This is a genomic window from Nocardioides sp. NPDC051685, from assembly GCF_044453405.1.
Lineage (GTDB): Bacteria > Actinomycetota > Actinomycetes > Propionibacteriales > Nocardioidaceae > Nocardioides.
This window is the reverse complement of sequence record NZ_JBITCR010000020.1, coordinates 1-46,086: the sequence shown is the minus strand read 5'-3', so window position 1 is coordinate 46,086 and position 46,086 is coordinate 1. Positions and strand designations below refer to the sequence as shown.

Below are 46,086 nucleotides of genomic sequence, written 5' to 3'. Positions count from 1 at the left end.
CCGGCGCCCTCGTTGATCCCGATCAGCGGGGACCCGGTCTTGATCGCCAGGTCCATGATCTTGGTGATCTTCTCCCCATAGACCTCGCCCAGCGACCCACCGAAGACGGTGAAGTCCTGGGAGAAGACACAGACCTGACGCCCATCGATGGTGCCGTACCCGGTGACCACCCCGTCCCCGAAGGGACGGTTCTTCTCCAGCCCGAACGCGGTCGAACGGTGCCGGGCCAGCTCATCGACCTCCTGGAAGGAACCCTCATCGAGCAGCATCTCGATCCGCTCCCGCGCGGTCTGACGCCCCTTCGCATGCTGCTTCTCCACCGCCTTCGCGGAACCAGCATGGACAGCCTCGTCAAGACGACGCTCCAGCTCGGCCAGCTTCCCGGCAGTCGTGTGCAGATCGATCTCGGGCTGAGGGTTGGGCTCGGCGCTCACGCGGCCACCTCCGTAGCGCAAGCGCCATGATACGGACGCGGCCGCGTGTGGTTCTGACGGTTTGCTCGCTTGCGCTCGCTCACGGGTGCTCCTTTGGACTTCGTGCGGTGCGGGGGCCAATCTAATCCTCGTGGGACCTTCTTCGATGCGACGCCCGTCACTTGACTCTTCCCGGCTCGATGCGCTGTCGGGCGGTTGGCGCGTCGAGATCCTCGACTCGACACCGTCGACGAACGCTGCGCTGGCCGCGCGTGCGCGCTCGGGTGAGGCGGCGGGACTGGTGATCACGACCGAGCACCAGACCGCCGGCCGGGGACGCCTGGACCGCGGCTGGATCACCCCGGCTCGCTCCGCACTGACCGTCTCGGCACTCCTCCGCCCCGACCCGTCGATCCCGGTGGAGCGGTGGCCGTGGCTGCCGTTGATGACCGGCGTCGCGGTGGCGTCCGCGTTGCGGAAGAAGGGGTACGCGGCCGGGCTGAAGTGGCCCAACGACGTGCTCATCGAGGGTCGCAAGGTGTGCGGGATCCTGATCGAGCGAATCGAGGGGCCCGAGGGTGCGGCCGCGGTGATCGGGTTCGGGCTCAACACCTCGCTGACGCGCGAGGAGCTGCCGATCGAGACCGCCACCTCGTTGGAGCTGGAGAGCGGTGCACCCGTCGACCGCACCGAGATGCTGGTCGCGCTGCTGGAGGAGCTGGGGGCTGCGTACGAGATCTGGGGGGCGGATCCTGCCGAGCTCGCCCGTCGTTACCGGGAGCTGTCGGTGACGGTCGGGGAGCAGGTGCGTGCCGAGCTTCCGGGCGGGGAGGTCTGGGAGGGTGTCGCCACCGAGATCGACGACTTCGGCCGGCTGGTCATCGAGACCGGCGAGGGGCCGCGAGTGGTCGGAGCGGGTGACGTGATCCATGCTCGGCTCCGTCCGCGGTCTTGACCGGCCGTCGTGACGGAACGTCCTGACGAGCGGGATGGCATGATCTGTTCGTGGCGAAATCGAAGCAGCCCGTCAACCTGACCTCGGCGGAGGTCGCCGAGAAGGCAGGCGTGAGCCTGGACCAGGCGAAGCGTCTGTGGCGTGCTCTCGGGTTCCCGGAGATCGGGAACGACGAGGCGTTCTTCGACGAGGCCGACGTGAACGCCCTGGCCAAGGCCCACGAGATCTCGGGCAACGGTCTAGTCAGCTTCGACCTGGTCGTCAACCTGACGCGCGGCATCGGGCAGTCGATGGCGCGGCTCTCCGACTACGAGATCTCCGCGCTGCTGCACCACGTCGAGACCCAGAACGAGGGCGAGCGCTCGCCCGCCGAGCTGTTGAAGGCGACCGTCTCGGTCTCGGAGCAGTTCGAGAGCGCGTTCGAGGAACTGATGACCTTCACGTGGCGCCGGCACATGCGCGCCGCGATCGCGCGGGCCGAGGCGTCGATCGCTGGGCCCGAGGAGCAGCTGGGCACGGTCTGGCAGACGGTCGGGTTCGCCGACATCGTCTCGTTCACCGCGCTGTCGAACACGCTGACCGAGGAGAAGATCGGCGACCTGGTCGAGCTCTTCGAGTCCCGATGCGCCGACGTGGTGGCGACCTGGGGCGGTCGGATCATCAAGTCGCTGGGTGACTCGGTGCTCTTCGTCAACGACGACCCGCTCCAGGCCTACGGCACCGCCGAGGGGATCATCAACGTGATCGGCCGGGACCCGCGAATGCCGGACGTACGTGTCGGGCTCGCCTCCGGCAACGTCGTCTCGCGTCTCGGCGACGTCTTCGGACCCCCTGTGAACATGGCCGCGCGGCTGACCGCCGTCGCTCGCCGCAACCGGATCATCGTCGACGAGGCGACCGCCAAGACGATGCCCGAGGACGAGTTCGAGACCCGGCGACTGGCCGCTCGACCGGTGCGAGGCTTCGGAATCGTGGAGCCCGTCGCCGTCCGCCGTGTCTGAATCGTGACCTTCCAGGCTGTTGTTGACCTGGGGTTTCGCAGATTTGTTCACATTCCGTTGTAGTTAACAGTCGATCAACGCGAGGCATCGATTGCTTTACCTGATCGGGCCTTCATGGGCATGGTTGAGTGCGCCATTCGGGGGCGCACGTTTGTCATGCCCATTTCGTTGCAGCCTGGCATGAAAATGTCAGTGGCAAGATCGTGCAATCCTTTGCCAAGGCCTCTTTACCTCCCTAATGTCGGTCTCATGATCGAGGTACAGGAGATCAAGCTCGACCCGGAGACCCGGCGAGCATGGCGGAACGATGAGGAGCTGACGCTCTCTCGCAAGGAGTTCGACCTGGTCCACGCCCTGATCAAGAGGGCTGGCAACGTCGTCTCCCGCGACGAGTTGATGAGGGACGTGTGGAACGCGACCTTCTACACTTCGTCGAAGACCATCGACGTACACCTGGGATGGGTGCGTCGCAAGCTGGGCGACGACCCCCGGAAGCCCCATCTGATCACCACTCTGCGCGGCAAGGGGCTGCGCTTCGAGAAGGCCTGACCTTCGTTTCAACTGCCGGGGGTCGGGTTTCGCGGATTGCGTGAGGGGGATCCGCGAAATCGGCCCCGGCGGGCAGGCTCATTATTCTGTCGTCGTGACCCTCGCACCGACACTTGCGATCATCGGCGGCGGCCAGCTGGCCCGCATGATGGCTCAGCCCGCAATCGCGCTCGGACTCCCGCTCCGGCTTCTCGCCGAGGGTGAGGGTGTGTCGGCCGCTCAGGTCATCCCCGACCAGATGGTCGGCGACTACCGCGACCTGGACACGTTGAAGAAGGTCACCGAGGGCTGCGAGGTCGTCACCTTCGACCACGAGCACGTCCCGACCGAGCACTTGCACGCGCTCGAGGCCGCTGGAGTGGCGGTCCGCCCCGGCCCGGACGCGCTCGTGCACGCCCAGGACAAGGGCGTCATGCGCGCCCGGCTGACCGAGCTCGGCATCCCGTGCCCGCGCAACGCCATCGTGTCGTCGGTGGCCGACGTCGAGTCATTCGGCTTCCCGTGCGTCCTCAAGACCACCCGGGGTGGCTACGACGGCAAGGGCGTCTGGGTCGTACGCTGCGTCGCCGATGTCGCCGAGCCGCTTCGCGTCGCCGAGGAGGCGGGTGTCCAGGTCCTCGCCGAGGAGCTCGTCGACTTCCGCCGAGAGCTCTCCGCGATCGTCGCCCGTTCGCCGAGCGGCCAGGCCGCGGCGTACCCGGTCGTGCACACCTACCAGGAGAACGGCATCTGCAAGGAGGTCATCGCTCCCGCGCCCGACCTCTCGCCCGAGCTCGCCGTCGAGGGTGAGCAGATCGCGCTGCGCATCGCCGGCGAGCTCGGCGTCACCGGGGTGCTCGCGGTCGAGATGTTCGAGACCGTCGACGGCCGCCTGCTCGTCAACGAGCTGGCCATGCGCCCCCACAACACCGGCCACTGGACCCAGGACGGCGCCGTCACCTCGCAGTTCGAGAACCACCTGCGCGCGGTCATGGACCTGCCGCTCGGCTCTCCCGCGCCTCGCGCGAAGTGGTCGGTGATGGTCAACATCCTCGGCTCCTCCCAGCCGGATGTCGGCCGGCTCTACGACGGCTTCCCGCACGCGATGGCCCGCGACCCCCATCTCCGCGTCCACCTCTACGGCAAGGAGATGCGCCCCGGCCGCAAGGTCGGCCACGTCAACGTCTACGGCGACGACCTCGACGACTGCCTCGAGCGCGCCCGCCACGCCGCCGACTGGTTCCAGGGCGACCTCGGCAACGACTCCGACTGACAGCCGAGGCGTCGCCCGCGTCGGCCGAGGCGTCACTCGCGTCGACCGACGTGGCACGCGGCTGCCAACTCGGCCGACGTACCTGACGCCTCGGCGGGGGTTTGGTCAGACGCCGAGGCGCCGGCGTTCGGTGGCGACGACGTCGCGGGCGATCTCGGCATCGGAGGCTTCGGTCGCCAAGGTGGTGACGGCGTCTTCGGGGTGCGAGGTCTCGTACGCCTCGGGGCTGCTGGCCGCGGTGGCGCTGACCCGGGCGAAGTCGTCGAAGAGCTCGGCCTTGGCGGCGAGGATGTCGTGGACGCGCTGGTCGACGCCGACCTCGGAGAGCAGGCGGTGGACCTGGACCGACTGGAGCTGGCCCATCCGGCGGGCGCGGGCGATGGCCTGCCATTCGATGGTGGGCTTGAGCTGGGGTTCGCAGATGACCACGACCGACGCCGACTGGATGTTGAGGCCCACGCCGCCGGCGACGATCTGGGTGACCAGCACGGCACCGTGGCCGGCCGCGGAGAACTCGTCGACCATCTGCTGACGTTCCTCGGCAGGCACCGACCCGGTCAACGGGCCGAAGACTTCGCCCGGCAGCAACCCGACAAGGTCGTCCAACACGCGTCTGAAGTGGGAGAACACGATCACGCGGCGACCGTTCTCCTCGGCCTCGCCGACGATCTCGACCAGCCGCTCGACCTTCGCCGACGACGTTCCCTGGAGCATGGCGGCCTGCCGCATGGCCATGAAGTTGCCGTCACGGACGCACTCGGCGTACGCCCTCTCGTCGGCCACCGAGAGCGGCAGCCAGTCCTCGACCTCGACCAGGTCGGGCAGCTCGGTGAGCACGTCCTCCTGGTTGCGGCGCAGATAGACCGGCGCGACCTGCTTGCGGAAGCGGTGAGGGTTGAACTCGTCGGCGGAGAGCAGCAGGTCGGGACGGAGGTAGGAGACCAGGTTGCGGAACTCGTCGATGCGGTTCTCCATCGGGGTTCCGGTGAGCAGGATGGCGCGCTCGGAGGCGTCCAGCACCCGGCGTACGCGTTCGGTGCGCTGGGTGCGCGGCGACTTGATCATGTGCGCCTCGTCGACCACGACGCAGGCGATCCTGACCTGGTCGAGGAACGGCTGGATCGCGTTGAGCGTCTCGTAGGTGGTCACCGCGACGCCGCCCTGCTCGACCCAGATCTTGGCGGCCTTCTGGCGGCGGTTGCCGTGGAGCCGGTGGGGGATCAGGGTCGTCTTGGAGTCGGTCTCGCGCACCCAGTTGGTGACCACGGCGGCCGGGCAGACCACCAGCGTGTGGGACGCGCCCATCGCGTGCAGATGAGCGAGCACCGCCAGCGACTGGAGGGTCTTGCCGAGCCCCATCTCGTCGCCGATGATCACCTTCATCTGCACCAGCGCGAAGCGGACGCCGAAGTGCTGGTAGCCACGCAGCGAGGCGGTCAGGTTGTTGGTGCGCAGGTCCTGAGCACGCACCGCCTCGACGATCTCGGCCGACAGGTCGCCGTGGATCTTGTCCTCGTCCTCGGTGAGGAAGCCGAGCTCGGAGAGCATCGCGTAGTAGTCGGCGGGTCGCCTCTCGAAGTCGTCCCACGGATCGGCGGGCCGGTTGCCCGGACGGATCCGGCGCGCCATCTCGGCCCGGTGGGCGATCGCCCGTAGCGCGCCGTGGAAGTCGTCGAGGCTGGCCGCGTTGGCCAGGATCAGATGGAACCTCGAGCCGCTGTCGAGCGATCGGGTCAGCGGCCGCAGCGACTGCACCAGCGCGAGCTCCGCTCCCGCGTCCTTCGTACGCCGCCCGGCCTCCCACTCCGCCAGTCGGGCCAGCAGCCTGGTGGCTGCCGGGGAGCGGCGCTCGTGGTCGATGGCGAGGGGCATCTCGTCGTAGGTGCGCTGCCACAGCGCCTGTGCCGCCTCCTGCATCCGCATCGCCGTGGCCGGACCGACGCCGGGCAGTTCTCGCAGGTCAGAGCTCGGATGGATGACCTCGTGGACGGTGCGGATCCCGGCCTCGAGGAGGGGCTCGATGCGTACGAGATCGGCGAGCTCCTCGACCGGCAGCGACCTGACCGCGGTGTCGGTGTCGGCGCTCCTGACCGCGTTGGCGGCGTCGGTCGCGGCCCGACGGGCGGGCTCCTCGGAGCGCCTGGCCTCGTTGAGCGCCTCGCCCTCGTTGCGCAGCACCATGATGCCCTTGCGCGGGGACAGCACCGCCTCCGAACCCAGCTCCGAGAGGGCCTCGAGGAGGCCGATGCTCGGCAGCAGCGCCTCGCGGACCCGCACCCGGCGCCCCGCCGGCAGCTTGGACAGCTCGCCGAGTCGCGCCGCCGCCTGGAGCTCGCTCGCCCAGCGGTGCAGGTCGAGGATCCTCCTGCCCGCCAGCTCCGCGTCCTCGCGGCGGTGTCCCCGCACGAACAGACGGCGGGCGCCGGCTGCCCTCTTCGCCCGCGCCAGGTCCTCCGCACCGGCGGTCAACGTCGAGACGAGCTCCTGCGTGGTCGCCTCGACCGGCTCGAGCGCGTGACGCCGCGCGATCGCAGCCAGCCGAGGCCCGTCGCTCCGGTCGAGACCGATGCTGCGCCAGGCCACCTGGGCCGCGCGCTTCAGGTCGGCCGCGTTCGCCCGGTAGTGGTCGACCGCCTCGGCCGCTTCCCGCTCGATCTCGGCCCGCGCCCCGGTCGCGGACGCCGCCTGGCGGCACCAGGACGAGACCTGCCGCACCCGGGAGGGCAGCACCTTGCGCTCCGCCTTGGTCAGCCCGGTGAACCGCTCGACGGTGGTCGGGTTCGGTGGCGCGCTGAGGACGACGTCGCTGCTCGTAGCTGGATCCATCTGCCTTTGTCCGGGTCGCGGGGGAGAGTGGCCAGCACCCTAGCGGGCAGGACCGACACTCAGGTGACAGACAGAGGTCGGGGCCATGACGCGATGCCCTCGTCGAGCGCCAGCTCGGCGTCGGCCTCGGCGGCAGCCTCGGGGTCGTGGGTGGCGAGAACGACGATCGCGCCGCGCGCCGCCTCGGCACGGAGCGCGGCGATCATCCGCTCCCGGTTGCCGGCGTCCAGGTCGCTGGTGGACTCGTCGGCAAGCAGCACCTGTGGCCGGAGCGCGAATGCCCGAGCGAGTGCGACGCGCTGCTGCTGACCGCCGGAGAGCTCGTCGACGAGGTGGCGTCCGGACTCCGCGAGGCCGACCAGCTCGAGTGCCTCCTGGGTCCGGCTGCGCGCCTCGGCGGCCGCAGTCCCGACCGCGAGCAGCGGCACGAGGACGTTCTCGGTCGCGTTGAGCGATCCGGCCAGCCCGTTGCCCTGCGGGATCAGGGCGACGCCGAGCCGCGCGGCCGTGTCCCGCCCGTCGAGCCGTGCCCCGTCCAGGCTCACCGTGCCCGCGGCCGGCGCCAGAGCACCGCCGAGAGCCCACAGCAAGGACGACTTCCCGGCGCCCGAGGGACCGGTGACGGCGAGCACCGTGCCAGGCGCCAGCCGGAGGTCGAGCGGACGCAGCGCGACCAGGTCGTCGTACGCCACGCTCAACCGCTCCGCGACCAGTTCACTCATCCTCGACGCCTTCCCGTTCCGGCACCAGCTCGTAGTGCCCATCCACCGGATGGAACCGGACAAGCGTGCCCGGCGGCAGGTCGTCGCGTACGTGGCCAGGGAGCGGCAGGAACCCGTCGGCGGTCACCACCGCGTACTCCTCGCCGCTGCGGCCCTCGCCCCCGATCCGGCCGTCGCGGATGGTCACGGTCCGGGGGAGGAAGGCGGCGACGTGCGGATCGTGGGTGACCAGCACGACCGTGGTCCCGTGGGTGCGGTTGATCTCCTCCAGACGCTCGAGGACCAGGTCACGGGCACCGTGGTCGAGCTGGCTGGTCGGTTCGTCGGCGAGAACCAGCCCCGGCCGCGTGCCGAGCGCGACCGCCATCGCCACCAGCTGGAGCTCGCCCGGGGTGAGCCGGGAGAGCGGTCGATCAGCCACGGCGGGGATGCCGAGCTCCTCGAGCACGGCCTCCGGCGCAGGCAGGTCGATGCCGGTCCGGCGTGCGGCCTGCTGGGCGAAACGTACGTTGGCGGCCGGGGTGGCGTAGGGAAGCAGGTTGCGTGCGGCCCCCTGCAGGATCAGCGACACCCGGGTCGCCTGGAGTCGGTCGAGCTCCTTCGTCGAGGCAGCCGAGACCTCGTGCTCGCCCACGAAGATCTTGCCGGCGCTGGGGCGGAAGAGGCCGGCGAGCAGGCTCATCAGCGTCGACTTCCCTGAACCGGAGGGGCCGAGCAGCCCCATCAGCTCGCCCGCCCTCACGTCCAGATCGACGCCGGAGAGGGCCGCCACGTCGTGTCCCTCCGCGTGGTAGATGTGCACGAGCCCCTGCGTGCGGATCGCCATGCCAGTCATGCGGTCTCCCGAAGCCGGTCGAGTCGGGCTGTGGCGGCCACCGCACGGCCGAGGAGGACGGCGGTGACGCCGAGCACGATCAGGCACCCCAGACCAGCCATCGCGACCGCCGGCCAGGGGATGCTCAGGTCGGTCGCGTCCACCACGGGCGGCAGCGCGAACAGCGGGAGGTCCGGCAGGGTCAGGACCACGCCGAGCGCGCCACATCCTGCTCCCGCTACGACGCCGACGAGCACCGGAAGCAGCTGCGCGCCGGCGGGAAGCCGCTCGACCGTCCGGCGGCCGACGCCGGCCAGTCTCAGCGCGGCCAGGTCCCTGGCCCTGGCGCGCCAGCCGGTGACGGCGAGCACCGTCAGCGCGACGGCCGCGAGGAGTACGGCCGCGGCCCCGACCACGACCGCGAGCCAGAGGCTCCAGGCCGCGACGGAGGCGTCCAGGCCGCGGCGTACGTCGGAAATCGTGCGGGTGTCGGTGGCGTACACGCCCTCGCGGGCCAGCGCCCCGGTGACCTGCTTCTCGAAGACCGGGTCGTCGGAGCCGAACCAGAGCGAGACGCTGGAGTCGGAGTCGGGCTCGGCGAGCTTCCGGGCGGTGGCGATGTCGACGACGGTGAGGTTGGGCCCGTCGCCGGGGATCCGGCCGACCACGGCGACCCGCTTGGCCTTCTGCTCGATCCCGTCGAGCCCGAGGACCCTCAGCTCGCTCTTCTCCACCTCGGAAGGGCCACCCGAGGTGATGGCCGGGACCGGTTCCCGTGCAGGGCCGGCGGAGATGGCCGACCAGTTCTTCCGGCTGGGCCCGTCCTCGGCGAAGAACGCGATCCGCCGGAACGACTCGGGGTCGACCGCAAGCGTCGAGACGCCCCCGCTGGGGGCGGCGGTGCGTACGACGGGAGTGACCCGCCTTGCCTCGGGGTCCAAGTCGGCCAACACTTTCTCGACCGTTGTCAGCCGCTGGTCGGTGCCGGTGGCGCTCTGTAGCTCGACCACCACGGGCGCGCCGACGGCCTGCTCGGCCGCGAGAGCCCGGTTGCGGTCGCCCACCACCAGCCCGCAGACCGAGAAGACCGCCAAGGCGCTCGCGACGGTGACCAGCGCGACCACACGCCTCGTGACGACGCTCCGCGAGGCCTCCAGAAGCGAGACCCCGGCCCGCAGCCGGCCTCGGAGCAGAAGGGCCCCACCCAGCCAGGCCGCCGCCGGCGGGAGGACGTGGGCGAGGACGAGCCCGACGAACACCGAGAGCAGCGCCGGAGCGGCCAGAGCGACCGGCCCCGCCAGACTGCCGGTCACGAAAGCGACCACGCCGGCACCGGAGGCGGCGATCGCGATCGCGTCACCGGCCCCCAACCGCCATCCCGGACGTCGGCCGGTGACGCTGTGCAGGAGCGAGCCGAGCGGTTCGCGCGAGACGCGGACCACGGCGGCGTACGTCACCAGCACGAGCGCCGCCACGGCGATGACGATTGCGACCGCGAGTCCTCGGCGCACCTCGAAGGGAGCCTGGCCCGGCAACACGTGGATCCGGGTCAACGACGAGGCGGCGAGAGCGACCGCCACCCCCGGCAGGACACCGAGGAGCACCGCCGGGAGGAGCTCACGCATCAACAGTGTCCGCGCGCCGGCGGTGCCGCGTCCACGCAGGCGCGCGACCACCACCTCGGATCGGCGCTGGTCGGTGGCGGCCCGCAGCATCAGCCACAGCACGAGTACGCCGAGGAGCCCGAGCTGGCACAGCAGGAGCGGGACCGTCGTGCGGCTCTGCTCGATCTGGGCGTCCACCTGCTCGGTCAGCCCCGGGAGGGACGTGACGACCAGCGAGACCGTCTCCGTCGTCTCCAGGCTCTGCCTGGGCTCATCGTTGACCCGATCCTGGAGCCGTCGCAGATCCGCCTCGAGCGCCGCCATCTCGTCGACCCCCACCGCGCTCGTACGCAGCCGCGTCCCGAGCCAGGAACGTTCGCGGAGCAGGAACGGCGTGTCCCCTGAAAAGGTCGATTCGTCGGTCAGCCAGGCGTCGTGCTGAGCGTCCTCGGAGGAGGCGATCCCGGCTAGCCCGGAGAGCTGGGTTCCTTGCCACCAGTCCTCGTCGGTCGGCAAGTAGGTGCCGACGATCTCGTATCCGACCGTAGGCGTCTCCGGCGTTTCGAAGTTGGCGTCCATCGCTGGCTCGGCGGCCTTGGAGGTGACCGTCATCCCGACCTTCAGGTCGTAGACCTCCGCTTCCTTCTCGGTGACGATGATCTCGCGGCTCGCATCCGGACAGGAGCCGGCGCTGATCTCGATGTGCTCGCACTGGCCGGCGCGCCACCACAGCTCCCCTGCGACAGGCTTGTAGACCCCGACGAAGGCTGCGTTCGTGGTCGCGTTGTGCCCCAGCACAGGTGTCTGAAACAGGGGGCTGCTGTCGGGGACGTAGGGAACCATGTCTGCGGGGTCGCTGCGCGCTTGGAACCAATTGACGTCCGGTCCGAAGATCTGCAGGTCGCGCTGAACGCTCGGGGCGTTCTCGAGGGTGACATCGACTGCCGCCTGCTGCATCGCGCGGTCATAGAGAGGGGCGAACGCCGCGCACGCCGTGATCAGCGCGGACATGAGCGCGATGATCACGACCTGGCCGGCGCGGTATCTCAGGGCAGACAGCACCGGGTCACGATGTCGCAGGTCTTTACCGAGCGAAAGTGAAATACGGCCCGATCCGTCGTTCGCGGCCCGGCCCGCCTAGCCTGTCCCCATGAGCGCTCGTGTAGGCATCGTGATGGGATCCGACTCCGACTGGCCGACGATGAAGGCCGCGGCGGAGCTTCTCGACGAGTTCGGGATCGAGTGGGAGGCCGATGTGAAGTCGGCCCACCGGATGCCGCAGGAGATGCTCGACTACGGCCGAGAGGCCGCCGGCCGTGGTCTCTCGGTGATCATCGCCGGTGCCGGGGGCGCCGCGGCTCTTCCCGGCATGCTCGCGAGCGTCACCCCGCTGCCGGTGATCGGTGTCCCGGTGCCGCTGAAGTACCTCGACGGCATGGACTCGCTGATGTCGATCGTCCAGATGCCCGGCGGCATCCCGGTGGCCACGGTGGCCATCGGAAACGCCAAGAACGCCGGCATCCTCGCCGCCCGCATCCTCGGGGTCAGCGACCCCGAGCTGCAGCAGAAGCTGGTGGCGTACGAGAAGTCCCTCGCCGAGCTCGCCGCCGCCAAGGGCGAGGTCGTCCGCAACGCCACCTCGTGACCCTCAGGGCAGGAGCGAGAGTCCCTTGACCAGTTTGTCGATGATCCGGCGTGGGCCGAAGAGGCTGACCGCGCAGTAGGAGAGGTCGGCGCCACGGCTGGTCCCGACGGCGAAGAGATAGTCGTCGTACACCCTGGTGTGCTGCGCCTGGGTCGGCATGTCGATGACCGCCACCCCTGGCTGTACTACCGCCTGACGCCGCAGGTCGGTCAGCCGCTGCGCGGGCGCGCCCAGCGCCGTACAGCCGATCCAGGGCAGGCCCGGATGCGTCGCCCTCGCGTGCCAACATCGAGGCCTTCCGGGACTGGGTCGGCGCGCTCCCGGAGGCGGTCGGCGTCTTCGTCACCTCGGGCCGGATGGACTTCATCGTCCACGTCGCGGTTGCCGACAACGACGCGCTCTACGCGTTCGTGATCGACCGGCTCACCTCGCGGGCCGAGATCGCCGACGTCGAGACATCGGTGATCTACGAGCACCTGCGGACGATGACGGTCGAGCCGTAGGGCCTACCGCCGTGCGCCGGCCCTGGCGCGATCGAACCAGACCTTGCTGGGGCAGGTGTCCATCACCATCGGTACGCCGGCCGCGGCGGTGCGCTCGAAGGCGGCCTTGTCGATCACGCCCATCTGGAACCAGACGCCACCGGCGCCGATCGCGACGGCCTCGTCGGCGAACTGGCCGGCGGCCTCGGAGCGGCGGAAGACGTCGACGACGTCGATCTTCCCAACGGCCGCGGCGGCGTCGGCCAGGGTCGCGTAGACCTTCTCGCCGAGCACCTCCTTGCCCTCGGCGGCGGCACCCGGGTGGATCGGGATGATCCGCTTGCCGTGCTCCTGGAGGTCCTGGGCGATCGAGTAGGCCGTACGCCACGGATCGCCCGAGAGGCCGACGATCGCCCACGTCTCGGAGTCGTCGAGGAGCTTGTCGATGGTGTCCTGGTCGAGCCATGCCGAGGTCATGTAGAGCGCAACAACAAGGGTGGTCTGGGGATTCCGTGACCCGCCGACGTACTGGCGAGTAGCAAACAGGCATAGACTCCGGGACATGAGTGCCGAGTACCCGTTGTTCGCCCTCTCCGAGGAGCACCAGGAGATCCGCAAGGCCATCCGCGAGATCTGCGACGCGAAGATCGCACCGGCCGCGGCTGTGGTCGATGAGGAGGCTCGTTATCCGCAGGAGGCGCATGATGCGTTGGTCGAGACGGAGTTCTTCGCGCCGCATGTGCCCGAGGCGTACGGGGGTGTGGGTGCCGACGCCCTGGCGACGGTGTTGGTGATCGAGGAGATCGCGCGTGCGGATGTGTCGGCCTCGTTGATCCCGGCGGTGAACAAGCTGGGGTCGTTGCCGGTGCAGATCGGTGGCTCGGAGGAGCTGAAGAAGAAGTATCTGGGGGCGCTGGCCGCCGGTCAGGGTGGCTTCTCCTACTGTCTCTCCGAGCCCGATGCGGGTTCGGATGCGGCCAACCAGAAGACCCGGGCGGTGCGCGATGGTGATTTCTGGGTGCTCAACGGGGTCAAGCGGTGGATCACCAACGCGGGTGTCTCGGAGTACTACACCGTGCTGGCGGTGACTGACCCTTCGATGCGGTCGAAGGGGATCTCGGCGTTCGTGGTGGAGAAGTCGGATGAGGGGGTTTCCTTCGGTGCCCCGGAGAAGAAGCTCGGGATCAAGGGCTCGCCGACGCGTGAGGTGTACTTCGACAACGTCCGCATCCCGGCTGACCGGATCATCGGGGAGGAGGGCAAGGGCTTCACCTACGCCATGCAGACCCTCGACCACACCCGGATCACCATCGCGGCCCAGGCGGTCGGTGTGGCTCAGGGTGCGCTGGACTACGCGCTGGGCTACATCAAGGAGCGCAAGCAGTTCGGCAAGGCGATCGCGGAGTTCCAGGGTGTGGAGTTCATGGTCGCGGACATGGGCATGAAGATCGAGGCTGCCCGCCAGCTCACCTACGCGGCCGCGGGGCGTTCCGAGCGCGGCGACAAGGACCTGACCTTCTTCGGTGCCGCGGCGAAGGCGTTCGCCTCGGATGTGGCGATGCAGGTGACCACGGATGCGGTGCAGCTGTTGGGTGGGTATGGGTTCACGCGTGACTATCCGGTGGAGCGGATGATGCGTGATGCCAAGATCACCCAGATCTATGAGGGCACCAACCAGGTCCAGCGGATCGTGATGGCCCGCCAGCTCCTCGCCGGCATCCAGTCGACCCTGTGACGACCCGGTGACCGATCGGTGCACTCAGCCCTCGCTGGCGAGTGCACCGATCATTCATGTGCGCGATCCATGCACCGGTGATCTCCGCAAAGGTGCACGGATCGCGCAGGGACGGCGGATGATGCCTTCATGGGGGACACATCCGGCGAGGACTTCGTCCTGGACACGTCACGACCGTTCTCGCGGGCGGATGCCGCCAAGGCGAAGATCAAGCCGAGCACGTTGCGCGGTCCGCGTTTCGTACGCCTCTTCAGCGGCGTGTACGTCTCAGTCGAGGCACCGCCGACGCCGCTGCAGCGGGTCCAGGCTGCCCTCGTGCCGTTTCGTGGCAACGGTTTCGCAAGTCACGCGTCCGCGGCCCGGGTCTATGGCGTGTCGGTCCCGACGCTCCCCGACGAGCATGTGACGGTGACGGCTGCGGCCCACCGGCGTACGCATCCTGGGATCGTCTGTCATGTGCTGCGGAAGCCGCGAGCAGTGGTCCTCGACGGCATCGGGGTCTCCTCGCCCGATCAGCTCTTCGCCGAGCTCGGGAGCCAGTTGAGCCTGGTCGACCTCGTCGTCGCGGGCGACCATCTGGTACGTCATCACCTGGGCGTGACTCCGGCGACCTTGGCCGACTTCTCGGCCTCCAGCACGCTGCCGGGCTCGCGCCTCGGCGCTACGGCGGCGGGCTACATACGCGAGAAGGTGCGCTCTCCGATGGAGACCCGTCTCCGCATGCTGATCGTGCTCGCCGGGCTCCCCGAGCCGCGTATCAACGCCCTCGTCGGCACCGGCGACGGCATGCTCAAGCGGGAGCATGATCTGGTGTACGCGGCGTCGAAGACCGCGATCGAGTACGACGGACAACAGCACCCGGCTGAGCAGTGGGATCGTGACCTCGAGCGGCGTGAGGAAGCCGACGACGACGGCTGGCGCATCCTGACCGTCGTCGCGAAGGGTCTCTTTCGTCGTCCGGACCTGACGTTGGAGAAGATCCACCGGGTGCTGCAGGAACGGGGCGAGCCAGGAGTGCCCGCGCGGCTCTCGGACGCCTGGCGCCCCCACTTCCCGGTGATCCGCTGACGACCGTGAACGATCTGTGCACCTGTGCATCGCTCTCGGGTGCATGAATCGTGCCTGTGCGCGATTGGTGCACTTCTGGAGGCGGTGGAGGTGCACGGATCGTGCACGGTGTCCGCGCTATCGTCTGCTGCATGGGGAACGACGGCTTTCGGCTCCGCGAGTGGGAGGAGTCGGACGCGGCGGTCCTGCTCGCGGCGTACGACGGGGTCGGCATGGCGACCGAGCGGCCGGCGGATGTCGCCACCGTCGAGGACGCCGAGCGGTTGATCGCCGGGTGGGCCGAGGACGCGGCGGCGGACCTGGCCTACACCTTCGCGGTCGTCGACGGCGCCGACATCCTCGGGCAGATGCGGGTCACGACCCAGCTGCGCGTCCACAGCATCGGCTGGATCTCCTACTGGACCCTCGAGAAGCACCGCGGGCGAGGCGTCGGCAGCACCGGCCTGAAGCTTCTGGCGAGGTACTGCTTCGACGAGCTCGACCTCTTCCGCCTCGAGACCGGCCACCGCATCGACAACCCCGGATCGTGCCGCGTCGCCACCGCAGCGGGGTTCATCGTCGAGGGCCGCGAACGCCAGAAGCTGCTCTACGACGGCGTCCGCTACGACACCGAGACCCACGCCCGGCTCGCCACCGACCCCGCCTGACGCCGAGAAGGCACGTACGTCGGCCGAGACGTCGCCCCGGTCGGGCGACGCGTCACTCCGGTCGGGCGAGACGTCGTTGCGGTCGGGCGAGGCGTCGTTGCGGTCGGGCGAGGCGTCACTCCGGTCGGGCGAGACGTCACTCCGGCGAATCGAGATGTCTCTTGGTGACATCTCGGCCGACGTACGCGACGTTTCGGCCGACGCGGGTGACGTTTCGGCCGACGTACGCGACGTTTCGGCCGACGCGGGTGACCTTTCGGCCGACGTATGTGACGTCTCGGCGGGGTCAGTCCTGGATGCGGCCGCGGAGCTGCTTGGTCTGGCTGCGCTGGCGCTTCGCGTCGAGGCGGCGCTCCTTGGAGCCTCGAGTGGGCTTGGTGGGGCGGCGGGTCGGGGGTGGTGGGGCGAGGAGCTCGCGGATGCGGAGGGCGAGGCGCTCGCGGGCGGCGATGCGGTTGCGGTGCTGGGAGCGTTGCTCGTGGGAGACGACCTGGATGGCGCCGGTCGAGCGGCTCTGGATGCGGGCGAGCTGGGACTCGCTGAGGACGTCGGACACGGCCGGGTCCCAGGAGAGCTCGACGCGGGAGTCGGTGGTGTTGACCGACTGCCCGCCGGGGCCGGGGGAGCGGGAGAAACGTTCGACCAGCTCGGTGTCGGGGATGACGAGGCCGTCGGGCAGCCCAGGGCCCGGGGGTACTCGAAGATCCTTCACCCGACGAACCCTAGACCGACCCGGCGGCGGGCCCGGTCGAGTCGCGCACCACGAGCTCGGCGGGGACCCGCTGCCGCCGGGGGCGTGCGCCGGGCTCCTTCAGCGCAAGCGTCAGCGCCCGGGCACCCATCTCGGCCATCGGCAGGCGGACGGTGGTCAGTCCGGGGGAGAGGTCCTGGGCGACGGCGACGTCGTCGAACCCGCTCACCGAGACCTGGCCGGGAACCGAGACGCCGGAGCTGCGCAGCTGGGAGAGGCACCCGATGGCCATGTCGTCGTTGAGGGCGATGACGGCCGTCGTACGCGGGTGGTCGGCGAGCATCCGGCGGATGCACTCGCGCCCGCCCTCGCGGGTGAACGGTCCCTCGAGCACCGGTACGTCGCCAGGATCGAGCCCCGCCGCGGCGAGCGCGTCGCGCACCCCCTCGAGACGGTCGGCGACCGTGGTCAGCTCCAGCGTTCCGGAGACGACCACGATGCGCCGGTGGCCGAGGCCGAGGATGTGCTCGGCGACGGCACGGCCGCCGGGGCGGTTGTCGGGGAGCACGCTGTCGACGCCGAGGTGGTGGCGGCCGACGACGGCGACGCGGCCGCCCGCCTCCGCGTAGCGCTGCACCTCGAGCCGCATCGGTGCCTCCACCGAGGCGTCCACGAAGCCCGACCCCGCGATCAGGATCGCGCCGACGCGGTTGGCCACCAGGCTGCGTACCTGCTCCACCTCGGCCTCGGGGTCGCGGCCGGTGTGGCAGATCTGGACGGTGCGGCCGTGCTCGGCGGCGAGGCTGAGCACGCCGCTGGCGATCTCGGAGAAGTAGGGGTCGCCGATCTCGTGCACGACGAGCCCGATGGTCGCCGTGGATCCGCTGGCCAGGGAGCGGGCGTGGAGATTGGCGACGTAGCCGAGCTCGCGTGCCGCCTGGCGGACCTTCTCGGCCACGGAGTCGCTGACACCGGGGGTTCCGGAGAGCGCGCGGGAGGCGGTCGCGATCGAGACGCCGGACGCATGCGCGACGTCGATCAGGCGGGGGGAGCGGTTGGTTCGGACCATCGATGCCCCTTGTCGTCAGGATTGTGACCCTTGCCACACTAAGCGAGAGTCGGTAACGTCATCGTAAACGCTTACGTAAGCGCTTTCGTAGAGGAGAACCGCAGATGCCCTTCACGAAGACCCCCACCGCGAGCAAGCGGTCCCGAGCAGCCCTGGCCGCCTCAGCGGCACTGGCACTCGCCTCCACCCTCGCCGCCTGTGGCGCCGCCGAGAAAGGGGGTGGCGACGACGAGATCGTGATCGGCATCTCGCTGCCCCTCACCGGCGACTTCAGTGAGCCCGGCAAGGGAATCCAGCGCGGTTACGAGGCCTGGGCCGAGTACGTCAACGCCAACGGCGGCCTGCTCGGCCGTGACGTACGCCTGGAGATGCTGGACGACCAGTCCAGCGCCGAACGCGTCGCCGCCGACTACGAGAAGCTGATCAACCAGGAGCAGGTCGACCTGGTCGTCGGCCCCTTCTCCACCCGTCTGGTGATCCCGGCGGCCCAGGTCGCCCAGGACTACGGCTACCTCTTCGTCGAGCCCGCCGGCGCGGCGCCCGAGGTCTTCGAGGAAGGCTTCGAGAACCTCTTCTACGCCGCCCCCGCCGTGGCGAACGACCACTACAAGCTCCTCGCCGAGCACATCCTGGCGATGCCCGAGGGCGAGCGGCCGAAGACCGCGGCGTACGCCTCGATGGACGACCCGTTCGCCCAGGGCACCGCCTACGGGCTCAAGGACGCGCTCGAGGAGGGCGGCGTGAAGACCGTCGTGGACGAGGTCTACCCGCCCAACACCACCGACTTCAGCAGCATCGCGGCCAAGATCGCCGACAGCAAGGCCGACATCGTGGTGGGCGGCAGCCAGTACCAGGACGGCGTCAACCTCATCGTCGCGCTGCAGCAGCTCGACTACCAGCCCAAGCTGGCCGCGTTCTCGACCGCGCCGACCGAGACCGAGTTCGCCGAGGCGATCGGCGACAAGACGCAGGGCATCATCGCGCCGACCGGCTACACGACGAAGGCGGACTACCCCGACAACCAGGAGTTCGTGAAGTTCTACGAGGAGAAGCACGGCGAGGCGCCCGGTGAGGACGAGGCCAACGCCTGGACCACCGGTCAGGTCGTCGCCGCCGCGGTCGAGGCCGTCGAGTGCGCCGAGCCCGACCCCGACTGCCAGGCCAAGCTGATCGACTGGCTGCGCGAGAACGAGGTCGAGACCGTCGTCGGTCCGCTGAGCTGGGACGCGCAGGGCCGCCCGCAGAGCGCCCACATGATCCAGCAGTGGGTCGACGGCGAGATCAAGATCGTCCTGCCCGAGGACCAGGCCGAAGCCGCGTTCATCTACCCGAAGCCGGCTTGGTGAAGGAGCGTCAGCGAGTGAGCCATCGGATCATCATGCGCCCGCGTCCGTACCCTCGCGCTTGCGCTACGGAGGTGGGCGCATGAGCGGGTCCCTCCTCCTGCAGAGCCTGATCCTCGGGCTGCTGCTCGGAGGTCTCTACGCCCTGCTCGCCGCCGGCCTGACGCTCTACTTCGGCGTCATGCGGGTCGTGATGATCGCCCACTCCGCGTTCCTGATCCTGGCTGCGTACCTGGCCTGGTTCTTCACCACGCAGACCGGGCTCGACCCGCTGCTCTCGCTGATCATCACCGTGCCGCTCTTCTTCGCTGCCGGCTACGGGATGCAGCGGGCGCTGCTCTCGCGGCTGCGGCCGGCGACGTTGACGATGATGTCGGTGCTGCTGACCTTCGCGATCGCGCTGGTCATCGAGGGTGGGCTCGGGTACCTCTTCTCCGGCACCCAGCGCCGCATCCAGCTCGGCTACTCCGGCGCAAGCCTGGAGCTGTGGGGCGCTCGGATCGCCGTGGTCAAGCTGATCGCCTTCGGGCTGGCCGCGGTCTCGCTCCTGGCCCTCTACCTCCTGCTCAAGAAGACCCGTTTCGGGCAGGCGCTGAGGGCGACGATCCAGCACCGCGAGGCCGCCCAGCTGCTCGGCATCGACACCGACCGGATCGCCGGCTTCGGCTTCGGGCTCGGCCTGGCGACCGCGGCGGTCGGCGGCACCGCGCTCGCGCTCGACGCCACCATCTATCCCTCGCTGCACTGGCACTGGATCGGGCCGCTGATGGCCATCATCGTGATCGGCGGTCTCGGCAGCATCCCCGGCGCCGCGATCGCGGCGATGCTGCTCGGGGTCACCCAGGCCCTGCTGCAGATCCCGATGGGCACCACCTGGGCGCAGACGGTCTTCTACCTCGCCCTCTTCGCCACCCTCATGTTCCGTCCCCAGGGTTTCTTCGGAGGTCGCCTTGCTCAGCGCTTCTAGACACCGCGAAGGACGTACGCCTCCGGGCCGCTCCGTCCTCCTCACCAAGCTCGTCGCAGCCGCCGTCGGGCTGGGCCTCGTGCTCGCGTTCCCGGCGCTCGCCCCGGACCCGTTCGTCCTCTCGGTGGGCGTGGTGATCGCCAGCTATGCCGCACTCGCGGTGGCGTGGAACTTCGTCGGCGGCCTGACCGGCTACATCTCGCTGGGACACGCCGCCTACTCGGGGCTGGGCGGGTACGGCACCGCGCTGCTCGTCACCGAGGCCGGGGTGAACCCGTGGGTCTCGATGGTCGTCGCGGCCGTGCTCGTCGGCGTGGCGGCGGTGCCGATCGGGATCGCGTCGCTGCGGGTCCGTGGCGCCTCGTTCGTGATCGTCTCGATCGCGCTCGTGCTGATCCTGCTGCTGGTCGCGCAGAGCTGGGCCGGTGTCACCGGCGGGTCCAACGGGCTGCGGGTGCCGCGGCCGTTCGGCACCGACGTACTCCGGCCCGAGCAGCACGAGCGGTTCTTCTACCTGTTCGTGGCGCTCACCCTGGTTGCGCTCGCCCTGTGGTGGGTGATCGACCGGTCCCGGCTCGGCACCGGGCTCAAGGCGATCCGCGAGGACGAGGACAAGGCGCAGGCGTTGGGCGTGCCGACGTTCGCCTACAAGCTGGTCGTCTTCGTCGTCTCGGCGTTCCTGACCGCGATGGCGGGCGGGATGTACGCGCTCTGGTTCGGGTCGCTCGACCCGATCTTCCAGTTCTCCATCCTGACCGGTTCCTATCTGGTGCTGATGTCGCTGCTCGGCGGCGTACGCAGCCTGCTCGGCCCGGTCGTCGGCGCGGTGATCGTGGGCTATGCGGTCGAGTTCTTCAAGAACCAGTACGGCGACACCCAGCTGCACCTGGTCGCGCTCGGGCTGCTGCTCGCCCTCGTCGTGCTCTTCATGCCCGACGGGGTCATCCCATGGCTGACCTCGCAGCTCGACCGGTTCCGTCCCGGCAGCACCTCGATCCGCGAGGTCGACGCCGCCCAGCTGGCCGAGGAGCGCAAGGCGCTCGAGGAGGCGAAGTCATGACCGATCCGATCGAGCTCAGCCTGACGACCGACGGACTGACGAAGTCCTTCGGCGGCGTACGCGCCGTGGACGAGGCGACGGTCAGCTTCCAGGAGGGCAGGATCAACGCCCTGATCGGCCCGAACGGGTCGGGCAAGACCACGTTCTTCAACTGCGTGACCGGGATGATCCGGCCCGACTCGGGGACGGTGACCTTCCGCGGCCGCGACGTGACCGGCCATGCACCCCATCGGATCGCCCGGGCCGGGCTCGGGCGCAGCTTCCAGCTGTGCCGGATCTTCCCGCGGATGACCGTGCTCGACAACGTGCTCGCCGGGGTCCGGTCGGCGGGCGTCATCCACCGGCTGCGCGGGGCGCACAACCCCGACGACGTCGCCCGGGCCCGCGAGCTGCTGGCCCGGGTCGGCATCGAGCACCTCGAGCGCAGCGAGGCCCGCGACATCTCCTACGGGCAGCAGAAGCTGCTCGAGCTGGCCGGGGTGCTGATGGCCGAGCCCGACACGATCATGCTCGACGAGCCCGCCGGCGGCGTGAACCCGGCGCTGATCGGCCGGATCGCCACGCTCGTGCGCGAGCTCAACGCCGAGGGCCGCACCTTCATCATCGTCGAGCACAACATGGAGCTGGTGATGAGCCTCTCCCACCACGTCGTGGTCTTCGACCGCGGCCGCCCGATCGCCTCCGGTGCGCCGGCGGACGTGCAGAACGACCCCCGAGTCCTGGAGGCCTACCTTGGTGTCTGAACCTCTTCTCGAGCTGCGCGACATCGAGGCCGGCTACGGCCGTGCGGCGCTCGTGCTGCGTGGCCTCACCGTCACCGTTCCCGCAGGTCAGATCGTCTGTCTGGTCGGTCCCAACGGGGCCGGCAAGTCCACCGTGCTCAAGGTGGCCAGCGGCATGCTGACCCCGCGCTCGGGGACCATCACCGTCGACGGCGTCGACGTCACCCGCAACGGTCCGCAGCAGATGCTCCGGGCGGGCATGGCCCACGTGCTCCAGGGCCACTCGGTCTTCAAGGAGATGACCGTGGCCGAGAACGTCGGGCTGGGCGCCTACACCGTCCGCGACCAGGCGGCGGTGGCCGAGCGGACCGACTTCGTCAAGACGCTCTTCCCGGTCGTCGCCGAGCGGTGGAACACCCTCGCCGGCGCGCTCTCGGGCGGCCAGCAGAAGCAGGTCGAGTTCGCCCGCTCGCTGATGGTGAGCCCGAAGGTGGTGCTCCTCGACGAGCCGAGCATGGGCCTGGACCCGAAGACCACCGCGACCGTGTTCGAGCAGGTCGTACGCATGCGGGACGCCGGGCTGGCGGTCCTGCTCGTCGAGCAGAACGCCCGGCGGGCCCTGGAGTCGGCGGACCTGGGCTGCGTACTGGATCTGGGGAAGGTGCACATCGCCGGGGCAGCCGCCGACCTGCTCGCCGATCCGCGGATGGCGGAGCTCTATCTCGGGGGAGCCGCAACGACCTCAGCAGGGGCCACCGCCGGTCCCGATGAGTAGGGAAGGGAAGCAACCATGAGATGGAACCGGAGATCGACGCTGAACCGAATGATGGGGCGAGGCGTACGCGCCGGTGTGATCGCCCTCGCCGTTGCCCTGGCCGCTCCGCTCGCCGGAGCCCAGGCGCACGTTCCCGAGGGCCCGGGACTGACCGTGGTCAAGCCCCGGGCGAGCCTGGCGGACTGGGATCCACTGACCGACGAGAAGTGGGCCTTCGAGGACGGGCAGGTGATCCTGACCGAGCCCGGGACGGCACCGCCGGGTCCCCGGCGCCCCTTCGAGTACGCCATCGTGACCCAGGGTCCCGAGCTCGGCTCGCTGACCTACCGCGCCGAGGTGCGCATCGACGAGGCCGTCGAGGTCACCAACCGCGACGTGATCCTGGTCTGGAACTACCGGTCGCCGACGCGCTTCTACTACGCCCACCTCTCGACCGACAACACCATCTACCCCCACAACGGGATCTTCGTGGTCAACGACGCCGACCGGCTGCGTATCGACGACCAGTGGGACGGCACGGTCGGCGCGGAGCCGTCGATCACCGATGCGGAGTGGCACGACGTCCGCCTCGACTACAACGCCCGGACGGGCGCGATCGCGGTCTACCTCGACGGCTCCGACGAGCCCCGGATGACCGCCACCGACACCACCTTCGCCGGAGGCCGTGTCGGCTTCGGCTCCTTCGACAACATCGGCCGCATCCGTGACGTCACCGTCACGGGCGTACGTCATCGCTGAACCCTCGGTAACTCGGTAAGGAGAAGAACCCATGGAAACCTCACGTCTATGGGGCAGACAGGCGCGCGCCGGCATCGCCGTCGGCGTCATGCTCGCCGCACTGCTCACCCCCGCACTCTCTGCCAACGCCGCCATCCCCGGCAGCGAGCCCGTCCCCGACCCCATCCCCGAACAGCCCGTACGCAGCAGCCTCGGCCTCGTCCTCGAGGAGGTCACCCAGCTCCCCAAGACCGAGCCGTACCCGGCCCCCACCGACCAGCGCCTCGTACGCCACAACCGCATCAACTTCATCGGTGAGGTCCCCGACGGCTCGGGCCGGATGTACGTCCCGGACCTCAACGGACCGATGTACCTGCTCGACCACGGGCAGCAGCACGAGTACCTCAACCTCCGCGACCACTTCGTCGACTTCTGGTCCGGTGCCGGGCTCGGCAGCGGCGCCGGGTTCATCACGTTCCACCCCGAGTTCGAGAAGAACGGGCTCTTCTACACCACCCACACCGAGCGCTTCGGTGGCTTCGCGAAGACTCCGACGTTCCCGTCCCAGACCAACCCGGGCTCGGGACGCACCGTCAGCGTCGTCACCGAGTGGCACGCCACCGACCCGACGGCGGACACCTTCGAGGGCACCAGCCGGGAGGTGATGCGGATCGACTTCGCCGGCCAGATCCACGCCATCCAGCAGATCGACTTCAACCCGACCGCCGAGCCCGGCGACGAGGACTACGGGCTGCTCTACATCGCCTCCGGCGACGGCGGCAACGGCGTCCGCAGCGACGACCCGCAGAACCTCGCCAACCCCTTCGGCAAGATCCTCCGGATCGACCCGCTCGCTCGCGACGGGCGCAACGGGGCGTACGGCGTCCCGGACAGCAACCCGTTCGTCGACCGCGAGGGCGCGATCGGGGAGATCTGGGCGTACGGCATGCGTGACCCGCACCGGTTCTCCTGGGACGTCGAGACGGGCCGGCTGCTGCTCGGCCACATCGGGCAGCACGCGATCGAGGGCGTCTACGACGTGAGGGCCGGGGACAACCTCGGCTGGAGCGAGATCGAGGGCCGGCTGCTCTACGACAACACCGACGAGTGCGCCCTCTACACGGTGCCCGACGACTACGACATGTCCGGCTACACGCTCCCGGTGGCGTCCTTCGACCACGACCCGCCCGCCAACTACTCCTGCACCTCCGACAGCGGTCACGCGGTCAGCGGCGGCGTCGTCTACCGCGGCCGGTTCGACGACCTTCGCGGAAAGTACGTCTTCGGCGACCTGGTCAACGGAGAGGTCTACTGGACCGATGCCCGGCAGATGCGCCGGGGGAGCAGCACCGAGGCGACCCTGCACCAGATGCAGCTCTTCGACACCTCGGGCAAGCGGCTCTCGATGCAGGACTTCGTCGAGGACCCGCGCGTCGACCTGCGCTTCGGCACCGACTCGCGCCGCAACCTCTACCTGCTGGCCAAGGCCAACGGGAAGATCTGGAAGGTCGTGAACACGGTGCAGCGGCCCTGGCCGAGCGAGGTCGTGCCGTCGCTGCGTGAGGACCTGGTCAGCTACTACGACTTCGAGCACCCCTTCGCCCCAGGGGCGCGCGAGGAGGACCAGGGCTTCTCGCGGACGCTGCTGAACCAGGTCAACGGCGGCAACGCCATGCAGGTCAGCGACTCGGCCTACCCGACCAGCAACAACGCCCTGCAGACCAAGCAGGTCGACCCGGAGGTCAACGGCAACGACGACTGGAAGGCGGGGACGTGGAACCAGAACGGCGTCGCGTCGCTGGCGCCGTTCGCCGGAGCCGAGCAGATCACCGTGGCCGGCTGGTTCAAGGTCGACATGGACGGGCCTGCGCTCAACTCGGTGACCGCTGACCCGACCGACCGGTTCAACGCGATCGGGCTGGCCGGAGTGCTCTCCGGCAACTCCGACGGCCATGGCGTACGTGCCCTGCTCGAGCTCATCAACGTCGACGGGACGCTGCGCCTGGTCGCGCTGGGACGCCGGCTCGACGAGGGCGCCTCGCAGACCTTCGCCGCCTCGGCCGACTGGCAGTCGCTGCTGCCACGGGGTCAGTGGGTGCACCTGGCGGCGACCTTCGACTACACCACCGGGAAGATGGCGCTCTACCGCAACGGCAGGGCCGTCGAGGGGTTCTACACCACCGCCGGTGACCCGTGGCAGGTCGACGGCAGCGGCACCTCCGACACCTTGCCGCGCGGCATCAAGGTCGGCGGTTCCTTCCCGCAGGACACCGTCGAGCGGAACCCCTGCAACTGCCGGATGGACTCGCTGATGTTCCTCGACCGGGCGATCACCCCGGACGAGGCGCGGGCCCAGTATCAGCGGTTCGTCAACGGCCGCTGAGCCTGTGAGGGTCCACGGCTCGGTTCATCGGACCGGGCCGTGGACCTCGCTGCGCAGCCGGGCCATGGTGGCGTCGAGGTCTGCCGCGGTGCGGGCCGCGGCGCCGAGCTCGTCGCGCAGGGTCGTGGGCACGGTGCCGTCGTACTTGTAGTAGATCGAGTGCTCGACGCTGGCCCAGAAGTCCATCGCGATGGTGCGGATCTGCAGCTCCACCGGGACATCGACCGCGCGGTCGGAGAGATAGACCGGCACCTTGATGATCAGGTGGAGGCTGCGGTAGCCGTTGGCCTTGGGCTCGGCGATGTAGTCCTCGACCTCGACCACGTCGACGTCGGACTGGCTGCCCAGCATCTCCATGATCCAGTAGACGTCAGAGACGAACGGGCACACCACCCGGATGCCGGCGATGTCGCGGATCTGCTGCTCGAGCGCCTCCAGGGTCAGCGGGCAGCCGATCTTGCGGGCCTTCGCGAGCAGGCTGTCGGGCGACTTGAGCCGGGTGCGTACATGCTCGATCGGGCTGTGGTCGTGGGTGTGCTCGAACTCCTCGCGGAGGATCGCGATCTTCGTCGAGACCTCGTCGATCGCGAACTTGTAGCGCATCCGGAACCTGGCCAGGTCGCGCGCCAGCTCACGGGTCATGTCGCTGGCGCTCGCCTCGACGAGACCGACCAACCCGTTGATCGGGTTGTCTTCGACTGTTGTCATTGTCCCCTCCTGACAGAGTCATCTTTGCAGGCCGCGACAAGACGATGGTGCGGTGCCCGACACGCGATCGACACGTGACCGACACGCGACCGGCAGGAGCCCGGGGCCAGCGGCCCCGATATCACAGGGTCTTCCGTCCCTCATCTGGACACTGCTGGTGCACCCGGCTGGCTGCGCCGGATACAGTGACACCCCTCGGGGGATAAATACCCCTCGGGGGATATGAGGTCTATTCGGGCTGTCTACCAGAAGGGCACTTCCCCCACATGCGCATTCTGCTGCTCGTTTCCGCGTTCAACGGTCTGACCCAGCGGGTCTGGTGCGATCTGAAAGAGGGTGGCCACGAGGTCGGCGTGCTGCTGGCGCCGGTCCACGACGACCCCTCCCTGGTGGCGGCGGTCGAGGCCATCGATCCCGAGCTGATCCTGTGCCCCTTCCTCAAGCACCGGGTGCCGGAGGCGGTCTGGGGGCGCTACCGCACGGTCGTGATCCACCCCGGCCCGGTCGGCGACCGGGGCCCGTCCTCCCTCGACCACGCCACCCTCGACGGGCGGGAGCGCTGGGGCGTGACCGCACTGTCGGCCGTCGAGGAGATGGATGCCGGCCCGGTCTGGGCGACCGAGACCTTCGCGATGCCCGAGGTCCCGATCGCGAAGAGCGCGCTCTACAACGGCCCGGTGGCCGACGCCGCGATGGACTGCGTCGCGGAGGTCCTCCGGATGGTCGCCGCGGGGGAGGCGCCGAAGCCTGCCGAGGAGTGGGCCGCGGAGGTCGAGGGCACCGGCGAGCTGCCGCTGCTGCGCCGGAAGGCCTTCGAGATCGACTGGTCCGCGTCGGCCACCGAGATCACCCGGAGGATCGCGGCGGCCGACGGAGCGCCGGGTGCGCCGGCGACCGTCGAGGGCAGGACGTACTGCCTCTTCGACGCCGCCACGACTCCCGAGCACCACGACGACGTGGAACCGGGCACGGTGGTCGGTGTCGACACCGACGCGGTCGCGATCGCCACCGGCGAGGGCACCCTGTGGGTCGGCTACGCGGCCAGGCTCGAGAAGAAGCGTGGTCCCAAGCTGCCGGCCGCCTGGGTGCTCGACACCCGCCACGCGCCTTACCTGAGGGTGCCCGACGCGCTGGCCGAGACGACCTACGAGCGCGACGGCGACGTCGGCTACCTCACCCTCCGCTCCTACAGCGGCGCGATGCACACCCAGCAGTGCCGGCGGATGACCGATGCGCTCCGCAAGGCGCTCATCGAGGACACCACCGTCCTGGTCGTACGCGGCACCGAGCACGCCTTCTCCAACGGCATCCACCTCGGCGTGATCGAGGCGGCCCAGGATCCGGCGGCAGAGGCCTGGGACAACATCCGCGCCATCGACGAGCTCTGTGTGGCGATCGCCGAGGCCGAGCAGCTGACCATCGCAGCGTTCACCGCCAACGCCGGAGCCGGTGGCGTGATGGCCGGCCTCTGTGCCGACATCACGGTCGCCCGCGCCGGCGTCGTGCTGAACCCCTACTACGACATGGGCATCTTCGGGTCCGAGCTGCACACCTGGGGTCTGCCGAGCCGGGTCGGCGGCGAGAAGGCGGACGAGCTGCTCCGCGCGAAGCTGCCGATCTCGGCGGCCGAGGCGGCGCGGATCGACATGGTCAGCGAGCTCGGCCCGCGCGACGAGGCCGAGTTCGACGGCTGGCTGCGCGACCTGGCGCAGCGCTTCGCCGACCCGTCGGCGTACGCCGCGGCCGTCGATGCCCGCGAGTCACGCCGTGCCGCCGCGATGCCGATGTCCTACTACCAGAGCATCGAGCTGGCCGAGATGGCCCGCGACATCTTCGAGGATCGCCACGGGTTCGCCGCGAAGCGGAAGGCCTTCGTCACCAAGGCCGCGCCGACCGAGACGCCGACGAAGATCCGCTTCTGAACGGTTGACAAACTAGAACGTGTTCCACCAACCTTGAGGCGTGTGATCTGACTCACACGCCTCAAGGAGGAGCACGTGACCCAGGCGCCCCCGCCGCCCGAGATGACCTTCCAGAAGTCGGGCCGTGACCCTGCGGCGATCGGCGCGAGGTTGGAGGAGTGGCTGACCACCGCGCTCCCGCCGGGCGCCGATCCCGAGGTCGCCATCCTCGGCGGCATCGACGCCAACGGGATGTCCAGCGAGACGGTGCTGCTCGACGTCGCCTCGACGGTCGACGGGTGGCGGCAGACCAAGGCGTACGTCCTGCGGGTGGCGCCCCGTCCGGAGGACATCCCGGTCTTCGCGACCTATGACCTGCAGGCGCAGTACGACGCGATGCGGCTGGCCGGCTCGCTGTCCTCCGTGCCGGTGCCGGAGGTCGGTCTCGCCGACATGACTGGCTCGGTCCTGGGGACGCCGTTCTTCCTGATGGAGCGGGTCGACGGGGTCGTACCGCCGGACGTGATGCCCTACAACTTCGGCGACAGCTGGCTCTTCGACGGCTCTGTAGCGGATCGGGCGGCGCTGCAGAGGCGTTCGGTCGAGGTGCTCGCCGGTCTCCACGGGATCCCCGATGCCGCCTCGCGGTTCGCCTTCCTCGACCCTGGTCTGGCGGGCCATGACGGCGAGACGCTGGTCGCCCGCAACCTGGCCAAGACCCGGGCCTGGTACGCCTTCGCCTCCACCGCCGAGGAATGGGGCGGCCGCTCGCCGCTGGTCGAGCGAGGTCTGGCCTGGCTCGAGGCCAACCTCCCCGAGGATGTCGGTGAGCCCGTCGTGTGCTGGGGTGACGCGCGGATCGGCAACATCATCTACCGCGACTTCGCGCCGGTCGCCGTCCTCGACTGGGAGATGGTCAGCCTCGGGCCCCGCGAGATGGACGTGACCTGGATGATCTTCGCCCACCGCATCTTCGAGGACCTGGCCGCGATGCTGGAGCTGCCGGGGATGCCGGACTTCCTCACCGCCGACGAGGTCAAGAAGGCGTACGCCGCGGCGAGCGGTGTCGAGCTCGGTGGCCTGACCTGGCACGAGGTGCATGCGGCGGTCATGTGGGGCGTCATCTACCTGCGGATCGCCGCCCGGCAGATCCACTTCGGCGAGATCGAGGCGCCCGAGGACCCGGAGTCGACGCTCTACCACCGGGCGATGTTCGCGGCGATGCTGGACGAGGTCGGGGCATGAGCGAGCGTCAGCGAGCGACCATAGGCCTCAGGCCGTCGCGTCCGTATCATGGCGCTTGCGCTACGGAGGCGGCGGCGTGAGCGGGGCTCATGGGGAGTATCTCGGTGTCGGTCCGCTCGACGAGTACCCGATCCACCAGCTCCCGCGCCCGGTCGCCTGGGCGGGCAGCAGCGACCGCAACTTCTACGACCGCTGCTACCTCAACGCCCACGACCGCACCGGCGACCTCTTCCTCGTCACCGGGATGGGGTTCTATCCCAACCTCGGCACCAAGGACGCGTACGTCCTGTTCCGCCGTGGCGACGAGCAGACCGCCGTGCACCTGGGTGACGGCGCCGACCCGCGGGGCGGTGACCGGATGGGGCAGCAGGTCGGGGCGTACCGGATCGAGGTCACCGAGCCGCTGCGGAGGCTGCGGCTGGTGATGGAGGGGACCCATGGGATCGCGCTGGACCTGCGCTGGGAAGGCTCGTTCGAGGTCGTCCAGGAGCAGCCGCACCTGATGCGTCAGGGGGCGGCCACCGTGCTCGACGCGCAGCGGTTCGCGCAGGTCGGGACCTGGGAGGGGGTGATCGCGGTCGACGGCGAGACGATCGTCGTCGACCGCGATCGCTGGGTCGGCACCCGGGACCGGTCCTGGGGGATCCGTCCCTCCGGGGAGGGGGTGCCGCCGGGCAGGCCCGCGGACCCGGCGTTCGACGGGATGTGGTGGCTCTATCTGCCGCTGCGGTTCGAGGAGTTCGCCGTCGTCCTGATCATCCAGGAGACGCCCGACGGCTATCGCACCCTCAACGACTGCACCCGCGTCTTCGCCGACGGGCGGGTCGAGCAGCTCGGCTGGCCGCACGTCCGGATCCACTACCGGGACGGGACCCGCATTCCGGAGGGCGCGACGATCACGTGCACGACGCCTGCGGGCGAGCCTCTGGTGCTCGAAGTCTCCTCGCTGCTGGGCGTGCCGATCCATGTCGGCGGTGGCTACGGCGGCGACTCCGACTGGTCCCACGGGGCATGGAAGGGCGCCGGGTTCACCGAACGGCTGACCTACGACATGACCTCGCCCGAGGTTGCCGGCCGGGTGCCCTTCGGGGTGATCGACCACGTCGGGCGCGCGGTCGCGCACGGGCCCGGGGCTGATGGTGTCGAGGGCTGGGGCCTCTTCGAGCACGGCATCCTCGGCCGCCACGACCCCTCCGGCTTCACCGACTGGCTCGACCGGGTCTGAGCCCCGTCGAGGCGTCACCCCCGTCGGCCGAGTTGGCAGTCCGCTGCCGACTCGGCCGACGCGCGTGACGCCTCGGCCTGCGTACCTGACGCCTCGGCGGTCTCATGATCTGAGCGACAGTTTTATGGCTAATCTCTAGTGACTTACTCTGATTTGGACGGACCAACCAGAGGAGAGCCATGATCCGCCCCACCCCACCGCGCCTGACCGCCATCGCCGCCGTTGTCACGTCCCTGCTTCTCGGACTGACGGCCTGCGGCGGCGCCGATGCGTCCAGCGCCTCCAAGCTCGCCGCCGACGCGGCGCTCCCCGACCGGGTCCCGGAGGGGACCGTGCTGCGCCTCGGGCTCCCGCCCATCGAGGTCGCGCTGAAGACGTCCGGCCTGATCGACGAGGTCAAGGGCTACGAGATCGAGTGGGCCAACATCTCCGGTGGTCCGAAGAGCATCGAGGCGTTCCGCGCCGACGCGCTGGACGCCAGCTATGTCGCCGACATCCCGCCGCTGTTCGCGACCTGGACCGACACCCCGGTCAAGATCGTCGCGGTCACCGAGAACCCGGACCCGCTCGCCAACCCGATCTACGAGCTCGGCATCGCGCCGAAGTCGAAGGTCACGACGCTCCAGGACCTCAAGGGCAAGAAGATCGCCTACTCGCCCGGCCAGGCTCAGGGAGCGCTGGTCCTCAAGACGCTCGAGGCCGCGGGGCTCAGCCAGAAGGACGTCGAGCTCGTCGAGATCCAGAGCGTCGACGACACCTTCTCCAACGCGCTGGCCTCCAACCAGGTCGACGTCGCTCCGCTGGGCGGGCCGCAGCTGACCTCCTATCTGGCCAAGTACGGCCGTGACGGCGCCACCTCGATCCGCACCGGCATCCGCGACGACGCGACCCTCGTCTATGGGCCGGAGAAGACCTTCGAGGACGCCGGCAAGGCGGCCGCGTTCAAGGACTTCCTCGGGCTGTGGGTCAAGGCCGAGAAGTGGATCGACGAGCACCCGGACGAGTGGATCAAGGCCTACTACGTCGACCACGAAGGGCTGACCTTCGAGGACGGCAGAGCAGTCTTCGAGACCTCGGGCCAGACCATCATCCCGGAGAACTGGGACGGCTTCATCAAGCGGCAGCAGGAGACCGCGGACATCCTCGCCAAGGAGCAGAACCATCCCGAGCTGGACGTCACCGAGCTCTATGACCGTCGCTACGAGAAGGTCATCGCCGAGGCCGTGAAGGACGGTCAGTGATGGCCACCACCGCACTCGAGGCGCCGATCGTCGGCGTCGTCTCCGAGAAGACCGTCGACAAGCGGGTCGTACGCCGCCGCCTCGGGCCCGGTCCGAGGGTCCCCGGCACGCTGTGGATCGGGCCGATCCTGCTCTTGGGTCTGTGGTTCCTCGCCTCCGCGACGGGATGGTTGGACCCCCGGACCCTGTCCGAGCCGTGGGTGGTCGTCGAGACCGCGCAGAGCCTGATCGCCGACGGACGGCTCCCCGAGGCGCTCGCCACCTCGGCCTACCGGGCCTCGCTCGGGCTGGTGATCGGCGTCGGCGTCGGGCTGGTGCTGGCGCTGGTCTCCGGGCTCAGCCGGGTGGGCGAGGCGCTGATCGACGGCCCGGTACAGGTCAAGCGGGCCATCCCGAGCCTGGCGCTGATGCCGCTGCTGATCCTGTGGCTGGGGATCGGCGAGCCGATGAAGGTGACCACGATCGCCCTCGGCGTACTCATCCCGATCTACATCCACACCCACAACGGGCTGCGTGGCATCGACAGCCGCTATGCGGAGCTGGCCGAGACGGTCAGCCTGAGACGCGGCGCGTTCATCCGGCACGTGGTGCTGCCGGGCGCGACGCCAGGGTTCCTGCTCGGGCTGCGGTTCGCGGTGCTCAACGCACTGCTGTCCCTGGTGGTCGTCGAGCAGGTCAACGTGACCAGCGGCATCGGCCACATGATCACCCTCGCGTCCAGCTACGGCCAGACCGAGATCATCGTCGTCGGCCTGGTCGTCTACGCCCTGCTGGGCCTGGTCGCCGACGGCATCGTCCGCATCATCGAGAGGAAGGCACTGGGATGGCGACGCACGCTGGAGAGTCACTGAAAGAGCCCGCCGTACGTGTCGAGGGGCTGCACCGCAGCTTCTCCGAGGCCGGCGGCGTGCTCAACGGGCTCGACCTCACCATCGAAGCCGGCGAGTTCGTGGCGCTGATCGGGCGCTCCGGCTCCGGGAAGTCGACGCTGCTACGGGCCCTGGCCGGACTCGACCGCTCCGTCTCGGGATCGGGTGTCGTGGACGTACCCGAGCGGGTCTCGGTGGTCTTCCAGGACTCCCGGCTGCTGCCGTGGCGGCGGGTGCTGGACAACGTGATCCTCGGGCTGTCGGGACCGGATGCCCGGGCCCGTGGCCTCGAGGCGCTCGCCGAGGTCGGGCTCGAGGGTCGCGACAAGGCCTGGCCCCACCAGCTCTCGGGCGGTGAGCAGCAGCGCGCGGCGCTGGCGCGCTCGCTGGTCAGGGATCCCCAGCTGCTGTTGGCGGACGAGCCGTTCGGCGCCCTGGACGCGCTGACCCGGATCAAGATGCACAAGCTGCTGAAGAAGCTGTACGCCGCCCACAACCCCGCCATCCTGCTGGTCACCCACGACGTCGACGAGGCGATCGCCCTGGCCGACCGGGTGATCGTGCTGGTCGACGGTGTCGTCGGCTCGGACATCCGGATCGACCTGGGCGCGAAGCGGAGTCCCGGCGACCCGAGGTTCGCGTCGCTGCGGGCGCAGCTGCTGGCCGAGCTCGGCGTGGTCGAGCCGGCCGAGGAGGAGGTGGCCTGATGGGTGCTCGACAGCTCCATTTCAACCTGTTCCTGCTCGACACCGGTCACCACGAGGCGTCGTGGCGGCTGCCGGCGTCGGACCCGCACGCCAACCTCTCGCTCGCGGCGCATCAGCATCTCGCCCGGGTGGCGGAGGAGGCCAGGTTCGACTCGCTCTTCCTGGCCGACTCGCCGGCCATGTTCGGGTCGCCCGAGCGCCGGCCGTCGGGGCGGATCGAGCCGACCGTCCTGCTGTCCGCGCTGGCGGTCTCCACGCAGCACATCGGGCTGATCGCGACGGCCTCGACGTCGTACAACGAGCCGTTCAACCTCGCCCGGCGGCTGGCGTCGGTCGACCACCTCTCGGGTGGGCGGGCGGGGTGGAACATCGTCACCACCGCCGGGGACGCCGCGGCGCGCAACTTCGGTCTGGAGGGGCAGCCGCTGCACAAGACCCGCTACGAGCGGGCCTCGGAGTTCCTGGACGTGGCCACCAAGCTGTGGGACAGCTGGGCCGACGACGCGATCGTGGCCGACAAGGACTCCGGGGTGCATGCCGACGGTGACCGGATCCGATCGATCTCCCATGTCGGGCCGCACTTCTCCGTGGAGGGTCCGCTCAACCTGCCGCGGTCACCGCAGGGCCATCCGCTGCTCGTCCAGGCGGGCTCCTCGGACGACGGCAAGGAGTTCGCGGCCCGCTGGGCCGAGGCGATCTTCACCGCCCAGCCGACCCTCGCCGAGAGCCAGGAGTTCTACGCCGACATCAAGCGGCGGGTCGTCGCGGCCGGTCGCAACCCCGACCATGTGCTGGTGCTGCCCGGGATCGTGCCGGTCCTCGGTGACACGGAGGCCGAGGCGCGTGAGCTGGAGGCCGAGCTGGACCGGCTGATCGCCCCGGAGTACGCGGTGGCGCAGCTCGCCCAGCTCCTGCAGGTGGACCCCGCCCGGCTCCATCTGGACGAGCAGCTGCCCGCCGACATCGCGACCGAGGACGAGATCGAGGGTGCCAAGAGCCGCTACACGCTCGTCGTCGACTGGGCTCGGCGCGACCGGCTCACCGTGCGCGAGCTGATTGGGCGCCTCGGCGGCGGGCGAGGGCACCGGACCTTCACCGGCACGGCCGTCCAGGTCGCCGACACCATCCAGCACTACTTCGAGAACGGCGCCGCCGACGGGTTCAACATCATGCCCGCCGTCCTGCCCTCGGGTCTCGAGGCCTTCACCTCGTCCGTCGTGCCGATCCTGCAGGAGCGCGGGCTCTTCCGGACCGAGTACGCCGGAACCACCCTCCGCGACCACTACGGTCTCCCGCGCCCCGCCAACCGGTTCGATCTCGAGGCCGCGGAGGTCGCTTCCTGAAGACTGCCGAGTCGGCGCATCTGTCCCGCTCAGGAAGCGCGAGTCGGCGCGTCTGTCCCGCACACCTGGGACAGACGCGCCGACTCGACGGGTTTTTCTGGGGCAGTTGCGCCGAGTCGGCGGGTCAGCGGACCACGTCGGGGGTGAGCAGATCCTGGTTGTCGTCGGCCCAGTCGGCCATCCGGTCCTCGCGGACCGCGCGCCACAGGTCGAGGTCGCGGGAGGGGTCGAGGCGTACGACTGACTGGTCGCCGACCATGCCGGTGCCGTCGGTGGGGACGGTGAGGTAGCTGATGTCGTCCGAGCGGAGGTTGCGGAGGGAGGCGGCGAGCTTGGCCATCTGGGTGGTCGACCACTCGTCGTCGACGGAGGCGTGCTTCGAGAAGAGGCCGAGGAGGTCGAGGACCTGGTCGGGGTTCTTGCGCAGCTCCTGGTGGAGGGTCTGCTTGAGGAGCGTGCGGAGGAAGGCCTGCTGGCGGGCGACGCGGTCGAGGTCGCCGTCGCGGAGGCCGTAGCGCTGGCGTACGTAGAGGAGAGCCTGCTCGCCGTCGAGATGGTGGCGCCCGGCTTCCCAACGGACCCCGCGGGCGGAGTCGTAGACGGTCTTCGGGATGTCGATGTCGACCCCGCCGACGGCGTCGGTGAGGGCCTTGAAGCCGTCCCAGTCGATGACGGTGAGGTGGTCGATGCGTACGTCGGTCATCTTCTCGACGGTCTCGACGGTGAGGCTGGGGCCGCCGAAGGAGTAGGCCCAGTTGACCTTCCCCTTGCCGTGACCGGGGATGTCGACCCACGAGTCGCGCGGGATCGAGATCACCGAGGCGGATCGTCGGTCGCCGTCGATGTGGACGATCAGCATCGTGTCGGAGCGGGCCTGGCCCGGCTCCCAGCCGGGGGCCTCGGCGCCGGTGGTGGGCGCGTCGGAGCGGGTGTCAGTGCCGAGGACCAGGATGTTCATGGCGTCGGCGGCCGACCCGGAGGTGGGCTTGGCGGGCCGGTCGGTGAGCCCGGTGAAGGTGTCGGGCAGCCGCTGGATGTTTCCCTCCACCTTCGCCTGCAGCCACAGGATCCCGGTCAGGGCGGCGGCGCAGAGCAGCAGAAGGCAGATGAGCAGCCCGATCAGCGGCTTGCGGGCGCGACGCCATCCGCGCGAGGGGGGCTCACCAGCAGGACCGGACTGCGGCGGCACAGGCGGATGATCGAGGATGGCCACCTGTGTATGTGACCCGGCGGGGGCGGGTTCTGGGGCCCAGATGCTCGCCATTCCTCAATTTCAGGCACCACTCGGTAACGGCAGGTAACCAAAAATAGGGAGGCAATACGTCGCCCCGTTTGATTGCGTAAAGTCCCCTTGCCGTACGGCGCTGTTCGTGGAGGACCTCGGGATCTGCACGTGTTTCATGCCGTCTGGCTGCGTCTCGGGAGAACGCAACTCGAGGATGACCAGGGGAGAGCTGTGTCGAAGTCAAGAGTCGGACCCGACGAACGTGCCCGGCTGCACGAGGCTGCCTCGGTGCTGGCCGGGGTGCGGGCGGCGACTACGCTGCTCAACTCGCCGGGCGAGATCGGTGACGAGCGGCGGGCCTCGATGGCGGCGATGGTGCAGAGCGAGCTGGAGCGGCTCGAGCGGATGGTCCGCCGGCAGCAGGAGGAGGCCGTCGGGACGGTGATCCCGGAGTCGGCCGCCGGGGAGCTGCGGGCCGAGGTGATCGATCTCGACGCCGTCGTGTCGGCCATGGTCCTCGCCCACGAGGCCAAGGGCACCACGGTCACCTGGCGCCCGAGCCGGATGCTGGCGCTGGGTGACTCCGACCAGCTGACCGAGGCCCTCAATGTGCTCCTCGACAACGCCGCGGCGCACGGCAGCGGGCCGGTCCGGATCGACGTAGGTGGCGCCGGACCGGCGAACACCTCGGTCGAGATCGCGGTGACCGACCACGGTTCCGGCGTGGCGCCGGAGCTGCGCCGCCGGATCTTCGCCTGGGGAGTGAGCCGACCGGGGTCCACCGGTCAGGGCGTCGGTCTCCACGCCGCGCGCGACCTGATGGAGCGCCAGGGCGGTTACCTCGAGCTGGCCGAGACCGGCGAGCGTACGACCTTCGTCCTCGGCATCCCGATGCTCGGCTGTATCGACGACAGGGCCGACGACAGGGCTGGCGACGGGGCCGGCGAGCACGACACCCCGACCCAGGGAGGTCGCAGTGGTGTCGCCGCGTAAGCGGGTGAAGGTGGTCATCGTCGAGGACCACACCCTGTTCGCGGAGTCACTCGAGCTGGCCCTCACCTTCGAGGGCTACGACGCACACCGTGTCGACCTGCCGGAGGAGCCGCCGTCGGAGGCCAAGCTCACCTCCCTGATCATGCGCTCCCAGCCGCGCATCGTGCTGCTCGACCTCGATCTGGGGCAGTACGGGTCAGGCGTACGTCTCATCGCGCCGCTCGCCAGGGCCGGCGCCGACGTGGTCGTGGTGACGGGCTCCACCGACGAGACCCGCTGGGGCCATGCCCTGTACGCCGGGGCCCGGACGGTGCTGCCCAAGACGGTGCCGCTGGGCGAGATCCTGGGCACCGTACGCAGGCTCAACTACGGTCTCAGCGTGCTCGACGTCGACGACCGTGAGCGCCTGATCCGGGCGTGGGTGGGGCAGGAGCAGGACATCATCGAGGCCCGGCGCCGGCTCGCCCAGCTCTCCCCGCGGGAGTCGCAGGTGCTCGAGCACCTGATGGACGGCCTCACCGTCGGCGACATCGCCAGGCTCCGCGTCGTCTCGGAGGCGACCGTGCGCACCCAGGTGAAGTCGATCCTGGCCAAGCTCGGCGTCTCCTCCCAGATCGCGGCGGTCAGCATCGCCCACAAGGCCGAGTGGCGCGCCGCCTGACCCTGCGGTCGACCGGCTGCTCAGGAGGCGACCAGGCCGTCGTCCTCGTTCCTGCCGCGCCGGACGTAGAGCGTGCCGGTCTGCGGGCAGCGCCAGGCGTCCCCCTGGGCGACCAGCGGCGCGCCCGCGTGCCCGACCCAGCCCACCCGCCGGGCCGGGACGCCGACGACGAGCGCATGGTCCGGTACGTCGCGGGTGACCACGGCACCGGCCGCAACCATCGCCCAGGCGCCGATCGTGACCGGCGCGACGCAGACGGCGCGGGCGCCGATGCTGGCACCGGTGCGTACGGTCACGCCGACGGCCTCCCAGTCGTCGCCGTCCTTCAGGGTGCCGTCCGGGTTGACGGCGCGGGGCAGGTAGTCGTTGGTGAAGACCACCGCCGGCCCGACGAACGCACCGTCCTCGAGCACCGCCGGCTCATAGACCAGCGCGTGGTTCTGGATCTTGCAGCGGTCGCCGACGACGACCCCCGGGCCGACGTACGCCCCGCGGCCGATGATGCACTCGCTGCCGACCCGGGCGTGCTCGCGGACCTGGGCCAGGTGCCAGACGAGGGTCCCGGCGCCGATCACGGCGCGTTCGTCGACGTCCGCGCTGGGCTCGATCCGGGGCTCGATCCGGGGCGCGGCATGGGTCTCCTCCATGGTCATGCCCTCAGCAAACCGCGACCGGGCAACCCGCAGGAGAGGCCGGGAGGGGAGTACCCGATTCAGCGTAGGACCGCGGGCGACGCTGCCTCCGGGACCAGGACGCGAGGGGTCGCGGTGGTCGAGGTGTCGACGGCCCAGACATCGCTGACCGGCTCGTCCTCGCGCTCGAGGCCGTAGAGGACGGTGTCGTCGTCGAGCCACTCGATCTGGTCGTCGATGCTGTGGGTCTCGCCGGCGAGGACCGTGCGCCGGCCGGTGGCGAGGTCGAGGACCGCGGGCGTCCAGCGGGTGCCGTCCTTGTCGGCCTCCTTGAACGCGATCCGGGTGCCGTCGGGGGAGAGCGAGGGGCACTCGACGTGGTCGGCGATCGTCATCAGGGAGCGCTCGGAGAGGTCGCCCCGGGCCAGATAGGTCCGGCCACCGGTGGCGACGGTCGCATAGAAGGTGCGGTCGTCGTCGGCGAAGGTGACGCCCCAGATGTTGCGGTCGGCCGGCGTGACCCGGCGGCCGTCGACGACGAGCCGGAACTTCTCCAGGTCTCCGTAGCTCGCCCCGCCGATCCGGCGGACGACGGTGCGCGTCGAGAACCCGCTGACCATGTAGGAGTCGCCGTTGACGAACACGGTCGAGGAGACCAGCCGCCCGTCCGGCGAGATCCGGGTGCGGCTGGGCAGCCCGGGCAGGTCGGTCCCGTCGACCTCGCGCCAGCGCGTGCCCGGGGCCGAGGTCGTCAGGTCGGTCGCGCGGTAGCGGGTCACCACGCCCCGCTCGGTCGTCAGGCACGAGACCGACCGGGCCTGGGCGTAGACCCGGTCACAGCTCAGGTCCGTGAGCGCGCGGGCGCCACCGGGGTCGGCCAGGGCCACGGCACCGACGTGGCCGTAGTCGGCGTCGCGCCCGGTGTGCCGGAAGAGGATCCGCGGCCCCTCCTCGACCTGCGTCAGGGAGGTGGTCGTGGCGTCGGTCGCGCGGGACGTACGCCGGTCGTTCTCGGCGATCGCGGAGAGGGCGTACGCCGTCACGCCGGCCGTGACGAGGACGACGATCGCCCCGAAGACGGTCGTGCGCTGCTTGGCCCAGGCCGTCCTCATCGCGCCGCCCTCCGAAGCAGCGCGAGCCCGGCCGGGATCGCGGCGAGCAGCGCGGCGCAGACGACGAGCATCGCGACCCGGGGGCCGACGGCGTACCAGAGCAGGCCGAAGCCGGTCGCCGCGACGAGCCGAGCCACCGCGACCGCAGTCTGGGCGGTGGCGATGCCGCTGGCGCGTACCGTCTCGGGGACGAGCTGCCCGGCCACCGCGGCCAGGGTGCCGTCGGTCGCGGCGTAGAAGACGCCGAGGAGGAGGACGGCGGCGCAGGTCGTCCAGAGCGCGCCGGAGCCGCTGGCGGCACACAGGTAGGCGGCGGCGAGCGGAAGGTGGCCGAGGACCAGCACCTTGGCCCGTCCGGCGCGGTCCGCGAGCCGGCCCATGGGGACGGCCAGGGTGAGGTAGGCGAGGTTGGTCCCGACGTAGAGCACGGGGAACCACTGCGCGGCGAAGCCGCCGGTCTCGAGCAGCGCCAGGTAGACGAAGCCGTCGCCGATGGTGAGGAGCGCGAGCACGCCGGACACACCGGTCACCCGGATGAGCCCTGGCGTGAGCGCGGTGCGCCAGCGCAGCCTGGGGCGCGGTTCACGGCGAGGAGCGACCCGCCGGACGGCGCCGGTGCGGAACGGCACGAAGCAGGCCATCGTGGCCACCCCGAGCACCGCGAAGCCGAGGGAGACGACCAGGACCGTGTCGTAGCCGTCGGCGATCCGCCACAGGATCAGGAACGCCAGCAGCGGCCCGAGCGTCGCACCGATCGTGTCCAGCGTCCGGTGGACGCCGAAGCTTCGGCCGAGGTGGGCCGGGTCGCTGGAGGCGGCGATCATCGCGTCGCGCGGAGCGGTGCGTACGCCTTTGCCGACCCGGTCCAGCGAGATCGCCGTCGAGATGGTCCCGAAGCCGCCGGCGAACAGCAGCCCGAGCCGCGCGACCGCGCTCATCGCGTAGCCCGCCAGGGCCACCGGCTGCGGCCGGTCGGTGCGGTCGGCCGCCCACCCGGCCGCGATCCGCACCAGCGAGGAGACGCCCTGGTAGAGCCCGTCGACGAGCCCGTACGCCACCGGCGAGAGCCCCACCACCGCGGTCAGGTAGAGCGGCAGGATCGCCGAGACGGACTCGGAGGAGATGTCGGTCAGCAGGCTGACGATGCCGAGGGTGACGACCGTCCGGGAGACCCGCCCGCCGGTGCGCTGCGGCGCGGCACTCGTCGCCGGGCGGTCGCTGAGAGAGAGGTACACCGGCGCTCAGGCCAACGTGCGGAGGACGGAATAGAGGCTGAAGTCGACGCTGCGACGGCCGGTGCGGGTGACCGTGACGCTCACGGTCTCCTCGCCGCGGCGCAGCGACAGCGCCGGAGCGTTCTCGACCGAGGTGGTCGTGACCTCCTCGAAGCCGTGCTGGGCGAGACGGGTCCGGAAGTGGCGCAGTACGTCGCACGGCCGCCGGCAGCTCGCGGTCAGCGCCACCTGGAGCACGCCCTTGGTGGGGGTGACGCTGGAGACGTCCACGCTGGTCCGTGCCGGCGGCTCCAGGGCTGCCGGATAGCCGGCCACCAGGGCGCCCTTGCGGACCGCCTGCTTCGGCAGCGGCTCCGAGATCAGCGCCACCTGCTTCGTACGCGGCTTCTCGGTCAGGCCGGGCAGGCCCGACTCGGTCGGGGTCGAGGCCGCCTCCGGCAGCGCCTCGGTCGCGGGCTGGGGGTCCGACTCAGACTTCTTTCCGGACCCTGAGCCCTTCCCCGAGCTCGCGTCGGCTCCCGGTGAGCCCGACTGGGACGACGAGGCGCTCGCCGAGCCTCCGCCGTCCTTGCCGGAGGAGGAGTCGGCGAAGCGCCCGGGGACCCAGAAGATCGTGACGCCGACGAGCACGCCGAGCAGCACGAGAAGAGCGAGGCGCTTGAGGTTCACGGGACCAGTCGACGCGTAGCGGAGCCGGGTCGAGAGCGATGGGTGGGCTGCGTACTCAATTTCAGGCAGCCTTCCGCGGGGCCAACGTCCCGTCGATGTGCCTCGTGGGACGTTGCCGGTGCCGGGAACGGTCCCGGCCGTAGCATCCCGGGGGACGGGCCACGTTGAACACAGCCGACTTTCTTCTCGAGCTAGCGCCCGAGGACTCGATCGCGCTCGCCGAAGCGGGTCGCGAGTACACCTTCGAAGAGCTGCGAGCCAGTGTGTCCGTGCTCACCGAGCGGATGTCCGTGCTCGGTCTGACGCCGGGCACACCGGTCGGGATCATGGCGCCCAACGGGCTGTTCTGGGTCTCGGCCTATCTCGCCGCGCTCCGGATGGGGCTGGTCGTGGTGCCGTTGGCGATCACGCTGCCGACCGAGGAGGTCGTGGCCCGGGTGCGCTGGGTCGGCGCCGACGCGCTGTTGGTCGGGCGCGCCCAGGCCCAGGCGCTGCGGCTGAGCCTGCCCAGGAGTCTTCCGGTCGTCGTGGAGCGCAAGGAGCGGCTGATCCCCAGGCCGCGGTCGGCGCCGATCGAGCTGCCCGAGGCGGTCGAGGTCGACCCGGACCAGGACGCGCTCTACATGTTCACCTCCGGCACCACCGGCGACCCGCGCGCGGTGCGCCTCACCCACCGCAACATCCAGGCGAACACGACCTCGATCCTCGGCTACCTCGACATCACGCCGGAGGACCGGATGCTGGTCGTGCTGCCGTTCACCTACGTCTTCGGGCTCTCGCTGCTGCACACGCATCTGCGCGCCGGCGCCGCGATGGTCATCCAGCCGACGTTCGTCTTCCCGCAGGCGGTCGTGGACCGCATGGTGTCCGCCCGCTGCACGTCCTTCGCCGGGGTGCCGTCGACCTTCGGGATGCTGCTGCGCAACAGCACCTTCGGCTCCACCGCGGTGCCGTCGCTCCGGACGATCCAGCAGGCGGGTGGCCGGCTCGCGCCCGCGCTGGTCGAGCAGATGGCGCACGCGCAGCCTCAGGCGAAGGTCTTCGTGATGTACGGCGCGACCGAGGCCACCGCCCGGCTCTCCTATCTTCCGCCCGAGGAGCTCGAACGGCGGCCGGGGTCGATCGGCCGGGGCATCCCGGGCGTGGACCTGCGGGTGCTCGACCGCGACGGGGTGCATGTCGCGCCCGGCGAGGTCGGCGAGATCTGGGCCAGCGGTGCGAACATCTCGCCCGGCTACCTCGACGACCCCGAGGCGACGGCCCGCAAGATGCCCGGCGGGATGCTGCGTACGGGAGACCTGGCGAAGGTCGACGAGGACGGCTACATCTACGTGGTCGACCGGGTCGAGGACTTCATCAAGTCCTGGGGGCACCGGATCGCCAGCCAGGACGTCGAGGCCGCGGCGCTCTATCTTCCGGACGTGGTCGCCGCCGCCGCGGTCGGACTCCCCGACGACGCCGCCGGTGAGCGCGTCGAGCTCGTGGTGGTGCGGCGGCGCGGGTCGCTGCTGCGTGGCGCCGACGTGATCGCGCACTGTCGCGAGCGGCTCTCGAAGCACATGGTCCCCGAGGTGGTCCGCTTCGTCGAGGCGCTGCCCATGAACGCGAACGGGAAGATCATCAAGCGTGACGTACGCGCGATGTGCCTGCGGCTGGCGCAGGAGCCGGGTGCGGGGCAGGACGACGACGTCGATGATGCGGACGATGCCGGCCGCGAAGGGGTCAAGGTGGGTTGAGGATGTCGGTGAGGAACGTGCCCCGGGCGGTGAAGCTGCTCGCCGGCGTGTGGTCGGGAGTGCTGGTCGTCGCGGTCGCGCTGGCCGGAGCATGGTTGCTGAGGAGTCCAGGAATGAACGACCAGGTCACGAGCGCAGAGCCGTCGGAGTCGGAGCTGCGGGTCGTGGGACGGACCACGGTGCTCTTCGGGCACCAGTCGGTGGGGATGAACATCCTCGACGGGGTCTCGAACGTGTACGCCGGCGCCTCGGTGTCCGCACCCGCCATCGCCGACGTCTCGGGTGGTTCGTTGGCGCCGGATGCCGAGAAGGCGACCTTCCGGCATGCCTACGTCGGGGTGAACGAGGATCCGATGAGCAAGTTCGCCGCGTTCGCGGACGTGATGGACAGCTCGGCGGGCAAGGACGTCGACGTGGCGCTGATGAAGCTCTGCTACGTCGACATCACCGCGGCCACCGACGTCCAGGCGGTCTTCGACGCCTATGCGTCGATGATGGCGAAGGTCGAGGCAGCCCATCCCGACGTACGTTTCCTCTACACGACCGCACCGCTCACCGCCGACCGCAACTGGAAGTCGAAGGTGAAGGCGGTCCTCGGCCGTGACGACCAGATGGGGCCGGCCGACAACATCGCCCGCGAGCGCTACAACGCTCTCGTTCGGGAGAAGTACGGCGCCACCGGCCGCCTCGTCGACATCGCCGCCGTCGAGTCCGAGGGCACCGGGGAGCGCAGCCAGGACGGCAGCACCTACTACGTCCTCAACGAGAACCTGACCTTCGACCGCGGCCATCTCAACGAGGCCGGGTCGGAGGCCGTCGCCGCCGAGCTGCTGAAGATGGTGGCGACCCACAGCCCGGTCGCCTGATGACGAAGGGCGGTAGGCGATGAGCCTGCAGGGGGTCGACGTCGGCGAAGGTGCTCCGTCGGGAGGAGCGGATGCCTGACCTGCGACTCGACCACGTCGGCATCCAGGTCCGTGACCTGCTCCGCACCGCCGAGGCCTTCGAGCGGCTCTTCGGCTACCGCCGCGTCACGGACCCGGTCGTCAACACCCGCCACGGGGTCCGCGGGATCTTCCTGGAGAAGCCCGACTCCCTCTCCATCAAGCTCATCACCCCGGTGACTCCCGGGCCGCATGCGTACGGTCTCCATCACCTGGCCTTCATGGCTCCTGATCTCGAATCGACTCTGGTCGAGCTCGGGGTCGCTGGGGCTCGTACGCTCAGTCCTCCGCAGCCCGGTGAGATGTTCGACGACGAGCTCATCGCGTTCGTGCGGGCTGCTGGGATCAACGTGGAGCTCATCACCACTGATCGGCGGCGGGGGCGGATCGACTGAGGGTCTATGGCCTGTCGCGAGGTGTGTTTTCGTGGCTGGTGTGGGCCGCCGACCCGATCTCGAGGGTCTTCTCGATCTGGTCCGGCGTCGCGGACGGGCCTTCGGCCTGCCGGCTTCGCCGGCCGCTGCTGCAGCGACGTTGTGTGCCATGGATCGGTGATGCTCCGGTGGTCGAGCTTGTCGAGCCCCGTCTGTGTGGGGGGCTGTTTCTTCGTGGTTGGTGTGGGCCGCCGACCCGTTCTCGAGGGTCTTCTCGGCGGACCCCGGAGTAAAGGACGGCCTGCGGCCGCCGGCTTCGCCGGCCGCTTCGCGGTCATCTCGACAAGCTCGATACATCGCCTTGACACCGGGGCCCGTCGAGAAAATCTTGGCTGGCTATCGGGGCGGCGGCCCGGGTGTGGCCGCGGGAGAGTCTTGCGTGAGACAGGTGGTGTTGGTGGGGTGGAAGACGTGGCCCTTCGGGCCACTTATCATCCACAGGAACGACGTCGTTCGCTGACCGCGAAAAAGGCACGTGACTAGGGAAAATAGATAGTCAGAGAGGTGGTTGGCGAGTAGAATCAGGACCATCACAGCACACCTCTGAAGGGGAGGATGGCGATGAGTCTCGGGCGCGAGATCGACCACTGGGGCACCAACCCCGGTGACCTGATCGGCGCCGCCCTGGCCGCTATCGAGTCCGCCCTCCAGGACCTGCTCGCGAGTGATCCGGCCTATTGGCGGACCGGGCAGAAGAAGGACCTGCTCGAGCGGTTGGAGAGGCTTCAGGCCCAGCAGGCCGCGTTGAAGCTGCGGGTGCTCGCTGCTGCTGGTGATATCGCCGAGGAGACCGGGGCCAAGGATGCCTCGGGGTGGATGCGTGCTGAGCTGTTGGTCGACAAGGGTGCGGCGCGTTCGCAGATCAAGCTCGCGACCGGGGTCGCCAAGTACGACCTCGTCAGTGCTGGCTTGGCCGAGGGTGTGGTGTCTTTGGACAAGGCCCGGGTGATCACGACAGCCCTCGATGCCATCGAGACCGACCCGGTTGCCAGCCGCGAGGACCTGGTCCTGGCCGAGAAGCTCTTGGTCGACTACGCCGGCCGCCTGACCGCGAACGAGCTGCGGATCGTGGGGAAGCGGATCCTGGCCGAGATCGACCCGGTCCGGTTCGAGGATGCCGAAGCCAAGGCATTGTTGGCTGAGGAGGAACGGGCTCAGCAGAAGACCGCGTTGCGGGTGTGGGACAACCACGATGGCACGATCGGGTTCGAGGGGGTGTTGCCGGTCTCGGTCGGGATGCGGTTCAAGAAGGCGGTGGAGGCCTACGCCCAGCCCCGCAAACAGCAGCTGTTGGACAAGGGTGCTCCGTTGCCGCCATGGGCACGGCTGATGGGGCAGGGGTTTGCCCGGTTGTTGGAGACCCTCGACCCCGCCAGGCTGCCCCGCCACGGTGGCGACGCGACCACGATCAACGTGGTCATCTCCCTCGAGGAGCTCCGCAAGGACCTCGGGGTAGCGACCCTGGGTTATGACGAGGCCAACGGCACCACCATCAGCGCGGCCGAGGCCCGGCGGATGGCGTGCAACGCCACCATCATCCCCTGGGTCCTGGGTGGCGACAGTGAGGTCCTCGATGCCGGCCGGGGCAGCAGGTTCTTCCAGCCGATCCAACGCAAAGCGCTGCGGCTCCAGCAGAAGTGCTGCCAGGCCGAGGGCTGTGACGTGCCCCCGGAGTGGTGGCTGTCGCGATTTGAGTTGTCCCTGTCGGTGTCGGCCGGGCGAAGCCCGGCCCGGCTCAGCCGGTGGCCAGGCCGGTCTGGTGGAGT

44 protein-coding genes are annotated in these 46,086 nt (G+C 69.9%); 29 read left to right on the top strand and 15 right to left on the bottom strand.

Going from position 1 to position 46,086, the window contains the following annotated elements; translation table 11 throughout:
* Positions 1-434, bottom strand: a 434-nt coding sequence (locus tag ACIA03_RS29550; RefSeq protein WP_396989076.1) for a carboxyl transferase domain-containing protein, incomplete at its 3' end; no start/stop codon positions are given.
* Between the two features lie 145 nt (positions 435-579).
* On the opposite strand from ACIA03_RS29550, the gene ACIA03_RS29545 reads away from it, so the two are divergent.
* From ACIA03_RS29545 to ACIA03_RS29530, 4 genes are all read left to right on the top strand, one after another.
* Positions 580-1,368: a biotin--[acetyl-CoA-carboxylase] ligase gene (locus ACIA03_RS29545; RefSeq protein ID WP_396989075.1), complete on the top strand. Its 789-nt coding sequence runs from the start codon at positions 580-582 to the stop codon at positions 1,366-1,368.
* A 50-nt stretch (positions 1,369-1,418) separates the two neighbouring features.
* The gene (locus tag ACIA03_RS29540; protein ID WP_396989074.1) at positions 1,419-2,369 is read left to right on the top strand and encodes an adenylate/guanylate cyclase domain-containing protein; all 951 of its coding nucleotides are present in this window, start codon (positions 1,419-1,421) and stop codon (positions 2,367-2,369) included.
* A 249-nt stretch (positions 2,370-2,618) separates the two neighbouring features.
* Positions 2,619-2,918, top strand: coding sequence for a winged helix-turn-helix domain-containing protein (locus tag ACIA03_RS29535; protein ID WP_229788189.1), 300 nt, complete (start codon positions 2,619-2,621; stop codon positions 2,916-2,918).
* 94 nt (positions 2,919-3,012) lie between these two features.
* Positions 3,013-4,170 carry a 5-(carboxyamino)imidazole ribonucleotide synthase gene (locus tag ACIA03_RS29530; protein ID WP_396989073.1) on the top strand — a complete coding sequence of 386 codons (1,158 nt, stop codon included), beginning with the start codon at positions 3,013-3,015 and terminating at the stop codon, positions 4,168-4,170.
* 105 nt (positions 4,171-4,275) lie between these two features.
* Here ACIA03_RS29530 and ACIA03_RS29525 read toward each other — a convergent pair whose 3' ends face one another.
* The 4 genes from ACIA03_RS29525 to ACIA03_RS29510 are packed head-to-tail and all read right to left on the bottom strand — an operon-like array spanning position 4,276 to position 11,198.
* The gene (locus ACIA03_RS29525) at positions 4,276-6,996 is read right to left on the bottom strand and encodes a DEAD/DEAH box helicase (RefSeq protein WP_396989072.1); all 2,721 of its coding nucleotides are present in this window, start codon (positions 6,994-6,996) and stop codon (positions 4,276-4,278) included.
* Positions 6,997-7,055: 59 nt separating this feature from the next.
* Positions 7,056-7,718 carry an ATP-binding cassette domain-containing protein gene (locus ACIA03_RS29520; RefSeq protein ID WP_396989071.1) on the bottom strand — a complete coding sequence of 221 codons (663 nt, stop codon included), beginning with the start codon at positions 7,716-7,718 and terminating at the stop codon, positions 7,056-7,058.
* Positions 7,711-8,553, bottom strand: a complete 843-nt coding sequence (locus tag ACIA03_RS29515; RefSeq protein WP_396989070.1) for an ABC transporter ATP-binding protein — start codon at positions 8,551-8,553, stop codon at positions 7,711-7,713. Before ACIA03_RS29515 ends, ACIA03_RS29520 begins: the two co-directional genes overlap by 8 nt.
* Positions 8,550-11,198 carry an FtsX-like permease family protein gene (locus tag ACIA03_RS29510; RefSeq protein WP_396989069.1) on the bottom strand — a complete coding sequence of 883 codons (2,649 nt, stop codon included), beginning with the start codon at positions 11,196-11,198 and terminating at the stop codon, positions 8,550-8,552. The genes ACIA03_RS29515 and ACIA03_RS29510 overlap by 4 nt, the downstream gene beginning before the upstream one ends.
* Positions 11,199-11,286: 88 nt before the next feature.
* On the opposite strand from ACIA03_RS29510, the gene purE reads away from it, so the two are divergent.
* Complete coding sequence (purE, locus tag ACIA03_RS29505; protein ID WP_396989068.1) at positions 11,287-11,781, top strand: 5-(carboxyamino)imidazole ribonucleotide mutase; 495 nt, start codon at positions 11,287-11,289, stop codon at positions 11,779-11,781.
* A 3-nt stretch (positions 11,782-11,784) separates the two neighbouring features.
* On the opposite strand, the gene ACIA03_RS29500 is transcribed toward purE, so the two are convergent.
* Complete coding sequence (locus tag ACIA03_RS29500) at positions 11,785-11,994, bottom strand: DUF2000 family protein (protein ID WP_396989079.1); 210 nt, start codon at positions 11,992-11,994, stop codon at positions 11,785-11,787.
* Here ACIA03_RS29500 and ACIA03_RS29495 point away from each other — a divergent pair.
* A complete protein-coding gene (locus tag ACIA03_RS29495) occupies positions 11,958-12,284 on the top strand; it encodes an Lrp/AsnC ligand binding domain-containing protein (RefSeq protein ID WP_396989078.1) in 327 nt (108 codons plus the stop codon). The genes ACIA03_RS29500 and ACIA03_RS29495 overlap by 37 nt on opposite strands.
* Positions 12,285-12,287: 3 nt before the next feature.
* Here the strand turns inward: ACIA03_RS29495 and ACIA03_RS29490 are convergent, their stop codons facing one another.
* A complete protein-coding gene (locus ACIA03_RS29490) occupies positions 12,288-12,740 on the bottom strand; it encodes a CoA-binding protein (protein WP_396989067.1) in 453 nt (150 codons plus the stop codon).
* An 85-nt stretch (positions 12,741-12,825) separates the two neighbouring features.
* On the opposite strand from ACIA03_RS29490, the gene ACIA03_RS29485 reads away from it, so the two are divergent.
* The 3 genes from ACIA03_RS29485 to ACIA03_RS29475 all read left to right on the top strand — a co-directional run bounded on the left by ACIA03_RS29485 (position 12,826) and on the right by ACIA03_RS29475 (position 15,713).
* On the top strand, positions 12,826-13,998 hold the full coding sequence (locus tag ACIA03_RS29485) for an acyl-CoA dehydrogenase family protein (protein WP_396989066.1): 1,173 nt from the start codon (positions 12,826-12,828) through the stop codon (positions 13,996-13,998).
* A 129-nt stretch (positions 13,999-14,127) separates the two neighbouring features.
* Positions 14,128-15,066 (top strand): DUF559 domain-containing protein, encoded by a 939-nt coding sequence (locus ACIA03_RS29480; protein ID WP_396989065.1) that lies wholly within the window; start codon positions 14,128-14,130, stop codon positions 15,064-15,066.
* A 131-nt stretch (positions 15,067-15,197) separates the two neighbouring features.
* A complete protein-coding gene (locus ACIA03_RS29475; RefSeq protein WP_396989064.1) occupies positions 15,198-15,713 on the top strand; it encodes a GNAT family N-acetyltransferase in 516 nt (171 codons plus the stop codon).
* A gap of 286 nt (positions 15,714-15,999) precedes the next feature.
* On the opposite strand, the gene arfB is transcribed toward ACIA03_RS29475, so the two are convergent.
* Positions 16,000-16,425, bottom strand: coding sequence for an alternative ribosome rescue aminoacyl-tRNA hydrolase ArfB (gene arfB, locus ACIA03_RS29470; protein WP_396989063.1), 426 nt, complete (start codon positions 16,423-16,425; stop codon positions 16,000-16,002).
* A 10-nt stretch (positions 16,426-16,435) separates the two neighbouring features.
* Positions 16,436-17,473 (bottom strand): LacI family DNA-binding transcriptional regulator, encoded by a 1,038-nt coding sequence (locus tag ACIA03_RS29465; RefSeq protein WP_396989062.1) that lies wholly within the window; start codon positions 17,471-17,473, stop codon positions 16,436-16,438.
* 104 nt (positions 17,474-17,577) lie between these two features.
* On the opposite strand from ACIA03_RS29465, the gene ACIA03_RS29460 reads away from it, so the two are divergent.
* The 7 genes from ACIA03_RS29460 to ACIA03_RS29430 all read left to right on the top strand — a co-directional run bounded on the left by ACIA03_RS29460 (position 17,578) and on the right by ACIA03_RS29430 (position 25,440).
* Positions 17,578-18,819: an amino acid ABC transporter substrate-binding protein gene (locus ACIA03_RS29460; protein ID WP_396989061.1), complete on the top strand. Its 1,242-nt coding sequence runs from the start codon at positions 17,578-17,580 to the stop codon at positions 18,817-18,819.
* Between the two features lie 79 nt (positions 18,820-18,898).
* The gene (locus ACIA03_RS29455) at positions 18,899-19,783 is read left to right on the top strand and encodes a branched-chain amino acid ABC transporter permease (RefSeq protein ID WP_396989060.1); all 885 of its coding nucleotides are present in this window, start codon (positions 18,899-18,901) and stop codon (positions 19,781-19,783) included.
* Positions 19,767-20,843 (top strand): branched-chain amino acid ABC transporter permease, encoded by a 1,077-nt coding sequence (locus ACIA03_RS29450; RefSeq protein ID WP_396989059.1) that lies wholly within the window; start codon positions 19,767-19,769, stop codon positions 20,841-20,843. The genes ACIA03_RS29455 and ACIA03_RS29450 overlap by 17 nt, the downstream gene beginning before the upstream one ends.
* Positions 20,840-21,586 carry an ABC transporter ATP-binding protein gene (locus ACIA03_RS29445; protein WP_396989058.1) on the top strand — a complete coding sequence of 249 codons (747 nt, stop codon included), beginning with the start codon at positions 20,840-20,842 and terminating at the stop codon, positions 21,584-21,586. Before ACIA03_RS29450 ends, ACIA03_RS29445 begins: the two co-directional genes overlap by 4 nt.
* Positions 21,579-22,340: an ABC transporter ATP-binding protein gene (locus ACIA03_RS29440; protein WP_396989057.1), complete on the top strand. Its 762-nt coding sequence runs from the start codon at positions 21,579-21,581 to the stop codon at positions 22,338-22,340. Before ACIA03_RS29445 ends, ACIA03_RS29440 begins: the two co-directional genes overlap by 8 nt.
* A 48-nt stretch (positions 22,341-22,388) precedes the next feature.
* The gene (locus ACIA03_RS29435) at positions 22,389-23,078 is read left to right on the top strand and encodes a hypothetical protein (RefSeq protein WP_396989056.1); all 690 of its coding nucleotides are present in this window, start codon (positions 22,389-22,391) and stop codon (positions 23,076-23,078) included.
* A 31-nt stretch (positions 23,079-23,109) separates the two neighbouring features.
* Entirely contained in the window at positions 23,110-25,440 is a 2,331-nt protein-coding gene (locus tag ACIA03_RS29430) for a PQQ-dependent sugar dehydrogenase (protein ID WP_396989055.1), read from the top strand.
* Between the two features lie 24 nt (positions 25,441-25,464).
* On the opposite strand, the gene ACIA03_RS29425 is transcribed toward ACIA03_RS29430, so the two are convergent.
* Positions 25,465-26,148: a GTP pyrophosphokinase family protein gene (locus ACIA03_RS29425; RefSeq protein ID WP_396989054.1), complete on the bottom strand. Its 684-nt coding sequence runs from the start codon at positions 26,146-26,148 to the stop codon at positions 25,465-25,467.
* Positions 26,149-26,414: 266 nt separating this feature from the next.
* On the opposite strand from ACIA03_RS29425, the gene ACIA03_RS29420 reads away from it, so the two are divergent.
* The 7 genes from ACIA03_RS29420 (at position 26,415) to ACIA03_RS29390 (ending at position 34,679) form a co-directional block, all read left to right on the top strand.
* A complete protein-coding gene (locus tag ACIA03_RS29420; protein WP_396989053.1) occupies positions 26,415-28,070 on the top strand; it encodes an enoyl-CoA hydratase-related protein in 1,656 nt (551 codons plus the stop codon).
* 75 nt (positions 28,071-28,145) lie between these two features.
* Complete coding sequence (locus tag ACIA03_RS29415) at positions 28,146-29,294, top strand: phosphotransferase family protein (RefSeq protein WP_396989052.1); 1,149 nt, start codon at positions 28,146-28,148, stop codon at positions 29,292-29,294.
* A gap of 76 nt (positions 29,295-29,370) precedes the next feature.
* Positions 29,371-30,519 carry a hypothetical protein gene (locus tag ACIA03_RS29410; protein WP_396989051.1) on the top strand — a complete coding sequence of 383 codons (1,149 nt, stop codon included), beginning with the start codon at positions 29,371-29,373 and terminating at the stop codon, positions 30,517-30,519.
* Between the two features lie 179 nt (positions 30,520-30,698).
* Positions 30,699-31,760, top strand: a complete 1,062-nt coding sequence (locus tag ACIA03_RS29405) for an ABC transporter substrate-binding protein (protein WP_396989050.1) — start codon at positions 30,699-30,701, stop codon at positions 31,758-31,760.
* Entirely contained in the window at positions 31,760-32,611 is an 852-nt protein-coding gene (locus ACIA03_RS29400) for an ABC transporter permease (RefSeq protein WP_396989049.1), read from the top strand. The genes ACIA03_RS29405 and ACIA03_RS29400 overlap by 1 nt, the downstream gene beginning before the upstream one ends.
* Positions 32,584-33,336 (top strand): ABC transporter ATP-binding protein, encoded by a 753-nt coding sequence (locus ACIA03_RS29395; RefSeq protein WP_396989048.1) that lies wholly within the window; start codon positions 32,584-32,586, stop codon positions 33,334-33,336. The genes ACIA03_RS29400 and ACIA03_RS29395 overlap by 28 nt, the downstream gene beginning before the upstream one ends.
* On the top strand, positions 33,336-34,679 hold the full coding sequence (locus ACIA03_RS29390) for an LLM class flavin-dependent oxidoreductase (RefSeq protein ID WP_396989047.1): 1,344 nt from the start codon (positions 33,336-33,338) through the stop codon (positions 34,677-34,679). The genes ACIA03_RS29395 and ACIA03_RS29390 overlap by 1 nt, the downstream gene beginning before the upstream one ends.
* A gap of 124 nt (positions 34,680-34,803) precedes the next feature.
* Here the strand turns inward: ACIA03_RS29390 and ACIA03_RS29385 are convergent, their stop codons facing one another.
* Positions 34,804-35,868 (bottom strand): LCP family protein, encoded by a 1,065-nt coding sequence (locus ACIA03_RS29385; protein ID WP_396989046.1) that lies wholly within the window; start codon positions 35,866-35,868, stop codon positions 34,804-34,806.
* Positions 35,869-36,135: 267 nt separating this feature from the next.
* On the opposite strand from ACIA03_RS29385, the gene ACIA03_RS29380 reads away from it, so the two are divergent.
* Together ACIA03_RS29380 and ACIA03_RS29375 are read left to right on the top strand one after the other, a co-directional pair.
* Positions 36,136-36,897, top strand: coding sequence for a sensor histidine kinase (locus tag ACIA03_RS29380; RefSeq protein ID WP_396989045.1), 762 nt, complete (start codon positions 36,136-36,138; stop codon positions 36,895-36,897).
* On the top strand, positions 36,884-37,558 hold the full coding sequence (locus ACIA03_RS29375; RefSeq protein ID WP_396989044.1) for a LuxR C-terminal-related transcriptional regulator: 675 nt from the start codon (positions 36,884-36,886) through the stop codon (positions 37,556-37,558). Before ACIA03_RS29380 ends, ACIA03_RS29375 begins: the two co-directional genes overlap by 14 nt.
* A gap of 20 nt (positions 37,559-37,578) precedes the next feature.
* On the opposite strand, the gene ACIA03_RS29370 is transcribed toward ACIA03_RS29375, so the two are convergent.
* The 4 genes from ACIA03_RS29370 to ACIA03_RS29355 all read right to left on the bottom strand — a co-directional run bounded on the left by ACIA03_RS29370 (position 37,579) and on the right by ACIA03_RS29355 (position 41,206).
* Complete coding sequence (locus tag ACIA03_RS29370) at positions 37,579-38,205, bottom strand: DapH/DapD/GlmU-related protein (protein WP_396989077.1); 627 nt, start codon at positions 38,203-38,205, stop codon at positions 37,579-37,581.
* Between the two features lie 65 nt (positions 38,206-38,270).
* Complete coding sequence (locus ACIA03_RS29365) at positions 38,271-39,302, bottom strand: TolB family protein (RefSeq protein WP_396989043.1); 1,032 nt, start codon at positions 39,300-39,302, stop codon at positions 38,271-38,273.
* Positions 39,299-40,537, bottom strand: a complete 1,239-nt coding sequence (locus ACIA03_RS29360) for an MFS transporter (protein ID WP_396989042.1) — start codon at positions 40,535-40,537, stop codon at positions 39,299-39,301. Before ACIA03_RS29360 ends, ACIA03_RS29365 begins: the two co-directional genes overlap by 4 nt.
* 6 nt (positions 40,538-40,543) lie before the next feature.
* A complete protein-coding gene (locus tag ACIA03_RS29355) occupies positions 40,544-41,206 on the bottom strand; it encodes a hypothetical protein (RefSeq protein WP_396989041.1) in 663 nt (220 codons plus the stop codon).
* Positions 41,207-41,370: 164 nt separating this feature from the next.
* On the opposite strand from ACIA03_RS29355, the gene ACIA03_RS29350 reads away from it, so the two are divergent.
* From ACIA03_RS29350 to ACIA03_RS29335, 4 genes are all read left to right on the top strand, one after another.
* Positions 41,371-42,942: a class I adenylate-forming enzyme family protein gene (locus ACIA03_RS29350; protein WP_396989040.1), complete on the top strand. Its 1,572-nt coding sequence runs from the start codon at positions 41,371-41,373 to the stop codon at positions 42,940-42,942.
* 8 nt (positions 42,943-42,950) lie between these two features.
* Complete coding sequence (locus ACIA03_RS29345; protein ID WP_396989039.1) at positions 42,951-43,808, top strand: SGNH/GDSL hydrolase family protein; 858 nt, start codon at positions 42,951-42,953, stop codon at positions 43,806-43,808.
* A 71-nt stretch (positions 43,809-43,879) separates the two neighbouring features.
* Complete coding sequence (locus ACIA03_RS29340; protein WP_396989038.1) at positions 43,880-44,281, top strand: VOC family protein; 402 nt, start codon at positions 43,880-43,882, stop codon at positions 44,279-44,281.
* 600 nt (positions 44,282-44,881) lie between these two features.
* Positions 44,882-46,086, top strand: a 1,205-nt coding sequence (locus ACIA03_RS29335) for a DUF222 domain-containing protein (protein WP_396989037.1), incomplete at its 3' end; no start/stop codon positions are given.

Bases quoted from the DNA above. Each gene is read 5' to 3' on its own strand.
- ACIA03_RS29520 (WP_396989071.1), bottom strand. From the start codon at position 7,718: ATGAGTGAACTGGTCGCGGAGCGGTTGAGCGTGGCGTACGACGACCTG.
- ACIA03_RS29390 (WP_396989047.1), top strand. From the start codon at position 33,336: ATGGGTGCTCGACAGCTCCATTTCAACCTGTTCCTGCTCGACACCGGT.
- ACIA03_RS29490 (WP_396989067.1), bottom strand. From the start codon at position 12,740: ATGACCTCGGCATGGCTCGACCAGGACACCATCGACAAGCTCCTCGAC.
- ACIA03_RS29545 (WP_396989075.1), top strand. From the start codon at position 580: ATGCGACGCCCGTCACTTGACTCTTCCCGGCTCGATGCGCTGTCGGGC.
- ACIA03_RS29435 (WP_396989056.1), top strand. From the start codon at position 22,389: ATGATGGGGCGAGGCGTACGCGCCGGTGTGATCGCCCTCGCCGTTGCC.
- ACIA03_RS29400 (WP_396989049.1), top strand. From the start codon at position 31,760: ATGGCCACCACCGCACTCGAGGCGCCGATCGTCGGCGTCGTCTCCGAG.
- ACIA03_RS29465 (WP_396989062.1), bottom strand. From the start codon at position 17,473: ATGGTCCGAACCAACCGCTCCCCCCGCCTGATCGACGTCGCGCATGCG.
- ACIA03_RS29515 (WP_396989070.1), bottom strand. From the start codon at position 8,553: ATGACTGGCATGGCGATCCGCACGCAGGGGCTCGTGCACATCTACCAC.
- ACIA03_RS29370 (WP_396989077.1), bottom strand. From the start codon at position 38,205: ATGGAGGAGACCCATGCCGCGCCCCGGATCGAGCCCCGGATCGAGCCC.
- ACIA03_RS29395 (WP_396989048.1), top strand. From the start codon at position 32,584: ATGGCGACGCACGCTGGAGAGTCACTGAAAGAGCCCGCCGTACGTGTC.
- ACIA03_RS29485 (WP_396989066.1), top strand. From the start codon at position 12,826: ATGAGTGCCGAGTACCCGTTGTTCGCCCTCTCCGAGGAGCACCAGGAG.
- ACIA03_RS29445 (WP_396989058.1), top strand. From the start codon at position 20,840: ATGACCGATCCGATCGAGCTCAGCCTGACGACCGACGGACTGACGAAG.
- purE (WP_396989068.1), top strand. From the start codon at position 11,287: ATGAGCGCTCGTGTAGGCATCGTGATGGGATCCGACTCCGACTGGCCG.
- ACIA03_RS29425 (WP_396989054.1), bottom strand. From the start codon at position 26,148: ATGACAACAGTCGAAGACAACCCGATCAACGGGTTGGTCGGTCTCGTC.
- ACIA03_RS29340 (WP_396989038.1), top strand. From the start codon at position 43,880: ATGCCTGACCTGCGACTCGACCACGTCGGCATCCAGGTCCGTGACCTG.
- ACIA03_RS29420 (WP_396989053.1), top strand. From the start codon at position 26,415: ATGCGCATTCTGCTGCTCGTTTCCGCGTTCAACGGTCTGACCCAGCGG.
- ACIA03_RS29480 (WP_396989065.1), top strand. From the start codon at position 14,128: ATGGGGGACACATCCGGCGAGGACTTCGTCCTGGACACGTCACGACCG.
- ACIA03_RS29475 (WP_396989064.1), top strand. From the start codon at position 15,198: ATGGGGAACGACGGCTTTCGGCTCCGCGAGTGGGAGGAGTCGGACGCG.
- ACIA03_RS29405 (WP_396989050.1), top strand. From the start codon at position 30,699: ATGATCCGCCCCACCCCACCGCGCCTGACCGCCATCGCCGCCGTTGTC.
- ACIA03_RS29525 (WP_396989072.1), bottom strand. From the start codon at position 6,996: ATGGATCCAGCTACGAGCAGCGACGTCGTCCTCAGCGCGCCACCGAAC.
- ACIA03_RS29535 (WP_229788189.1), top strand. From the start codon at position 2,619: ATGATCGAGGTACAGGAGATCAAGCTCGACCCGGAGACCCGGCGAGCA.
- ACIA03_RS29430 (WP_396989055.1), top strand. From the start codon at position 23,110: ATGGAAACCTCACGTCTATGGGGCAGACAGGCGCGCGCCGGCATCGCC.
- ACIA03_RS29365 (WP_396989043.1), bottom strand. From the start codon at position 39,302: ATGAGGACGGCCTGGGCCAAGCAGCGCACGACCGTCTTCGGGGCGATC.
- ACIA03_RS29455 (WP_396989060.1), top strand. From the start codon at position 18,899: ATGAGCGGGTCCCTCCTCCTGCAGAGCCTGATCCTCGGGCTGCTGCTC.
- ACIA03_RS29460 (WP_396989061.1), top strand. From the start codon at position 17,578: ATGCCCTTCACGAAGACCCCCACCGCGAGCAAGCGGTCCCGAGCAGCC.